Source organism: Inquilinus sp. NPDC058860, from assembly GCF_042743185.1.
Lineage (GTDB): Bacteria > Pseudomonadota > Alphaproteobacteria > DSM-16000 > Inquilinaceae > Inquilinus.
Genome location: NZ_JBHYMS010000004.1, coordinates 55,090 through 109,623, shown reverse-complemented (window position 1 = coordinate 109,623; position 54,534 = coordinate 55,090). Strand labels below are relative to the sequence as shown.

At 68.2% G+C, this 54,534-nt stretch carries 57 protein-coding genes, 1 tRNA gene, 2 pseudogenes and 1 riboswitch (2 of these 61 cut by a window edge); of the genes and pseudogenes, 19 read left to right on the top strand and 41 right to left on the bottom strand.

What is annotated here, in order from left to right:
• From ACFW16_RS04365 to ACFW16_RS04315, 11 genes are all read right to left on the bottom strand, one after another.
• Positions 1–501 carry the 5' end (the start) of a mandelate racemase/muconate lactonizing enzyme family protein gene (locus ACFW16_RS04365; protein ID WP_380302228.1) on the bottom strand. Its footprint begins 627 nt before the window's first position, so the window shows 501 of its 1,128 coding nt (coding positions 1–501); it begins with the start codon at positions 499–501; its stop codon lies off the left edge, out of view.
• 24 nt (positions 502–525) lie between these two features.
• On the bottom strand, positions 526–1,683 hold the full coding sequence (locus tag ACFW16_RS04360) for a mandelate racemase/muconate lactonizing enzyme family protein (protein WP_380302226.1): 1,158 nt from the start codon (positions 1,681–1,683) through the stop codon (positions 526–528).
• 15 nt (positions 1,684–1,698) lie between these two features.
• A complete protein-coding gene (locus tag ACFW16_RS04355; protein WP_380302224.1) occupies positions 1,699–2,772 on the bottom strand; it encodes an ABC transporter ATP-binding protein in 1,074 nt (357 codons plus the stop codon).
• A gap of 16 nt (positions 2,773–2,788) precedes the next feature.
• Complete coding sequence (locus tag ACFW16_RS04350) at positions 2,789–4,543, bottom strand: ABC transporter permease (RefSeq protein ID WP_380302222.1); 1,755 nt, start codon at positions 4,541–4,543, stop codon at positions 2,789–2,791.
• Positions 4,544–4,561: 18 nt separating this feature from the next.
• Entirely contained in the window at positions 4,562–5,692 is a 1,131-nt protein-coding gene (locus ACFW16_RS04345; RefSeq protein ID WP_380302220.1) for an ABC transporter substrate-binding protein, read from the bottom strand.
• A gap of 155 nt (positions 5,693–5,847) precedes the next feature.
• On the bottom strand, positions 5,848–6,957 hold the full coding sequence (locus ACFW16_RS04340; RefSeq protein WP_380302218.1) for a mandelate racemase/muconate lactonizing enzyme family protein: 1,110 nt from the start codon (positions 6,955–6,957) through the stop codon (positions 5,848–5,850).
• A 32-nt stretch (positions 6,958–6,989) separates the two neighbouring features.
• On the bottom strand, positions 6,990–7,886 hold the full coding sequence (locus tag ACFW16_RS04335) for a carbohydrate ABC transporter permease (protein ID WP_380302216.1): 897 nt from the start codon (positions 7,884–7,886) through the stop codon (positions 6,990–6,992).
• Positions 7,883–8,779 (bottom strand): carbohydrate ABC transporter permease, encoded by an 897-nt coding sequence (locus tag ACFW16_RS04330; RefSeq protein WP_380302214.1) that lies wholly within the window; start codon positions 8,777–8,779, stop codon positions 7,883–7,885. The genes ACFW16_RS04335 and ACFW16_RS04330 overlap by 4 nt, the downstream gene beginning before the upstream one ends.
• Entirely contained in the window at positions 8,772–9,824 is a 1,053-nt protein-coding gene (locus ACFW16_RS04325; protein WP_380302212.1) for an ABC transporter ATP-binding protein, read from the bottom strand. The genes ACFW16_RS04330 and ACFW16_RS04325 overlap by 8 nt, the downstream gene beginning before the upstream one ends.
• Positions 9,811–11,391, bottom strand: coding sequence for an argininosuccinate lyase (gene argH / locus ACFW16_RS04320; protein WP_380302210.1), 1,581 nt, complete (start codon positions 11,389–11,391; stop codon positions 9,811–9,813). The genes ACFW16_RS04325 and argH overlap by 14 nt, the downstream gene beginning before the upstream one ends.
• 72 nt (positions 11,392–11,463) lie before the next feature.
• A complete protein-coding gene (locus ACFW16_RS04315) occupies positions 11,464–12,801 on the bottom strand; it encodes an ABC transporter substrate-binding protein (protein WP_380302208.1) in 1,338 nt (445 codons plus the stop codon).
• A 136-nt stretch (positions 12,802–12,937) separates the two neighbouring features.
• Between ACFW16_RS04315 and ACFW16_RS04310 the strand changes: the two genes are divergently transcribed.
• On the top strand, positions 12,938–13,873 hold the full coding sequence (locus ACFW16_RS04310; protein ID WP_380302206.1) for a LysR family transcriptional regulator: 936 nt from the start codon (positions 12,938–12,940) through the stop codon (positions 13,871–13,873).
• A gap of 20 nt (positions 13,874–13,893) precedes the next feature.
• Here the strand turns inward: ACFW16_RS04310 and ACFW16_RS04305 are convergent, their stop codons facing one another.
• The 8 genes from ACFW16_RS04305 to nanR all read right to left on the bottom strand — a co-directional run bounded on the left by ACFW16_RS04305 (position 13,894) and on the right by nanR (position 21,536).
• Complete coding sequence (locus ACFW16_RS04305) at positions 13,894–14,994, bottom strand: ABC transporter ATP-binding protein (RefSeq protein ID WP_380302204.1); 1,101 nt, start codon at positions 14,992–14,994, stop codon at positions 13,894–13,896.
• Between the two features lie 14 nt (positions 14,995–15,008).
• Complete coding sequence (locus ACFW16_RS04300; protein ID WP_380302203.1) at positions 15,009–15,869, bottom strand: carbohydrate ABC transporter permease; 861 nt, start codon at positions 15,867–15,869, stop codon at positions 15,009–15,011.
• Positions 15,869–16,810, bottom strand: coding sequence for a carbohydrate ABC transporter permease (locus ACFW16_RS04295; RefSeq protein ID WP_380302201.1), 942 nt, complete (start codon positions 16,808–16,810; stop codon positions 15,869–15,871). Before ACFW16_RS04295 ends, ACFW16_RS04300 begins: the two co-directional genes overlap by 1 nt.
• A gap of 64 nt (positions 16,811–16,874) precedes the next feature.
• Positions 16,875–18,530 (bottom strand): extracellular solute-binding protein, encoded by a 1,656-nt coding sequence (locus ACFW16_RS04290; protein ID WP_380302199.1) that lies wholly within the window; start codon positions 18,528–18,530, stop codon positions 16,875–16,877.
• Between the two features lie 85 nt (positions 18,531–18,615).
• A complete protein-coding gene (locus tag ACFW16_RS04285; protein WP_380302197.1) occupies positions 18,616–19,671 on the bottom strand; it encodes an NAD(P)-dependent oxidoreductase in 1,056 nt (351 codons plus the stop codon).
• A 4-nt stretch (positions 19,672–19,675) separates the two neighbouring features.
• The gene (locus ACFW16_RS04280; RefSeq protein ID WP_380302195.1) at positions 19,676–20,440 is read right to left on the bottom strand and encodes an HpcH/HpaI aldolase/citrate lyase family protein; all 765 of its coding nucleotides are present in this window, start codon (positions 20,438–20,440) and stop codon (positions 19,676–19,678) included.
• A gap of 83 nt (positions 20,441–20,523) precedes the next feature.
• The gene (locus tag ACFW16_RS04275; RefSeq protein ID WP_380302193.1) at positions 20,524–20,829 is read right to left on the bottom strand and encodes a putative quinol monooxygenase; all 306 of its coding nucleotides are present in this window, start codon (positions 20,827–20,829) and stop codon (positions 20,524–20,526) included.
• Positions 20,829–21,536, bottom strand: coding sequence for a transcriptional regulator NanR (gene nanR, locus ACFW16_RS04270; protein ID WP_380302191.1), 708 nt, complete (start codon positions 21,534–21,536; stop codon positions 20,829–20,831). The genes ACFW16_RS04275 and nanR overlap by 1 nt, the downstream gene beginning before the upstream one ends.
• A 144-nt stretch (positions 21,537–21,680) precedes the next feature.
• Here nanR and ACFW16_RS04265 point away from each other — a divergent pair, with 144 nt between their 5' ends.
• Positions 21,681–23,420 (top strand): hypothetical protein, encoded by a 1,740-nt coding sequence (locus tag ACFW16_RS04265; RefSeq protein WP_380302189.1) that lies wholly within the window; start codon positions 21,681–21,683, stop codon positions 23,418–23,420.
• A 530-nt stretch (positions 23,421–23,950) separates the two neighbouring features.
• Here ACFW16_RS04265 and ACFW16_RS04260 read toward each other — a convergent pair.
• The 13 genes and pseudogenes from ACFW16_RS04260 to ACFW16_RS04200 form a co-directional block, all read right to left on the bottom strand.
• On the bottom strand, positions 23,951–24,853 hold the full coding sequence (locus tag ACFW16_RS04260) for a TolB family protein (RefSeq protein WP_380302188.1): 903 nt from the start codon (positions 24,851–24,853) through the stop codon (positions 23,951–23,953).
• Between the two features lie 50 nt (positions 24,854–24,903).
• Entirely contained in the window at positions 24,904–25,374 is a 471-nt protein-coding gene (locus ACFW16_RS04255; protein WP_380302186.1) for a VOC family protein, read from the bottom strand.
• 77 nt (positions 25,375–25,451) lie between these two features.
• A complete protein-coding gene (locus ACFW16_RS04250; RefSeq protein ID WP_380302409.1) occupies positions 25,452–26,357 on the bottom strand; it encodes a sugar phosphate isomerase/epimerase family protein in 906 nt (301 codons plus the stop codon).
• Positions 26,252–26,575 carry a heme-binding protein gene (locus tag ACFW16_RS04245; protein WP_380302407.1) on the bottom strand — a complete coding sequence of 108 codons (324 nt, stop codon included), beginning with the start codon at positions 26,573–26,575 and terminating at the stop codon, positions 26,252–26,254. The genes ACFW16_RS04250 and ACFW16_RS04245 overlap by 106 nt, the downstream gene beginning before the upstream one ends.
• Positions 26,496–26,720, bottom strand: a pseudogene (locus ACFW16_RS04240) (heme-binding protein); the annotation flags it as partial. The pseudogene ACFW16_RS04240 and the gene ACFW16_RS04245, both read right to left, overlap by 80 nt.
• 11 nt (positions 26,721–26,731) lie before the next feature.
• Positions 26,732–27,553: a DUF1080 domain-containing protein gene (locus ACFW16_RS04235; protein WP_380302184.1), complete on the bottom strand. Its 822-nt coding sequence runs from the start codon at positions 27,551–27,553 to the stop codon at positions 26,732–26,734.
• Between the two features lie 28 nt (positions 27,554–27,581).
• Positions 27,582–28,571, bottom strand: coding sequence for a Gfo/Idh/MocA family protein (locus tag ACFW16_RS04230; protein ID WP_380302182.1), 990 nt, complete (start codon positions 28,569–28,571; stop codon positions 27,582–27,584).
• A gap of 26 nt (positions 28,572–28,597) precedes the next feature.
• Complete coding sequence (locus ACFW16_RS04225; RefSeq protein WP_380302181.1) at positions 28,598–29,068, bottom strand: VOC family protein; 471 nt, start codon at positions 29,066–29,068, stop codon at positions 28,598–28,600.
• Positions 29,068–29,568: a VOC family protein gene (locus tag ACFW16_RS04220; protein ID WP_380302180.1), complete on the bottom strand. Its 501-nt coding sequence runs from the start codon at positions 29,566–29,568 to the stop codon at positions 29,068–29,070. Before ACFW16_RS04220 ends, ACFW16_RS04225 begins: the two co-directional genes overlap by 1 nt.
• Positions 29,569–29,598: 30 nt before the next feature.
• Positions 29,599–30,585, bottom strand: coding sequence for an aldo/keto reductase (locus ACFW16_RS04215; protein WP_380302178.1), 987 nt, complete (start codon positions 30,583–30,585; stop codon positions 29,599–29,601).
• A gap of 35 nt (positions 30,586–30,620) precedes the next feature.
• On the bottom strand, positions 30,621–31,499 hold the full coding sequence (locus ACFW16_RS04210; protein WP_380302176.1) for a carbohydrate ABC transporter permease: 879 nt from the start codon (positions 31,497–31,499) through the stop codon (positions 30,621–30,623).
• Between the two features lie 18 nt (positions 31,500–31,517).
• A complete protein-coding gene (locus tag ACFW16_RS04205) occupies positions 31,518–32,444 on the bottom strand; it encodes a carbohydrate ABC transporter permease (RefSeq protein WP_380302174.1) in 927 nt (308 codons plus the stop codon).
• 74 nt (positions 32,445–32,518) lie between these two features.
• Complete coding sequence (locus ACFW16_RS04200; RefSeq protein ID WP_380302172.1) at positions 32,519–33,892, bottom strand: ABC transporter substrate-binding protein; 1,374 nt, start codon at positions 33,890–33,892, stop codon at positions 32,519–32,521.
• A gap of 578 nt (positions 33,893–34,470) precedes the next feature.
• Between ACFW16_RS04200 and ACFW16_RS04195 the strand changes: the two genes are divergently transcribed.
• On the top strand, positions 34,471–35,562 hold the full coding sequence (locus ACFW16_RS04195; RefSeq protein ID WP_380302170.1) for a LacI family DNA-binding transcriptional regulator: 1,092 nt from the start codon (positions 34,471–34,473) through the stop codon (positions 35,560–35,562).
• Between the two features lie 239 nt (positions 35,563–35,801).
• Here ACFW16_RS04195 and ACFW16_RS04190 read toward each other — a convergent pair.
• Both ACFW16_RS04190 and ACFW16_RS04185 read right to left on the bottom strand, forming a co-directional pair.
• A pseudogene (locus ACFW16_RS04190) lies at positions 35,802–36,020 on the bottom strand (DUF2958 domain-containing protein); the annotation flags it as partial.
• Between the two features lie 361 nt (positions 36,021–36,381).
• A tRNA-Gly gene (locus tag ACFW16_RS04185) sits at positions 36,382–36,456 on the bottom strand.
• Between the two features lie 168 nt (positions 36,457–36,624).
• On the opposite strand from ACFW16_RS04185, the gene ACFW16_RS04180 reads away from it, so the two are divergent.
• From ACFW16_RS04180 to ACFW16_RS04155, 6 genes are read left to right on the top strand one after another with little or no spacing between them, the layout of a single operon-like run.
• Positions 36,625–37,212, top strand: coding sequence for a prolyl-tRNA synthetase associated domain-containing protein (locus ACFW16_RS04180; protein WP_380302168.1), 588 nt, complete (start codon positions 36,625–36,627; stop codon positions 37,210–37,212).
• Positions 37,213–37,272: 60 nt separating this feature from the next.
• Positions 37,273–38,190, top strand: coding sequence for a thioredoxin (trxA, locus tag ACFW16_RS04175; RefSeq protein WP_380302166.1), 918 nt, complete (start codon positions 37,273–37,275; stop codon positions 38,188–38,190).
• A 13-nt stretch (positions 38,191–38,203) separates the two neighbouring features.
• Positions 38,204–38,863, top strand: coding sequence for an LON peptidase substrate-binding domain-containing protein (locus ACFW16_RS04170; RefSeq protein WP_380302164.1), 660 nt, complete (start codon positions 38,204–38,206; stop codon positions 38,861–38,863).
• A 26-nt stretch (positions 38,864–38,889) separates the two neighbouring features.
• On the top strand, positions 38,890–39,135 hold the full coding sequence (locus tag ACFW16_RS04165) for a Trm112 family protein (protein ID WP_380302162.1): 246 nt from the start codon (positions 38,890–38,892) through the stop codon (positions 39,133–39,135).
• Positions 39,136–39,138: 3 nt separating this feature from the next.
• Entirely contained in the window at positions 39,139–39,525 is a 387-nt protein-coding gene (locus ACFW16_RS04160; RefSeq protein WP_380302160.1) for a gamma-butyrobetaine hydroxylase-like domain-containing protein, read from the top strand.
• Positions 39,515–40,783: an adenylate/guanylate cyclase domain-containing protein gene (locus ACFW16_RS04155; RefSeq protein ID WP_380302158.1), complete on the top strand. Its 1,269-nt coding sequence runs from the start codon at positions 39,515–39,517 to the stop codon at positions 40,781–40,783. The genes ACFW16_RS04160 and ACFW16_RS04155 overlap by 11 nt, the downstream gene beginning before the upstream one ends.
• On the opposite strand, the gene ACFW16_RS04150 is transcribed toward ACFW16_RS04155, so the two are convergent.
• Positions 40,780–41,583, bottom strand: coding sequence for a creatininase family protein (locus ACFW16_RS04150; RefSeq protein ID WP_380302156.1), 804 nt, complete (start codon positions 41,581–41,583; stop codon positions 40,780–40,782). The genes ACFW16_RS04155 and ACFW16_RS04150 overlap by 4 nt on opposite strands.
• Positions 41,584–41,745: 162 nt before the next feature.
• Positions 41,746–42,147, bottom strand: a complete 402-nt coding sequence (locus ACFW16_RS04145) for a RidA family protein (protein ID WP_380302154.1) — start codon at positions 42,145–42,147, stop codon at positions 41,746–41,748.
• A gap of 279 nt (positions 42,148–42,426) precedes the next feature.
• On the opposite strand from ACFW16_RS04145, the gene ACFW16_RS04140 reads away from it, so the two are divergent.
• The 8 genes from ACFW16_RS04140 to ACFW16_RS04105 are packed head-to-tail and all read left to right on the top strand — an operon-like array spanning position 42,427 to position 49,094.
• A complete protein-coding gene (locus tag ACFW16_RS04140; RefSeq protein WP_380302152.1) occupies positions 42,427–43,449 on the top strand; it encodes an ABC transporter substrate-binding protein in 1,023 nt (340 codons plus the stop codon).
• A 16-nt stretch (positions 43,450–43,465) separates the two neighbouring features.
• Entirely contained in the window at positions 43,466–44,263 is a 798-nt protein-coding gene (locus ACFW16_RS04135; protein ID WP_380302150.1) for an ABC transporter ATP-binding protein, read from the top strand.
• Positions 44,260–45,120 carry an ABC transporter permease gene (locus ACFW16_RS04130; RefSeq protein WP_380302148.1) on the top strand — a complete coding sequence of 287 codons (861 nt, stop codon included), beginning with the start codon at positions 44,260–44,262 and terminating at the stop codon, positions 45,118–45,120. Before ACFW16_RS04135 ends, ACFW16_RS04130 begins: the two co-directional genes overlap by 4 nt.
• Position 45,121: 1 nt before the next feature.
• Complete coding sequence (locus tag ACFW16_RS04125; RefSeq protein ID WP_380302146.1) at positions 45,122–46,456, top strand: cytosine deaminase; 1,335 nt, start codon at positions 45,122–45,124, stop codon at positions 46,454–46,456.
• Positions 46,453–47,859: an FAD-binding oxidoreductase gene (locus tag ACFW16_RS04120; protein ID WP_380302144.1), complete on the top strand. Its 1,407-nt coding sequence runs from the start codon at positions 46,453–46,455 to the stop codon at positions 47,857–47,859. The genes ACFW16_RS04125 and ACFW16_RS04120 overlap by 4 nt, the downstream gene beginning before the upstream one ends.
• 1 nt (position 47,860) lies before the next feature.
• Positions 47,861–48,442, top strand: coding sequence for an NAD(P)H-dependent oxidoreductase (locus ACFW16_RS04115; RefSeq protein ID WP_380302142.1), 582 nt, complete (start codon positions 47,861–47,863; stop codon positions 48,440–48,442).
• 2 nt (positions 48,443–48,444) lie between these two features.
• Positions 48,445–48,948, top strand: a complete 504-nt coding sequence (locus ACFW16_RS04110) for a GNAT family N-acetyltransferase (RefSeq protein WP_380302140.1) — start codon at positions 48,445–48,447, stop codon at positions 48,946–48,948.
• Positions 48,949–48,956: 8 nt separating this feature from the next.
• Positions 48,957–49,094, top strand: coding sequence for a hypothetical protein (locus ACFW16_RS04105; RefSeq protein WP_380302138.1), 138 nt, complete (start codon positions 48,957–48,959; stop codon positions 49,092–49,094).
• 42 nt (positions 49,095–49,136) lie between these two features.
• Here the strand turns inward: ACFW16_RS04105 and ACFW16_RS04100 are convergent, their stop codons facing one another.
• The 4 genes from ACFW16_RS04100 to ACFW16_RS04085 all read right to left on the bottom strand — a co-directional run bounded on the left by ACFW16_RS04100 (position 49,137) and on the right by ACFW16_RS04085 (position 52,213).
• The gene (locus ACFW16_RS04100) at positions 49,137–49,562 is read right to left on the bottom strand and encodes a hypothetical protein (RefSeq protein WP_380302136.1); all 426 of its coding nucleotides are present in this window, start codon (positions 49,560–49,562) and stop codon (positions 49,137–49,139) included.
• A gap of 10 nt (positions 49,563–49,572) precedes the next feature.
• On the bottom strand, positions 49,573–49,827 hold the full coding sequence (locus tag ACFW16_RS04095) for a type II toxin-antitoxin system prevent-host-death family antitoxin (protein ID WP_380302134.1): 255 nt from the start codon (positions 49,825–49,827) through the stop codon (positions 49,573–49,575).
• A 73-nt stretch (positions 49,828–49,900) separates the two neighbouring features.
• Complete coding sequence (locus ACFW16_RS04090) at positions 49,901–50,974, bottom strand: 2Fe-2S iron-sulfur cluster-binding protein (RefSeq protein WP_380302132.1); 1,074 nt, start codon at positions 50,972–50,974, stop codon at positions 49,901–49,903.
• Positions 50,975–50,986: 12 nt separating this feature from the next.
• On the bottom strand, positions 50,987–52,213 hold the full coding sequence (locus tag ACFW16_RS04085) for an aromatic ring-hydroxylating dioxygenase subunit alpha (protein WP_380302130.1): 1,227 nt from the start codon (positions 52,211–52,213) through the stop codon (positions 50,987–50,989).
• Between the two features lie 134 nt (positions 52,214–52,347).
• Positions 52,348–52,560: riboswitch (cobalamin riboswitch) on the bottom strand.
• Between the two features lie 178 nt (positions 52,561–52,738).
• Here ACFW16_RS04085 and ACFW16_RS04080 point away from each other — a divergent pair.
• Both ACFW16_RS04080 and ACFW16_RS04075 read left to right on the top strand, forming a co-directional pair.
• Positions 52,739–53,461, top strand: a complete 723-nt coding sequence (locus ACFW16_RS04080) for a haloacid dehalogenase type II (RefSeq protein WP_380302129.1) — start codon at positions 52,739–52,741, stop codon at positions 53,459–53,461.
• Between the two features lie 27 nt (positions 53,462–53,488).
• Entirely contained in the window at positions 53,489–53,983 is a 495-nt protein-coding gene (locus ACFW16_RS04075) for an Lrp/AsnC family transcriptional regulator (RefSeq protein ID WP_380302127.1), read from the top strand.
• A gap of 43 nt (positions 53,984–54,026) precedes the next feature.
• Here ACFW16_RS04075 and ACFW16_RS04070 read toward each other — a convergent pair whose 3' ends face one another.
• Positions 54,027–54,534, bottom strand: the 3' portion of a protein-coding gene (locus tag ACFW16_RS04070; protein WP_380302125.1) for an NAD-glutamate dehydrogenase. The gene runs 4,373 nt beyond the window's last position; the window shows 508 of its 4,881 coding nt (coding positions 4,374–4,881); its start codon lies off the right edge, out of view; its stop codon occupies positions 54,027–54,029.

Genomic DNA, 54,534 nt, shown 5'->3' with positions numbered 1-54,534 from the left:
GAGCGCCACGTAGGATTCGACCTCCTGCTGCAGCTCCTTGTGGCCCTTGCCGTCGCTGTAGTAGCCGCCGGCGATGTAGATCGGGATCCGGGTGCGATAGCCGCCCAGCAGCTTGTACAGCGGCATGTCCGCCAGCTTGGCCTTGATGTCCCACAGCGCCAGGTCGATCGACGACAGCGCCCGGGTCTCATAGCCGCGCCGGCCGGACAGCTTCGGGCTCCACAGCCCGGACCAGATCGCCTCGGTCATCGTCGGGTCGCGGCCGACCAGCGTCTCGAGGAAGCTGGCGCGCAGCTCGCGCTCACCCGGGCGCGGACGGCCGACGCCATAGCCGGTCACGCCGGCATCGGTCTCGATCTTGACCACGGTCATGTCGGAGGTGGTGTAGGTGTGCAGGCCGTTGGTGATCGGCCGCGCCCGCTTCCACTCGTAATCCGCCGTCGACACGCGGGTGATCTTCACCGCCCCACGGCCGGGTACGGTTTCATCGGTGGCTGACATCGGTTGGTCCTCGGATGGTTGACGCTACTGGTCGACGACGCCGCCGTCGACATGGGGACGCATTTGAATGGGCCGGGGCCGCACGGGCTCGCGATGCTCTATCCCCGGCACCAGCTCGATGCCCAGGCCGGGCCCGTCGGGGATGCGGATGAATCCGTCCTGCGGCCGGTCCAGACCGGTCACCAATTCATGCGCCGGCAGCACGGCCGAGCCGTCCGCGCCGGGCGAGGCCGACGGGTATTCCTGGATCGCCAGGTTCGGGATCGCCGCGCCGAGCTGCAGGCACGCGGCCAGGCTGACGGGCGAGAGCGGGTTGTGCGGCACGATCTGGGCGTCATACGCCTCGCCCAGCGCCGCGATCTTCCGGCCGCCGGTGATGCCGCCGCACAGGCAGATGCAGGGCCGCAGGAACTGGGCGCCGCGGCGGGCCAGCAGGGTCTGGAACTGGTGCAGGCCGGTGTAGCGCTCGCCTGTGGCGATCGGGATCGGGATGTGGTCGGCGACCCAGGCCATTGCGTCCGGATTGGCCGGCGGCAGCGGGTCCTCGAAGAACATCGGGTGGTAGGGCTCGATACCCCGCGCCAGGGTCACCGCCTCCGGCACCGTCAGCCGGCGGTGGATCTCGATGCAGAGATCCATGTCCTCCCCCGCCGCCTCGCGCAGCCGGGCGACGTTGCGGATCGCGTCCCGCATCTTGCGGGCATGGGCCCGGAAGTACGGCTCCTCGATATTCTCGTCGAGCAGCGGGTTGAGATGCCCGACCGCGGTGAAGCCCGCCTTGCGCAGGGCCGAGACATGCGCCGCCTGCTCGTCGATGGTCCGGCCCTTCACATGGGCGTACAGCCGGGCCTTCTGGCGCATGGCGCCGCCCAGCAACTCATGCACCGGCACGCCGAGCTGCTTGCCCTTGAGGTCCCACAGCGCGATGTCGATCGCCGAGATCGCCCCGGTGATCGCGGCGCCGGTGAAGTGGTGCGAGCGGTGCATCACGTTCCAGTGATGCTCGATCGGGCGCGCATCCCGGCCCACCAGATAGGCGCCGAACTTGGCAATGGCCGTGGCACTGGCCTCCAGATGTCCCCAGGCGCCGGATTCGCCGATTCCGGTCAGTCCGGATTCGGTGGTGATCCGGACATAGAGGTAGCGGCCGATCGGCAGGGGTTCGACTTTGGCGATCTTCATCATCATGCTCGCCCCTCAGGGGTTGACGCAGAGGCAGTCTTCCGCCGGCAGCAGGACCCGGGCGTCCTGGGCCGGCGGCGCCCGGTCGGCCAGCACCCGCAGGTCGCCCAGCGGCGTGGTCCCGGTGATCTCGAAGCTGGAGCCCTGGTAGAGCACCGTCCTGGGCACGAAGGGCAGCACCGTCCCCGCCCCTTCGGTCGCGCCGCCGGGAGCCAGCAGCCGGATCCTCTGCGGCCGGATGGCGACGCAGATCGGCGTGCCCTCGGCCAGGGCCGAGGTCGTACGCGCGGCGACGACGATGCCGGCCTCGGTCATCACCTCGGTATTCGAGGCGCCGATGCAGCCGCGGATCAGGTTGGCGCCGCCGACGAACTCCGCCACATGCGCGGTGCGCGGCCGCTCATAGACCTCGGCGGCGGTGCCGACCTGCTCGACCGAGCCGCGGCTGAGCAGGACCACCTGGTCGCTCATCGACAGCGCCTCGCTCTGGTCGTGGGTCACCAGGATCGTGGTCAGGCCGAAGCCCTCATGCACCGAGCGCAGCCAGGCCCGCGCGCGCTCCCGCAGCTGGGCGTCGAGGTTGGACAGCGGCTCGTCCAGCAGCAGCAGGCGCGGGCGGTAGACCAGGGAGCGGGCAATGGCGACGCGCTGCTGCTGCCCGCCGGACAGCTGGAAGGGATAGCGGTCGGCGAGCGCGCCGAGCTCCAGCTTCTCCAGCATCTCGCGCGACCGCTGCTGGCGCTCGGCGGCCGGAGCACGGCGGATCTTCAGCGCGTAGCCGACATTCTGCAGCACGGTCATGTGCGGCCACAGCGCGTAGCTCTGGAACACGTAGCCGATGTTGCGGCGTTCGGTCGGGACGTTGATCCCCTGCCGGTCGGAATAGATCGGGTCGGCGCCGAACCGGATCTCGCCGGCGGTCGGCCGGTCGAGGCCGCCGATGATGTTGAGCAGCGTGGTCTTGCCACAGCCGCTGGGGCCGAGCAGCGAGGTGAACGAACCCTCGGCGACCGTCAGGTTGACGTCGTCCAGCACCGTCAGGCTGCCGAACGACTTGCTGATGCCGGAGAGGCCGACGGCGATGTCCATCCGGGATGGCTCCCCTTCAATCCTTGGCATAGACGAGGATCGCGATCGGCAGCGTCAGCGCCAGGACGATGACCGACAGCGCGGCGACGGGACCGAGATTGCCCATCAGGTCGAGCTGCAGCATCGTGGTGCCGACGACCGCCGTGTCGGGCCCGAACAGGAAGGACGCAGCCGCGTATTCCTTGAAGAACTGCACGAAGTACAGCAGGAAGCAGCCGACCAGCGCCGGGCGCAGCAGCGGCAGCGTGACCGCCCAGATCGAGCGCAGCTCGCCCCCGCCCGCCACCCGGACCGCGCGCTCGAGGTCCTGGCCGATCTGGTGGAAGGACGGCGCCAGCACGGCAAAGCCGCCCGAGAAGTAGCGGATGGTGAAGGCGATCATCAGGATCGCCAGGCTGCCTCGCAGATAGCCGCCGCCGGGCAGGATCACCGCCGCGTAGAAGATGCCGATGCCGACCACCATTCCGGGGATGGCGCGTGGGATGAAGGCCGTCTGCTCGACCACCCGTCGCAGCAGCGGCGGCGAGCGGTAGGCGACGACGCTGGAGGCGAAGGTCAGGACCAGCGCGCCGAAGCCGCCGACTGTCGCGATCACGATGGTGTTGATGATGCTGCGGACATAGGCGTCGTAGCCCAGCACCAGCCGGAAGTTGTCCAGCGTCAGCACCTGGCTGATCGGGATCAGCGGCGACATGAAGGAGCAGAAGGAGCGCAGGATCAGGAAGGCGCTGGGGATGCCGGTGGTCAGCAGCGTATAGGCGAGAAGCGCGCCGGACACGGCCCAGCCCGCGGCGCCGAGCCGGATCATGCCGCGCTTCATGCTGCGGCCGCCGACCGTGGTGTAGCGCCGGACGTCGCCCAGCGCGTATTTCTGCAGCCCGATCACGATCTGGACCACGGCCAGCATCACCACCGCCGTGGCGCTGACGATGCCGTAGTCGGACTGGGTCTGCAGCCCCTTCTCGTAGAGATAGGTCGCCAGCACCTTGATCCGCGCCGGCTCGCCCACCACCAGGGGCACGGCGAGCTGGTCGAACTTCATGACGAAGTTGAGCAGGATGCAGTAGATCAGCGACGGCCGCATCAGCGGCAGGACGACGCCGAGCACCGCGCGCAGCGACGAGGCGCCGGCCGCCCGCGCCGCATCCTCGAGCGTCGGCGGGATGTTCCGCATCGCCGCGGCGAAGAACAGGTAGCTGACCGGCGCCGCGGACACCCCGGCCAGGATGCTCATGCCGACCAGCGAGTTGAGGTTCGGCAGGCTGATCCCGAGCGACACCTTGAGCAGGATCGCGGCGTAGCCGCTGGGCCCGTACAGCATCGACCAGGAGAAGGCCAGGATCAGCGCCGAGATGAAGATCGGCGACAGGAACAGGATCTTCAGGGTGCGGCGGAACGGCAGGTCGAACCGCTCCAGCGCCAGGGCCACGACGAAGCCGGTCGTGGTCGAGATCGCGGTGCCCAGGATCGCGAACCACAGCGTGTTGACGCAGGCCGACCGGAAGTTGGGGTCGGAGACGAGCCCCTGGAAGTTCTGCAGCGTCCAGACCGGATCGTCCTCGTAGAGCGGACGGTCGATGAAGGCCTGGTACAAGAGCGGCAGCATCGGGGAGATCAGCAGCGCCAGCAGGAACAGGGCGATGGCCCAGCGCACCACCAGCGGCAGCCGGTTGCGCCAGAGCCGCCAGAGCCGCGCCGCCGGCGTGTCGCGATGCGTGCCGAGGCTCGGCGCCCCGCTGTAGCCGGCGCCCGCCGGTCGAGCCTGTGCCATGACGACCGGGCCCGCCGCTCAGCCCTGGACCTTGTAGGCGGCGTTCACCTTGTCGACCAGGTCCTGCGGCGGGCGCAGCAGCCGGGGCTCGAAGGTGGTGCGGATGATGTTCTTCTCGCCGATCTGCTGGGCGATCTTCTGGTAGGTGTAGCCGTTCGGCCCGTCCGGCAGGCTGACATCGGTGCGGTACGGCATCAGGCCGCCGGAGGCCAGGGCCACCTGCCCGTCGCGCGACAGGATGAAGTCGATCAGCAGCCGGGTCGAATTGCGGTTCTTGACCGTCCTCGCCATGGCGATGTGGCGCATCAGCATGAGCGTGCCGTCGGCCGGGAAGGCCCAGCCGAGGACGCTGGCACGGGTCGGGTCGGCGATCAGCGGGAACAGCTGGATGCCCGACAGGCGGTAGCCGATCAGGTACTCGCCGGTGGTGATCTTCTCCATGATCGGGCCGGCCGAGCGGTACAGGTCCGAGATCGGCCCGAGGGCCGAGAACTCCGCCAGCGCGCGCTCCTCGCCGACCGCGTTGACGTAATGGGCCATCATGTTCTGGCTGGCGGCGCTGGCCATCGGCTGGCCGGTGGCGATCTTCCGGTCGAACTGGCCCGGGTTGTCCTTCACCAGCTTGACGATGTCGCCGACCGTCTTCGGCCACTGCGCTTCCGGCAGCAGCAGCTTGTTGTAGGCAATGACATAGGGATCGGCCGAGACGGTATAGATGTTCGGCGCCGGCCGCGACCAGTCGGGCAGGCGGCTGTCCTCGGCCGACTGGAACGGCTCGGCATTGCCCTTGTCGACGAAATCGAGCCAGGTCGCGGCGCTGTGCGACACCACCGCATCGACCGTGCTCTTGCCGGTCGCCTGCTCGGCATAGTAGCGCTCGAACACCTCGTTGCTGCTGAGGTCGAGCGTCTGCACCTTGATCCAGGGATACTGCGCGCTGAACTGCTGCAGCACCGGGCGCCAGTTCATCTCGCCGACATTGGAATAGACCAGGACACCGTTCTCGGCCTTGGAGGCTTCGATCACACCCGCATAGTCGGCTGGATAGTAATCCGGCAGCGCCGCGGCCGCGGCGGGCCGCAATTTCGCAGTCAACAGCGGGGCGGCCAGGGCAAGCGAAATAGCCGAACGCCGACTCAGCGTCTTCATCAAGCGTCTCCCCATTGAATTGTATCGGCCGACAGGAAATCATCCTGTCGATTTTCTCTTTCCGGACGTTTTGCCGAGATTGCCTGTCACGATAGGCAGCGATACCAGGCGAGGCCAATGCCGATACGGCGTCAATTGATGCCGAAGTGGCATCGTCAGTTGATGCGGTACCGCTTGACCATGTCCCAGTCGAGGCTCAGGCCGAAACCCGGCCCCTGCGGGATCTGGATGATGCCGTCGACCGGGTTCGGGCGATTGGCGATCAGGCCGGCCCAGATCGGATCGCGCGCGGGCTCGAAGCATTCGACGCAGACGCCGTTCGGCACCGCCGCGATCATCTGCATCGCGATCTGCGCTTCCTCATGATGGCCGACGCGGACGCCGTGCAGGGCGCACAGGGCCGCGGCGCGCCGCCAGTCGGTGATGCCGCCGGCCTCGGAGGCGTCGAAGTTGACGATGTCGACGGCCCCCTCGGCGACCAGGCGACGGACCCCGGCGCTGGTGACCTCGCTCTGCCCGGCATCGATCGGGATCGCGGTCCGGCGCCGCACCTCGGCCATGCCGCGCGCATCGTCGTACCAGTGGCACGGCTCCTCGAACCAGGCGATGTCGTATGTCTCGATCAGCCGGGCGAAGCGGATAGCGTCGTCGACCGACCAGCCGCGGTTGGCGTCGACGGCGATCCAGAAATCATCGCCGGCGCCCTTGCGGGCCGCCTCCACCCGCTCGGCGTCGCGCTCCGGGGTCAGCCCGCCGACCTTGACCTTGCAACCGGCGAGCCCCGCCAGCCGCAGCCGCTCCATCTCCCGGCCGAGATCCGCCAGGGTCTTGCCCTCCTCGTAATAGCCGCCGATGCAGATGATCGGGACCTCCTGCCGGTAGCCGCCGAGCAGCCGGCAGACATTGACGCCGGTGGCCTTGCCCATCAGGTCCCAGATCGCGCTGTCGATGCAGGCGATCGCCTCCATCACCAGCTTCCGGTCGCGGTTCCATTCGGCGGCGGCGAACAGCTTCTGCCAGATCCGTTCGACGGCGAAGATGTCCTCCCCCACCACCAGGGGCTTCAGCTCCGTCTCGATGATGTCGACGACCGCGCGCATATGGTCGCGGTTGTCGCCGTTGTAGACTTCGCTGACCAGGCCGTCGTCCGTCGCCATCCGGGTGATGATCGTGCATCGCCTGGTGACATTGTAGCGGCTGCCGCCGAAGTTGCGGGCGAGCGGAATCTCGACGGCCACGACCGTCACATCGGTGATTTTCGTCATGGTGACCTCGAACGGGTTCTCGGGGTTTCGGTCTAGTCGCCCTTGTTGGCGCCGTCGGTCAGGCCGACGACCAGCTTGCGCTGGACCAGCAGGTAGAACAGGACGACCGGGATGGTGACGAGCACGGCGCCGGCGAGCAGCATTCCCCAGGAATAGAGGTTGTCCTGCCCGATCCAGGTGGCGAGGCCGAGCGGCAGGGTCTTGTTCTGCTCGGACGAGATGAAGACCAGGGCGAACAGGAACTCGTTCCAGGCATGGTTGAAGCTGAAGACGCCGACCGACACGATGCCCGGCAGGGCGAGCGGCAGGGTGACGCGGCGCATCGCCTGGAGCCGGGTGCAGCCGTCGATCATCGCGCTCTCCTCGAGGCTGACCGGGATCGCGTTGAAGTAGGAGCGCATGAACCAGAGCGCGAGCGGCAGCGTGAAGGCCGTGTTGGCGATGATCAGCGAGATCAGCGTGTCGGCCAGTCCGAGCTCCACCACATAGATGTAGAGCGGCAGCACGATCAGCACTTCCGGCAGCATGTAGAAGACCAGCGTGGCGCTGGAGAAGGCGGCGATGCCGAAGAAGCGGAAGCGGCTGAGGCTGTAGGCCCCGAGGCCGCCGATCACCAGCGAGAGGCCGGTGGCGCCGAAAGCGACGACGAGGCTGTTCACGAAGTAGGAGGGAAAGTCGGTCTGGATGAACAGGTCGCGATAGTTCTGCAGGGTCCAGACCTGCGGCAGCACCGTCGGCGGCGTGGCGTAGAGGTCGCTGCCCGGCTTGAACGAGCAGATCACCATCCAGAACAGCGGGAAGCCGACGACGGCGACTGCGGTGAAGGCCAGCAGATACAGCATGATCCGCGAGGCGAGGTGATGCACATCCGCCATCTCGCGGTGGCGGCGCGGCTCCTCGCGCCCCTGGGAGAACGACGCGGCGGTCATTGGCGGGCCTCCGCGCGTTTGATCAGCAGGAAGTAGACCGCCGTCAGCAGCCCGAGGATCGCGCAGGTGAGGATCGCGACCGCGGCGGCGCGGCCGAGCTCGAAGTCGGAAAAGGCCTTGAGATAGACGAGGACCGGCAGCGTCGTGGTGGAGTCGAGCGGGCCGCCGCCCGTCATCAGGTAGATGATGTCGAACTTCTGAAACGACCAGATCGTCCGCAGCAGCGCCGTCAGCAGGAAAACCGGCAGCAGATGCGGCAGCGTGATGCGCCAGAACTGCTGGAACTCCCCTGCCCCGTCGATCCGGGCCGCCTCGTACTGCTCCTGCGGGATCGCCTGCAGGATGCCGAGCAGCGCCAGCACCACGAAGGGGAAGAACTTCCACACGCCGACGATGATGACTGACAGCATCGCCAGCCCGGTGCTGTTCAGCCAGAGCAGCGGGCCGCTGGTCAGCCCGATCCCGACCAGCCCCGCATTGATGATGCCGACGATGTCGTGGAGCATGTAGCGCCAGGTCAGGACCGCGACGACGCTCGGGACCAGATAGGGCGCCAGGATGACGGCGCGCGCGAGCCCCCGCAGCCGGAAGCGGCGGTTCAGCAGCAGGGCCAGGCCGAGGCCGAGAAGCATCTCGAGCACGACGCTGCCGAAGACCCAGACGAAAGTGTTGGCCAACGCCGCATGGAAGGACGGGTCGCTGAGCGCCCAGACGAAGTTCTCGAGCCCGATGAACGGGCCGGAGGTCGCCCCCATGTCGATGTCCTGCATCGCCATGAAGAACACCGTCACCATCGGCACGCCGGCCAGGAGCACCAGGAGGAAGGCGCTCGGCGCCAGCGTGAGATAAGCGAGGGCGCGATCCCCCGCCAGGGCGGCGCGGCTCTCAGCCATGGGCCACCCTCCTCGGCGCAGCGTTGTCCGCGATCGCCTTCCCGCTCGCGGCATCGAAGCGCCGGAGACTGGCGCTGGGGACGGCGAAGGTCAGCGCGGCGTCGAGATCCTGGGGGCAGGCGACGCTGGCCGGGATGCGCGCAATGACCGCGGTCTCCGGCACGGTGCCGGAGACCCGGCCGTAGAGCAGCCTGTCGCCGCCGAGATATTCGGCGCGCTCCGCCACGAAGGTGAAGCGCGCCAGATCGGCGCTGCGGGGGAACTGCACTTCCGGCAGGAAATCCTCCGGCCGGAAGCCGAGGATCGCGTCGCCATCCGCGACCAGGTTCATCGGCGGCGACCCCATGAAGGTCGCGACGAACGTGTCGGCGGGGTTGAGGTAGATGTCCTCCGGCGTCCCGATCTGGCGGATGCTGCCGCCCTGCATCACGACGATGCGGTCGCCCAGCCCCATCGCCTCGACCTGATCATGGGTGACGTAGATCGAGGTCACGCCGACCCGCTCCTGGAACCGGCGCAGCTCGTCGCGCGAGGAATGGCGCAGCTTGGCGTCCAGGTTGGACAGGGGTTCGTCGAGCAGGAAGACGTCGGTGTCGCGGACCAGCGACCGCGCCAGCGCGGTGCGCTGCCGCTCGCCGCCCGACATCTGCCGGGGTTTCCGCTTCAGCAGGCGCTCCAGCCCGACCAGCCCGGCCGCCCAGCGCACCTTCTGGTCGACCACATTCGCCGGCAGGCGGCGAATGCGCAGCGGAAAGGCGATGTTCTCATAGGCGGTCAGATGCGGGTACAGCGCGTAGTTCTGGAACACCATGGCGACGTTCCGGTCCTTCGGCTGCAACCGCGTGGCCACGCGGCTGCCGATGACGATGTCGCCCCGGGTCGGCAGCTCCAGCCCGGCGATCATCCGCAGCAGCGTGCTCTTGCCGCAGCCGGACGGGCCGAGCAGGACCAGGAACTCGCCGTCCTCGACGGTCAGGCTGACATCGGAGACCGCGGTGTGGTCCGCGAAGATCTTGCTGACGTTGCGGATCTCAACTGTCGCCATGCTGCTGCCCTCTCCTGCGGTCCGCCCCGCCCCCCGGCCCCGCGGCCGCCAGCGCACGGTGCACGGCGGCGTCGAGCTCGGCATCGGCCGCCGCGACCCGGCGGCGCACCCCGGCGATCGCGTCGAGATCCTGCGCCAGCGTCGCGCGGCGGCGGATCAGCATCTCGGCCATGCGCTCCGGCGCCGGGCCGCCGGTGACGGACCGGGTCTTCAGGTTCTCCGCCGGGTCGAGTGCCTTGCGGACGACCTCCGCGGGGATGGCGAGCGACCGGTCGAACAGCGCCATCGCCGCGGCATCCAGATCCGCCGACACGATCTCGGCCGCGGTCTTGCCGGCCTCGATCGTCTCGCGGACGACCCGCCCAACGATGTTGTGCGCCATGCGGAACGAGAGTCCGGTCTCGCGCACGATGATGTCGGCCAGCTCGGTCGCCGTGCCGAAGCCGACCTCGGCCGCACGCCGCATCACCTCGGGCCGGACCGACAGCGTCCTCAGGGTTCCGTCGAGGACGAGCAGCGCCTTGGTCACCCGCTCGATCGTCTCCAGCGCCGGCGCGTTCGGAGCCGTGACGCCGTCGTTGACGTCCGCCAGCGCCGTGTTCTTGGCGCAGGCGAGGACGGTGTTGAGCGTTCCGATCGCCATGCCGGCGACCGCTTTCACATGTTCGAGCCCCTGCGGATTCTTCTTCTGCGGCATGATGCTGGAGACGCTGGAGAAGGCATCGTCGAGCTCGATGAAGCCGAACTCCATCGTGTTCCAGGTCTGCAGGTCGGTCGCGACCCGGGACACGCCGGTCATCAGCACGGCAAGGGCGGCGACGGCCTCCTGCAGGTCGTCACGGATGGCGACGCCGTCATAGGCGACCTCCACCAACCCCTGGAAGCCGAGCAGCCGGGCCGTCAGCTCGCGGTCGATCGGAAAGCCGGTGGTCGACAGCGCGCCGGACCCGAGCGGGCTGCGGTCGGTGCTGTCGAGCGCAGCGGCCAGGCGGCGGAAATCGCGCTCGACCAGGTCGGAGGCGGCGAGCAGATAGTAGCCGAGAGAGATCGGCTGGGCATGCTGGGTGTGGGTATAGCCCGGCATCACGGTGTCGACATGGCGCTCGACCAGGTCGACCAGGGTCCGCCGCACCCGCCCCACGACGTCGAGCAGATCGAGCAGCCGCGTGCGCAGGGCCAGGCGCCAGGAGGTGGTGTGCAGGTCGTTGCGGCTGCGCCCGGTGTGCAGCCGCCCCCCCGTCTCCGGCCCGAGGCGCTCGACGATGAAGCGCTCGATATAGGAGTAGAGATCCTCCTGGCGATAATCGATGGTCAGTGCCGACGGGCCGGCCTCGCGCAGCTCCGCCAGCACCTCCAGGATGCGGGCCACATCCGGCCGCCCAACGATGGAACGCTCGCCGAGCATCACCGCATGGGCCAGGTGGATCCGCATCTCCGCCTCGAACTGGAAGCGGATCCCGGCCGCGACCGCCGGGGCATAGTAGGAGTCGATCAGCGCCTGGGCCGGCGGCGACTTCACCCGCTCGCGCAGGGAAACCACCGGCGTGCCCGTCAATTCCTGAGACATGGAGGCTCCTTGGGGATGGCTCCGCGGGCCGTGCCCGCGGGATCGGTCGCCGGCGCCGCAGCGCCCCGGCGGCTAGCTCTTGATATCGTCGACGATGCGCTTCATCTGCGCCTGCCCCCAGGCCGCGGCCTCGGCCGGGTCCTCGCCCTGCAGCACCACGCGCTGCACGACCTGGGCGGGGATGTCCCGGGCGATGATCGCGCCGATATAGGGGTTGAAGACACCGGAGCGGACGACCTTGCCGTCCTGGAACACGGCACCCGCCTCGGTCTGGAAGTCGAGCGTGTTCGAGGTGTCGAAGGCCAGGCGCCCGATGTCCTCGCGGCCGCCCAGCGTCGCCGCCGTGCCCTTGGCGATCACGCCCTCCTGCACGCTCTTCAGCGGCGGGATGAGGTGGGGATAGGCGGTCAGCGAGAAGCGCGCCAGGCGGTCGCCCGTGGTGATGAACTTCAGGAACTTGCGCGCGGCGTCGACGTTCTTGGCCCCGACCTTCGGCGAGGCCAGCGCGAAGCCGTTGGCGTTGGCGAATTTGACGGCGACGCCGCTGGGCCCCGTCGGCATCGGCATGGCGCTGGTGTTCTTGAACAGGTCCGGAGTGTTCGCCGCGGCATTGGCGGCCAGCCGCGGCGCGTAGATATCCAGCCCGATCTTCCCGGTCAGATACACGTTGATCATGTCGTTGTAGGAGTAGCTGCCGATCCCCGCCGGCGAATAGCCCGCCATGGTCTTGAGGAAGGCCAGCGCCTTGATCGTGCCGGGATTGTCGAAGGTGAGGTTGAGATCCTTGTCGAAATAGGTGCCCCCGGCGTTCCACATCATCATCGAGAAGAAGATGCTGGTCATCCGGTTCTTGCCGGCGGGGAAGATGAAGCCGTAATTGCCGTCCACGGCCAGCGCCTTCGCATCGGCCTCCAGCTCATCCCAGCTCGCCGGCGTCTTCAGGCCCTTCGCCTTGAGCAGATCGTCCCGTTGCCACAGCACCCCGTAATTGCCGATGGTGTAGGGCACGTCGTAGATCTTGCCCTCGACCGGGACGAGCGTGCCGTCCACGTAGTCGCTGCGGCCGATCTCGTCGATCAAGTCGTCCAGCGGCAGGATGAACCCCTTGCGGGCGAAGTCGAAGCGCTCCTCCGGCAGGATCTTGAAGATCTCGGGCATGGTCTTGGCGTTGATCGACGCCAAGACCTTCTGCAGGCGGCCATCGGTGCTGACCGCTTCCATCTGGATCTTGATGTCCGGGTTCTGCGCTTCGAACTCGGCGATCACCTGGTTGAAGAACTCGATGCTCGGCGGATCGGTCTCGTTGTGCAGGAAACGGACGACCGTGGTGTCGGCCCAGGCGGCCGTCGTCAGGCAACCGGCCACAAGCGTTCCGGCCAAGCCGGCACGCAGGCGTGCAAGGACGCGCATGAGTTCCTCCCTCGTCGGGTGATCTGCAGGTTCTGGGAATTGCCGCAGTGACAGCCAGGATGCTAAGAGGGTCGTCTGGTATCCGTCCAATAGATGTTAATAATATCGGATATCCACATTGCAGATGGGTCAGGTGATGGACCTGCGGGACCTGCGCATCTTCGCCAGCGTCTGCGAGCTGTCGAGCTTCACCAAGGCCGCCGTCCATCTCGGCCTGGCGCAGCCCACGATCAGCCGGGTAATCGGCGCGCTCGAGGCGGAATGGGGTGGCCCGCTGTTCTACCGGACCGGGCGGGGCGTGGCCCTGTCGGAACTGGGCGAGCAGGCGCTGGTCCGGGTCCTTGGCCTGCTGAAGGACGCCGATCGGGTCTCGGAGGATCTGCGCGGCCTCAGCCGGCTGCCGAGCGGCTTCGTTTCCATCGCCCTGCCGCCCTCGGTGGTGACGCTGGTGATCCCGGACCTGCTGAACCAGCTGCGCCGCGAGCTGCCCGGCATCCATCTCCGCATCCGCGAGGGCTTCAGCGACGAGAACGAGCGGTGGCTGGCCGAAGGCAAGATCGATATCGGCATCTACAGCAAGTACTGGGAGGGCGAGCCTTCGCCCGACCGGCTGCTGCTGCCGTCGCGGCTGGTGCTGGCGGGGTTCGTGCCCGAGGACACCCTGCCCCGGGAGATCGACTTCGCCGACCTCTCCCGCTTCCCGCTGGTGCTGCCGCCGCCGACCAACGGGCTGCGGATGATCGTCGACACCGCGGCGCGGCGGCTGAAGGTGCCGCTGAACATCGTCGTCGACGCCGATTCGACGATCGCGCAGAAGGCGGTGGCGGCGCAGTGCGGCTGCTTCATGATCAAGGCCGTCCACACCATCGCCGAGGAACAGGCGAAGGGCCTGGTCGCCAGCAGCGTGATCCGAACCCCCCACATCAACCGGCATGTCGTGCTGGTGACCAGCCATCAGAAGCCGCTGAGCCGGGCCGGGCGCGAGGTCGCCGAGCGGATCACCCGGATCCTGCACATCGTCTCGCAATCCAACGGCCCGCGGGCCAAATCCGATAGGGGGACGGAAACCTGACGTGCCTCCGGGTGCGGGGTCTACAAGGCCCGCTCGGTCTGGGCGTCGAAAACAGATGCCCGGTTCAGGTTGATCTCGAGTCCGATCGTCTCACCGGCGGAGCCGATGTCGTGGGCTTGAAGCTCCGCCATGGCCTGCGCGTCGCCCAGGCGGAACGTGGCGAAGGTCCGGGAACCGGTCGGCTGGAGCAGTTCGATGGTCGCATCGATCCGGACCGAGCCCGGCCCGGCCCCCTCGTCCCGCGCCCGCACCACATGCTCCGGCCGCAGACCGAGCAGCACCCGGGTTCCGACCTCCGCCGCATCCGAAAGGCGACCCGCGGGCAACGGCAGCGGCACCTCGCGGCCGTCGACCAGGATGCCGGCCTTTCCGTCCGTGCGCGTCACGCTGCCGGGCAGGAAGCTCATCCTCGGCGAACCGAGGAACCCCGCGACGAAGCGCGACGCCGGCCGTTCGAACAGCTCGGCCGGCGACCCCATCTGCTCGATGCGGCCGTCGCGCATGAGGACGATCCTGTCGGCCAGCGTCATCGCCTCGATCTGGTCGTGGGTGACATAGATCATCGTCGTGGCGATGTCCCGGTGCAGGCGCTTGATCTCGCCGCGCATCTCGTCGCGCAGCTGCGCGTCGAGATTGGACAGGGGCTCGTCGAACAGGAAGATCTGCGGCTCGCGCACGATGGCGCGGCCGATGGCGACGCGCTGCCGCTGGCCGCCCGACAATTGGCGCGGGTAGCGGCTGAGCAGCGGCGTGATGCCGAGCATCCCGGCAACCCGGCCGACACGTCGGCCGATCTCGTCCGCCGGCATCTTCCGGGCCCGCAGCCCGAACCCGATGTTCCGCTCGACCGTCAGATGCGGATAGAGGGCGTAGTCCTGGAACACCATGGCCACGTCGCGGTCGCGCGGCCGCATGTCGTTGACCACTTCGCCGCCGATCTCGATCGTGCCCTCGCTGATGCCCTCCAGCCCTGCGATGGTCCGCAGCAGGGTGCTCTTGCCGCAGCCGGAGGGGCCGACCAGCACCGTGAACTCGCCGTCGGCGATCTCGAGGTCGATGCCTTGCACGGCATGGAACGGGCCGAAGCGCTTGTGCAGCCCGCTGATCTTGACGTCGGCCATCGGCGAGCCCCTTTTCATCCACGCACGGCGCCGAGCGTCAGCCCGCGCACCAGATGCCGCTGCGCCAGCACGCCGAGCGCGATCGATGGCGCGAGAGAGACGATGGCGAGGGCGCTCGCCTCGCCATACTGGGCGCCCTGGAACCCGAGAAAGGCCCGGAAGACCGTCGGTAGCGTGAAGGCCGAGCGGCTGGTCAGGACCAGGGCGAAGAAGAACTCGGTCCAGCAGGCGATGAAGGCGAAGACCGCGGCGGCGACGATGCCGGGCGCCGCCAGCGGCACCGCGACCTGCCAGAAGGCCTGCCACTGCGTGCAGCCGTCGACCAGCGCGGCATCCTCCATCGAACGCGGCATGCTGCGGAAATAGGCCAGCATCATCCAGACCGACACCGGCAGCGTGAAGACGGTGTAGGCGATGATCAGCCCGAGCCGCGTGTCGTGCAGGCCGACGCTGCGGTAGATCAGGAAGATCGGCAGCACCACGGCGATCGGCGGCAGGAAGCGCTGCGACAGGACCCAGAAGGACAGGTGCTTCCCGCCGGTGTTGAAGCGCGCGAGGCTGTAGGCCATGGCCGTGCCGACCAGCACCGACAGGACCGTCGCGGCCAGCGACACGACCAGGCTGTTGACGATGCCCTGGAGCCCGCGATAGGCGAACAGCGCGGCCGTGTAGTGGACCGTGGTCGGCTCCGCAGGGAACCAAACGGGCGGAATGGCCAGGTAGTCGTCGCTCGGCTTGATCGAGGTGACGAACATCCAGTAGATCGGCGCCAGCACGAAGAGCATGAACAGGCCGAGGAACACGAAGCGGCCGATTGCTGGCCGGCGGCGTCGCCTGTGGCGGATGGCAGGTCGCGTCGTCAGGATCTGCGTCATCAGGCCGGCTCCGATTTCACCAGGCGCCTCACCAGAAGCCCGACCAGCAGCGCGGTCAGGATCAGGAAGATCCAGCTTCCCGCCGTCGCCTGCGACAGGTGGAACTGGGTGAAGCCGACGGTGTAGAGGTAGAAGGAGCTGGTGTAGGTCTTCGTGCCCGGACCGCCCGCGGTCATGATGAAGATCGTGTCGAACAGGCGTACCGCGTCGAGCAGGCGGAAGGTGATCGCCAGCATGATGATGGGGGCGATCTGCGGCAGCGTGATCAGCCGGAACGCCTGCCAGCCATCGACGCCGTCGAGTTCGGCCGCCTCGTAGAGGTTGGGTGGGATCGCCGTCAGCCCCGCGAGCAGGATCACGAACATGAACGGCGTCCATTGCCACACATCGGCGATGATCAGGGCGACGTAGAGCCACGGGCTTTCGGTCAGCCAGCCGATCGTCACCTCCTGCCCGAGGATCTGGCCGAGCAGGTAGTTCATCGGCCCGAAGGGGCGCTGCAGCAGCAAAGCCCAGGCCTGGCCGACGATCACCGGGCTGATGAAGAGCGGGATGATCAGGACGGACATGACCAGGCCGCGGCCCGGAAAGCCGCGGACCATCGCCAGCGCCAGCGCCAGACCGAGCCCCAGCTCGATGGCGACATTCGCCGACGACAGCAGGATCGTCAGGACCAGCGACCACCGCGCCACCGGATCGAGCACCACCATCGAGAAGTTCTTCAGGCCGACGAAGGCGTGGCCCGGGATCTGGAAGTCGTAATTGACGAAGGACACCCAGAGCGAGAAGACGAGCGGATAGACCGACAGCGACAGGATCAGCAGCACCGCCGGGACCACCAGCAGCCACTTGAAGTGGCGGTCGCTCCATTCGGACAAGCCGGCCCGTCGGCGCGGCAGGCGCCGGGACGGAGAGATCGCGGAGGTGGCATCGGTCGTCATGCGGCTGCCCGTCGACGATATGGGCCGGCGGCGGCGACCCCGAAGCTCGCCGCCGCCGGCGCCGTCACAGCTTCACGGCCATCCCGAGCGCCTCGACCGTGTGGTCGGCCGAGGAGCCGGGCAGCTTCTTGTATTCGGCGTAGAACGCCTTCTGGCTGTCGGTGCCGAGACGCTCGGTCGTCTGGTCCCATTCCGCCGCCGCGGTCTCGAGCGCGGCCTTGGGATCGGTGCCGGCCCAGACCGAGGAGCACATGCGGTCCAGGCTGAGCGCATAGTCCTGCCAGCCGGGCATGATCATGTCGAGCAGCCCGACATTGGCCGAGTTGCAGAGGTTGGCGAGGTAGTCCTTCGCATCCGGCCAGAGGGCGCCGTACAGCTCCGACTTGTAGTGCGACAGCCGGTAGGGATCCCGCAGCGCATAGGGCAGCATGGTGCGGGCCAGCGACACCGGCGGCGAGGTCGCCCATTGCATGAACAGGTAGGCGGCCTCCGGATTCTCGGAATCGGCCGCGAGCGCCTTGCTGTAGCCGGTCGCATGCTCCGGATTGCCGGGCACGACGGCGTAGCCGACCTTGCCGGCGATGGTGGAGCGCGGGATGAAGTTGATGGCCGCATCGCTTTGCGAATAGTTCGCTGCCATCCGGCCGCTGGGCGGCCAGGAATAGATCATCGCCACCTTGCCCTGCAGGAAGGCGGCCCAGAGCGACACGGCATCCAGCTCGTTGTTGCCGGGGATCGACGCCTTGTTGGCGGCGATCATGTTCTCCAGGGTCTTGATGCCGGCGGCCGAGGCCAGCCCGGCCTTCATGTCGCCGTCGAACAGCTCGCCTCTGTTCGCCCGGAACTGCTGCAGGAAGTCGAACTGGTTGCCCGGGCTGCCGGCCTTGCGGAAGTGCCCCGCCCCGTAGAGGTTGGGCGCCATCTGGTCGGTGATGAACTGGGCGACCTGGGCATAGTCCTCCCAGGTCTTCGGGACGGCCAGCGGCTTGCCGAGCTTCTGGCTGTAGGCGTCCTTGAGCTTCGGGTCGTCGAAGACATCCTTGCGGTAATAGAGGGCAAACATATCGCCGTCGTCGAACACGCCCCAGATCTTGCCCTTGTAGGTGGGCAACGCCTTGAACAGCGGGTGATAGTCGTCGAAATCCGCCTTGTTCATATGCTTGGCGATGTAGTCGTCGAGCGGCGCGATGACGCCGCCATCGGCGAGCGACGGGGTCCAGGCCGGCTCGATGTCGAGGATGTCGTAGGCGCCAGATCCGGCGATGTGCTCGGCAACAGGCTTCGAGTACTGGTCGGGATGCGACAGCTCGACGACATTCGACTTCATCCCGGTCAGCTGTTCCCACAGCGGTCCGGAGAAATGCCGCGGGTCGAGCGCCTGAAGCCCTGATTCATACGTCATGTTCAGGGTCACGTCCGGGAACTGCTTGGCGGCCTGCACGGCGCGATAGGCCGAACCATCCGCCGGCCCCTCGGTGGAGGCCTTGAGGGCGGCCGCCTGCGCCTGGCCGAGCGGCGTCGACGGATCCGCCAGCTGGGCGGCCGCCTGGGCCAGGGCCGAGCGGCTGATCGAGGCCAGCAGCGGCCCGGACACGGCCAGCATCCCGGTCATCTGCCCGAATCTCTTGATGAAGCTGCGACGGGTGGGCTCGCCCCGCAGCCAGGCATCGACGTCGGCCGCAAGGCCGGCTTCGAATTCGCGTCTCGTCCGATCGTTCATGCTCGCCTGTCCTCCCTGGATCCACCGGTCGTCAGCGCCGGCTGCTTTCCGTCGATCTCTCCCCTTTTGGAGGAGAGTGTCGCCCTCAAGGTTCCGCGCCGAAGCGCCGGCCGAACTCCGCCAGCCGCTCACGCCAGACGGGCGCGTCGAGCACGGCACGGTTGACCACGCCCCGCGGCACCCGCCCCTGCTGCACCTCCAGCACGGCGCGGACATCCGCGGCGCCGTTGCCGGCGAAGCACTGGTCCGTCCAGCACAGGGCGTGCGGCGTCAGGATGGCGTTCTCGAGCTTGAGGATCGGGTCCTCCGGATCCGGCGGCTCCTGCTCCAGGACGTCGAGCCCGGCCCCGGCGATCCGCCGCGCCTGCAGGGCCTGCGTCAACGCCGCCTGGTCCACGATCGGCCCGCGCGCAGTGTTGATCAGATAGGCCGTCGGCTTCATCAGCCCGATCCGGTCGGCATTGACGAGGTGATGGGTCTGCGGGGTCAAGGGACAGCTGACCGAGAGGATGTCGGCGCGGCGGAACACGTCGTCGAGCCCGACGAGCTCGATGCCCAGCTCCGCCGCCACGGCCGGGTCGGCCGCCGGGTCATGGGCGATGAATGTCATGTCGAACGGCCTGGCCATCCGGAACATCTCGGCGCCGATATTGCCGATCCCGAGCGAGCCCAGTGTGCGCCCGACGAGACCCATGCCCATGTGTTCGGACCGCTTGGCGAAGCCCGCCGCGGCCTCGCGCGTCAGCCGGTCCTTGACCAACAGCTTGCCGGTCAGCGCCAGCATGAGGGTGATGATCGACACCGCGACCGGCCTGCGCACCCCGTCCGGCGTGATCACGAGCGCGATGCCGACCCGGGTGCAGGCGTCCACATCCACCGTGTCGTAGCCGACGCCGAAGCGGGCGACCACGGCGAGGCGGCCGCTCCTGGGCACGCTGTCCGCAGTGAAACGGTGGGTCAGCAGGATCAGCGCGTCGACATCCTCCAGCTGCTCGGCGCGCAGCGGGTCGGCCACGTCCAGGAACAGCATCTCGACACCGGGCGCCGAGCGAAGCGGCGTGAGATCGAAGTCCGGATAGGTCGGCGTTCCGTCGGGCTTCCGGAAATCGCCCGACAGCGCGACGCGGAACGGTCCGGCCATCGCCTTAGCTCCGCCCGGCCTTCGCGCCTTCGCGCAGGCGCGTCATCGCCTCCGCCAGCGCGTCGTGCAGCACCCAGACATCGCCCGAATAGCAGATGAAATCGAAGCCCGCGGCGTTGAGCTCGATGCCCTGGGCGACCGTCGGCACCAGGCGGCCCAGCGCCTTCTTGTGCTTCTCGCAGGCCGCGATCGTCCGGTCGATCGCGCCCCTGAAGTCGGGATGGTCGAACTGGCCCGGGATGCCGAGCGAGACGGAGAGGTCGAAATGCCCCACCCAGAGCGCGTCGACGCCTTCGGTGGCCGCGATCTCATCCGCATTCTTCACGCCGTCCGCCGTCTCGATCTGGCAGAACAGGGTGGAGCGCCGGTTCGCGGCGGCGAGCTTCTCGGTCACGGCGCCGGGCCGGTAGCGGTCATGCGCGACCTGGAGGGCCACGCCCCGGCCGCCGGCCGGATGGTACTTCATCGACCGCACGATCTCGCGGGCCTCGGCGGCCGACCCGACCATCGGCAGCATCAGCCCTTCGGCGCCCATGTCCATCGCCCGGGCGATGTGATGGTACTCGCGCGACGGCACCCGCACGATCGCCGGAAGCTGCGCCGCCTCGAAATAGCGCATCGCGCTCTTCACGGTCTCGAAGTGGAAGCCGGAGTGCTCGAGGTCGAACAGCACGAAGTCGCAGCCCGCCGACTTCATGATGTGCCCGATGCCCGGCGTGGCGAATTCGACGATGAAGTGCCCGAACTTCGGCGCCCTGGTAGCGGCCATGGTCCTGAGATCTTCGTGTGCCACTCCGGTTCCTCCCGTTGCTTCGCCCGGCCTGCCGGTCCTGGGCGGCGTTTTCGAAACCTCTACAGCGCCCCCTCGCAGACCAGTTCGCCGACCGTCACCGATTTGCCGACCACGTAGCCGGCGCTTGCGCTGTCAAATTTGGCGTAGTGCTGCGATGCCACATGCGCGTCGAAGGCGGCACGGTCGTCGTAGATCTCGTAGAGCAGGACGGCATCGGGATCGCCCGCGGGCTCGATCACGTCGAAACGACGGCACCCGGCCTCTTCGCGTGTCGATGTCTTGGCGTTCTCGTCCACCAACGGCCGGAAGTCTCCACGCGATCCGCTTTTCAAGCGGAACTCCACGAGCACGACATAGCCCCCCATCATTCCCCCCCGACGATTTCGTTGTAGCGGCGGGCGACATAATTGAGATGCTCGTGCATCGCCCGCTCGGCGCGGTCGGGATCGCGGGCCGCCACGGCCTCGAAGATCGCCCGGTGCGCCTCGTAGGCGATCTCGTAGCCGCCGGCCCTCAGCGTGGTCTTGCGCTGCTCCAGCAGCCACTCGACCAGCGCCTCGTGGATGGCGATGAAGATCGGATTGCGCGGGATCACCGCCAGGACGTAGTGGAAGCCGACATCGGTCTCCTGGAAGCGCTTGAGGTCGCCGATCGCTTCCTGGTTGGCGGTAAGCGCGGCTTCGAGATCGGCCAGGTCCTCCTTGGTGGCGTGCGACGCGGCGTAGCGGGCAAGGCCGGTTTCGAAGAAGCTGCGCGCGCTCTGGAAATTCTGCACTCCGCCCGGCGCGGCGAGCATGTGCCGCGTTGTGCCCGACAGGGCGCTGATCACGAATTGCGGCGTCGGCTGCGTCACCCGCGCCCGCTCCCCCGACCGGAGCTCCACCAACCCCATCTTCCGGAGATGGAACAACGCCTCGCGGATGGCCGGGCGGCCGACCCCGAACTGCCGCATCAGATCGCGTTCGGACGGCAGGAGATCCGAGGGCGCATAGGAGCCGTCCTGGATCATGCGCTCCAGATGCTCCGCCACATCCTCGTACAGCTTGCGGCGCCGGATCGCGACCGTGGCCATTTGGTATACCTTTGATACCAGTATCGCGCTACGCTAGTCGCGTCGACGCGCTCTCGTCAAAAGGATTCCATGCTGCATCGCGGCGGCGGGCGAGACCTCGCCCGTTCCGCCATCCGCTTCACCCGAATTGTCAGGAGGCTGAGCATGACTGCAGACGCATCCTCTTCCGGGCACCTCTCCCAGGGCGGGCTCGATCTCCGGCTCGACCGCAACGGCGCCTTCGCCCGCGAGATCAGCCTCGACGGGGAGGAGCTGTTCCGCGGCATCGGCTTCGTCGTGCGCGACGTCAACTGGGGGACGGCGGACCTGCCGGCCGAAGCCCGCCTGCGGCGGCAGGACGGGCGGGTGACGGCCACCGCGGGGGGCGCCCTCGACCGGTCCGCCGGCGACCTGACCTGGTCGGTGGCCTGGACCGTCACCGACCGCATGGTCGAGGCCAGAGCCCGGGCCTCGTCGGCATCCGGCTTCGACACCAACCGGACCGGCTTCGTCGTGCTCCACAGCCTGGGGGCCGCTCGCGGCCGCCCGGTGGCCGTGACCCATCCGGACGGCCGGGTCGAGGAAACGCGGTTCCCCGAACTGGTCTCGCCGCACCAGCCGTTCTTCGACATCGCCGCGATGGAGTACAAGACCGCGGCCGGCCATTGGCTGCGCCTGGTGTTCGAGGGCGAGGTGTTCGAGACCGAGGACCAGCGCAACTGGACCGATGCCTCGTACAAGACCTACTGCCGCCCCCTGGCCCGGCCGTACCCCTACCGGATCGGGCCCTCATCGGCTGTCGAGCAGGTCGTCAGGCTCGAGATCCTGTCCCGCGCAGCCGCGGCCGTAGACGCGCAGGGCAGCGGGCCGGCCATCCAGAAGACAGCACCCTTCCCCGTTCTCGGCACCAGCCTGCCGCCCGGTCCGATCGCAGCTTCGCAGACCGACGCCGTCCGCACGCTTGGCCTCGGCTTCACCGCGATCGAGATCGACCCGTCCGAACACGCCTGGCTGGAGGATGCCCGCGCGAAGGTGTCGGCCGTGGCGGGACCGCTGCGCATCGATATCAGAGGCGGCGCCGCGGTCGATACCCGCGCGATCCTGGAAGCCCTTGCGCCGATCCTGATCGACCGGCCCGCGATCGGCGTTTCGCTGTGGGACGCCGACGATGCGGCCGTCGCGGCGGCCCGGGAGATCCTGCCTGGCACCGCCATCGGCGCGGGAACGGGGGCCTTCTTCACCGAGCTCAACCGCATGACCCATTGGCCGGCGGCGGACTATCTGGCGTGGACGTCCAACCCTACGGTGCACGGGTCGGACGACGACACCATCGGCGAGACAACCGAGCCGCTGGAGGAGATCCTGGCCTCCGCCAAAGCCAAGCTCCCGGTCCGACGTTTTCAGGTCGGTCCGATGACGCTGGGCCTGCGCTACAACCCGAATGCCACCTCGCCCGAAGGCCGCCGTCGCTCCGCCGCGCCGGATCCGCGGCAAGGACAGACCATCGCGGCCGCCTGGCTGGCCGGCACCGTCGCGGGCTTTCTGGATCCCGATGTCGAGACGTTGGCATTCTTCGAGCCGTCAGGGCCGAAGGGGCTGATTGCGGATGACGGCGCCTGGACGCCGGCGGCGCACCTCCTGACCCGCCTGTCGCGTTGTGCCGGCCGGCCGGCATCGGCCCTGCGCTGGACCGGCCGTCCGCGCTTGCGCGGCCTTCTGCTCGAGATGATCGACCACGACGCGCTCTGCATCGCCCACCTTCGCAACGAGCGCATCGCCTTGGCGCTGCCCGAAGGGACCTGGCGGAGCGCCGAGGTGCTGATGCCGAATGGCTTTGTCGAGCGTCCGGTCGAGGGATTCGATATCGGTCCCTTCGCAGTCTGCTGGCTGCTCCGCCCCAAGTGACGCATCGGATCGCAATGTTGCTGAAGCACCGCCGAGAGGTTGACCCGGCTGTGTTGTAAGCCCGAGAGCTCAATCGTACCGGACATGACGGCCAGAATGCAGCAAGCCCCGCCGGGAGCCGGCAGGGCTTGGCTTAGACCTCGATATCGAGGGAGTTATAACAAAGGTGGTTGCGGGGACCCGCAACCAACGATTCTTGCGATTGGCCGAGAGCGCCGTCCCGTGATTGGCAACTCGGTGCCCCCCGTGATCCCTATCGTGACCGACGATCGGCCTCCAGCGCGCAGATCTTCGCGCAGCGACCAGCTTTGGGAGTCCAGCGATGTCGGCAGATCCCTGACCAAGATATGAGAAAGAAGGCCACGACACGGCGGGCCGTTTCTGCATGCCCTCCGGACTCGTCGGCCTGCTATGCCTGTCGAGGAGACCGGACGCACCGACCACCACATACCGTTTCAGCGGCTTTCGGCGTGAAAATAAGTCGCGCCGATTGACATCAGTCTTGCCGTTTTCGGCGCGCCGGCAACCGCCTACACGACCGGGTAGGCGACATAGGCGAAGCGCCTGCTGTCGGGAGCCCAGCTGTTGACATTGATCGTGCCCTGGCCACCGAAAAATGCGATGAGGTCGCGCTGCTCACTGCCGTCCGGCCGCATGAGACGAAGGATCACGTCCTTGTTCGGCGGATGCCCGGTGGTGCCGGCCGGATAGCTGATGAAAACGACGGACCGGCCATCCGGCGAGACATGCGGGAACCAGTTGACGCGGTCGTCGAAGGTGAGCTGTTCGATGCCGCTGCCGTCCGGCCGCATGCGGAAGCATTGGGCGTGGCCCGGAATCGTCGCCGCGCGCTCGGCGTTGAAGTAGATCCACTGCCCGTCCGGCGAGTATTCCGGGCCGTCATTCGGATAGCTCACATCCGTGAGCCGGGTGTCGGGACCGCCTGACGCGGGAATCGTGAAGATATTGATCCGCCTGGCGCCGGCCGGACCTTCGACCGCGACATAGGACAGCGTGAGCCCGTCCGGCGAGATGCCGTGCAGATAATAGTGATGCGGCGTCTCGTGCTCGTTCGAGACCCGCCGCGGCTGACCGCCCGAGAGCGCGACGGCATAGATGTGGCCGTCATTGTTGCTCATGTAGATGGTTTTCCCGTCAGGCGAGAGGACGTGATCGTTGTTGAGATCACGGATCGCGCCGGTATCGATCTTCTCGGGCGCGGTCGCGCCGTCCGCATCGATCCGCCACATCTCGCCGCCGGCATTGAAGACGAGCCATTTCCCGTCGGGCGTCCAATTGGGCGCCTCGATGATCTCGTCCGCCTCGAGCACGATTTGGGGCTGCCCCTTCTCGACGTCGATCGTGATCAGCTGCGAGATCTGGCCGGGGAGCAGGCTGCGGCCGCGTCGCGTGAATACGGGTCCGGCTTTCATGGCTGTCTGTCTCTATGCTGGAAGAGGGGTCGGAGCCCTGGTTCGGCCGGCTATCGTGGCCTCACCAGGGCATGCGGCGCCTTCCCGGCGCTGACGTCCCGTATCGCCTCGTACTGGATGCAGTCCGGTGCCATTTCCATGATCTCGATCCGGTTGCCGTCCGGGTCGGTGATCCACATGCCGCGATTGCGGTCGGCGCCGCGCCTGGTTGGATCGAGCGGCGCGACGAGTGGGATGCCTGCCGAGGCGAGATGCGCGGCGGTCGCCTCGATGTCCTCCGTCGTCAGGCAGAGGTGATGGACGCCGGTGTGCTCCGGACCGGGGACCTTGCTGCCGTCGCCGCCGGGAAAGAGCTCGAGATAGAGCCCGTCCGAGATCTTCAGATAGGCGATCCACGGCTCGCCGTTCGTCTCCGTGAGGCGCAGGAACTCTGGGAATCCGAGCCTCCTGTAGAAGTCGAGCGATATCTGAAGGTCGTTCACCTTGAAGGCCAGATGGCCGAAGCCGTTGAAGGCAGGCACGTGCAGTTCTCCGATGTGGGTCGCTTCCGACCGCGTTTCGCTGTCGATCGCCGCGCCGGTTGGCGGGCCAAAAGCGGTCAGCCTCTTGCGCCGAGCTTGACGAGATAGTCGTAGGACCGCTGTGCGAGCACCCGCCAGTCGGCCGGCTCATCATGCTCGACGACGAGGTGATCGGCCGGCGTCTCGGAAAAGAGCGGCCACAGCGCCTTCCAGTCGACGACGCCGTCGCCCATCGCCGTCCAGCCGCCCTCGGCCGTGGTGCCGGCCGGCGCGGTGTCCTTGACCTGGATGGCGTAGAGGCGGTCCTTCCAGTGCCTCAGTTCCGTCACCGGATCGCCGCCGCCGCGCACCACCCAGGCGAAGTCGATCTCGTAGCCGACCTCGCTGCCGGCGCCCTCGAAGAGGAGATCGATCGGCCGCGATCCGTCGGGCAGCAGCCGGTACTCGAAATCGTGATTGTGCCAAGCAAGCTTCAGGCCTTCGGCGGCGACGATCTCGCGCACGCGGCCGAGCTCGCGCCCGACGGCGCGCCAGCCATCGGCCGTGGTCGGCCGGTCCTGCGGCTCCAGATAGGGCGGGATCAGCAGCCAGGCGCCGATGGTTTTCGCGATGTCGATGAAGCGCCGGGGATCGGCGACGAGCCCCTTGAACGGCAGGTGAAAGCCGTAGCAGGCGAGTCCGGCAGCGTCGATCTTGCGGCGGAACTCCACGGCACTCGCCTCATAGGCGGGCAGCCAGGGCTCGACAGCGTCATAGCCGATCGCGGCGAGGCCTTCGAGCTGGCGCTCGAGCGGCGGGAAGTTGCGTGCGGAATAGAGCTGGAACGAGATCTTGTAAGGCATGTCCGATCCCATCGGAATGGTGAAGGATGAACCGTTCAGGCGGGGCGTCCGAGCAGCTCGCGAAGGGCGGTCGTGATCAGCCGGTGATCCTCGACGTCGGGCAGGCCGCTGACGCCGGCCGTTCCGATCAGCGTTCCCGATGCCAGCATCAGGGGAACGCCGCCGCCGCTCGCCGCGAAGAGAGGCTCGGGAAGGCGGAAGCGGCGGTTGAAGTCGTAGCCCCCCCTCCTCCGCCTCGATCCGCATGGCCAGCGACGCGCGGTGGAAGCGCTGCGCGACCGCGCGCTTGCGCGCCGCCCAGTCGGAATTGTCCGGCGTCGCCCCGGGCAGCAAGGTCGAGAAGACGAGATCGCCGCCATGGGCGACCTCGATCGCGACCGGGGCGCGGCCGGCGGAGGCCTTGGCGCGGATCAGCGAGCCGAGGGCCCAGGCGAAGTCGTAGTCGAAGCTGTCGAGCCGCAGGGCTTCCTGTTCCGCCGCCAGCTCGTCGAGCGAAGAACTCATCGTCGTCTCCCTTACAGCGGCTGGACGCGGATGTTTCGCCAGCGGCAGGCGGCGCTCGGCGCCCAACGCTCCTCGCCCATGCGCGGATCGTTGTCATGCACCTCGAAGGCGATATGACCGGCATTGCCGAGCTTCTTCAGCACGGCCGCACCGTCGAAATCGGGATGGGTCATGGTGGCGGTGTCGATCTCGGAAACGAGCAGGTCGTTGATCCACACGGTGATCCTGGGCAGCGCGCCGACCATGCGGATACGAAAGACGTTCCAGCCGTCCCATCTCCAGGCCTTCAGGAAATCCTCGCCGCTCGCCTTCCGCGACAAGAGCGCCGGCTTCCAATCGGCGATCGGCTCGATCGTCGTGGCAGGGTCCTCGAGTTTCAGCCCCACTGGCTTCCCCGCCGCATCGCGCTCGACGTCGACATTGAAATTGATGGCATGGAACCGGCCGATGCCGTTGCCGTAGAAGCCGCCGATATTGCCGGACTTGCGATGGTCGACGAGCACCTGATAGCCGGTCGAGCCGTCCGCCGTGGCGCGCAGCATGATGCCGGTATCGGCCGGCCAGTCCGGCCGCGCCTCGAGCATGAGCTCGAAATCGCCGAACGAGGCTTCGCTGACGAGATAGGCGCCGAGCCCGCTGCCCGGCGGATCCTGCCGACCGCAGATCGCGCCGTCCTCGACGGTCCAGCGTCCGAGATGGGAGAGCGCCTTTCGATAGGCAGGCGTGTCGCTCGGAACGGGCGGATCGTCGGCCCTGACCGGCGTCGGCAGGCGCGGAGCGGCGCGCCAGCCGGCGAGCGTCCGTCCGTCGAAGAGCGTGATGGGGTCCGGCATGGCGATAGTCCCGTCCCTGTTCGAGGTCTCAGGGAGCCCGGCGCGGCCGCGCCGCGGCCCGGTCGACGCCGGCGCGCTCATAGATGCGGTCGAGCGCGGCCATGTTGCCGATCGCATCGTCGCCGCCGGTCGGAAGGGCGTCGCCGCCGTCGACGGCCTTCACGAAAGCGTCGAGCTGGTGGTCGTAGGTCGCGGTTCCGGCGACGGTGTAGACGCGGTGCACGCCATCCAGCCACTCGCGGAAGGAGTGGCCGTTGTGCGGCAGGCAGGGGTTGTCCAGCTCGACGATGCCGTTCTCGGCCTCGATCCTGAGCAGGCCGCGGAACGGCCCGGCCTGGATGTCGGCAAGGAGCCGTGCGGGCACGTCGTCCGGAAATCGAAGGTCGGCTTCGATCCGCGTATCCGAGCCGAGATCACAAAGCCGGGCCGACGCGGAGACGATCTCCGGCTCGGTTCCCATGAAGCTGCGCAGCCAGTGCAGCGGGTAGCAGCCGAGGTCCATCATCGCACCGCCGCCCTGCGATGGATCGTAGCGGATGTTCGCCGGGTCATAGGGGATGTCGACACGGAACTCGGCCACGAGCGAGCGGATCGTGCCGAGCTTCGGCTTCAGAGCGAGCAGATGGGCGAAGGCAGGATGGTAGCGGTCGTGGAACGCCTCGGCGAGCACGCGGCCGCCCGCCCTCGCCGCGGCCACCATGTCGCGCGCCTCCGCCGCGGTGACGGCGATCGGCTTCTCGCACAAGACATGCTTGCCGGCCTGCAGCGCCCTGATCGACCATTCGGCATGGCCCGTCGGCGGCAGGGCGTTGTAGACGATGTCGATCGAGGGATCGGCCAGCAGGGCGTCGTAGCCGGCGAATGCGCGCGGGATGCCGTTGGCGGCGGCGTAGGCGGATGCCTTGTCGGCGTCGCGGGATGCCACGGCACCAATCGCGACGTCGCGCCGGCGTCGCGCCGGATCGATGATGGCGCGGGGCGCGATCCCGGCCGCCCCGAGGATACCGATGGAGTGCATGGAAGCTCCGATCTCCTTGCGGCGGGTCAGCTTTTCCTGCCGAAAGTCTCGAGCAGCTCGATCATCACGCCGAGCTGCGGCGCCGTATCGAGATAGGTGTACATGCCGCTGCCATCGACGAAGAGGCCCTGCTGAAGGGTGGCGATCCCTTCCTGCGCAAGGCGAGCTTCGGTCGCCTTCGTATCGGCGACGCGGAAGGCGATGTGGTGCACACCCTCGCCGTTCCTGTCGAGGAAGTCGCGCCAGACGCTGGGCTTCTGGTCCGGCTCGATCAATTCCACCACGAGCTGGCCGGTCTGGAAGAAGGCGAGCTTGGCGGTCGCCTCCGAGGGCTCGCCGGCCACCGTGGTCCGCGCCGTCTCGAAGCCGGGCGTCTGGATGATCTCGGGCATGGGAAAGCCGAAGGCGTCGGCGTATTTCCGCGCCGTCGCGACGACGTCATGCACGACGAAGCCGACCTGGCAGAGCATTTCCGGTTGAAGCACGGGCGCGCTCATCAGCGGACCTCCCCATCGGGGTCGAAGGATTCGAGCAGCTCGAAGGTCGTTCCGAGCGCCTTGGCGGTGTCGAGATAGGTGTACATGCCGGTATGACCGCCATTCGGCAGGCGGCCGGTGTAGAAACCCTGCTGCGAGACGGGGTAGCCGTGGCGGGCGAACTCGCGCGCGACGCCCTGGCTGTCGGTCACGCGGAAGGCGACGTGATGGACGCTCGGACCGTGCTCGTCGAGCCAGTCCTGCCAGACGCTCTTCGGACCCAGCGGCTGCAGCAGCTCGAAGCCGACATTGCCGAAATGCCAGTGATAGATGCGCGCGCGGGCCTCGGTCGGCTCGCCGTGATAGGTCGCCTCGGTCTCCGAATAGCCGTCGCTGACGTGGACCTCCGGGATCGGAATGCCGAGCAGCTCCGAATAACGCTTCGCATATTTGTCGGCATCGTCGACAACGAGGCAGACCTGCACGAGCACGCGCTCGCCCAGTCCTTGGATCGGCTCCATCGAACTCTTTCCTTGTCCAGCGTGTCGGGGTCAGGGGTGATGGTTGAAGAGGTTGCCCTCGTTGGGCACATGGCGGACGATCTCGTCGCTGATCGCCGTCATCCGCTCGAAGACGGATGACGGGATCGCACCGGAAAGCGCCGCCGCATTCGCCTCGGACTGGGCGCGGGTGCGCGCGCCGACCACGACCGAGGTGATGCCGGGCCGAGCCAGGTTCCAGCGGATCGCCAGGTGCATCAGCGGCCTATCGAGCTCGGCCGCGATCGCCTTCAGCCTCTCGACGCCGGCATGGACATGCGGCCAGATATCGGCGCGGAAGGGCAGGATCCGGTGGCGCTGGTCGCCGGGCGCGAGATCGGGCTTGCGGCCGAACTTGCCGGTCAGGATGCCGTGCGCGAGCGAGCTGTAGGTGACGACGGCGATGCCGTGCGCGACGCAGAAGGGGATCAGGTCGTCCTCGGCATAGCGCCAGAGGAGGTTGTAGCCGAGCTGGTGGGCGTCGATGCGCCCCACCTCCTGCACCTGCCGCATCTGCTCGACCGAGAAATTGCTGACGCCGGCGGCGCGGATCTTGCCGGCCCGGCGCGCCGCCTCCAGCGCCTCCATGCGCGGCCGCATGTCGGCGCCGCTTTTCGGCCAGTGGATGTAGTAGAGGTCGATATAGTCGGTCTTCAGCCGGCGGAGGCTGGCGTCGATCTCCGCCGCCATGGCCGCTGCCGTCGCCTCGGCCGGATTGGCCTTGGACGCAAGGAAGATCTCGCTGCGCCGCCCCGCGATGAAGGCGCCGTAGATCTCTTCCGAATGGCCGTTGCCGTAGCCGCCGGCCGTGTCGAAGTGACGGACCCCGCTCTCATAGGCCGCGTCGATGGCTCCCCTGAGGCGCACATCCTCCTCGCCGGGGGCGGAGTAGGCGATGAACCAGGAGCCGCCGAAGGCGAGCGGGAGCTGCGGCGGGAAGGTCCCGATCGTGACCGGGCGGATCGACGGGTCGATGCCGGCGGATGCTGTGTCTGTCATGGGAGATCTTGCCTTTGCTCGGATCGGCGAGCCGCTCATCCCTTCAGGGCCCCGGCGGTCAGCCCCTGGACGAACTGCTTCTGCAGGATCAGGTAGACGGTCACGATCGGAACGAGCGCCAGCATCAGTCCGGAGGAGAGCGCGGTGTAATCGGTCGAGTAGCGGCCGACCGCCTGGAAGAGCGCCGCCTGGATGGTCTTGGAATCGGGGCTGGAGATGAAGGTGTTCGAGAACATGAACTCGTTCCACGTGCCCATCGACTGGATGATGACCACGGTGGCGATGCCGGACTTGGCGAGCGGCAGATAGACGTAGCGGAACACGCCGAACTCCGTGCAGCCGTCGATCCGGCCGGCATCGCCGAGCTCCTGCGGTAGGCTCAGGAAGAAGGAGCGCATCAGGAAGATCGCGAAGGCGACCGAGCCGCCGAGATAGGAGAGCGACAGGCCGGTCAGCGTGTTGAGCAGGCCGATGCCCTTCAGGAACTGGAACATCGGAATGAGGATCGCCTGGCCAGGGATCATCATGGCGCCGATGAACATGTAGAAGAGCAAGTCGCGGCCGCGGAAGTGGAACCGGGCGAAGACATAGCCGGCCAGCGTCGCGACGAAGACCACGATCACCACCGTGAGCGTCGTCACGTAGAGCGAGTTGACCAGATGCCGCGGCAGGTCGATGGCGTTCCAGACGCGCACGAAATTGCCGAAGTCGAGCCGCGCGGGCAGGAACGAGCCGAACACCTCGCGCTGGTTCTTGACCGATGTCAGGATCATCCAGACGAGCGGGAAGGCCTGAACCACGGCGATGGCGACCAGCGTCACGTAGATCAGCGTCCGGCCGAACACCATCCGCAGCCGCGCCCTGGGGAAGGCGATGGACCTGGCGGGCGCGTGATAGTGAGAGATCGCGTTCACGGGGGCTGCCTCCGGCGGTCAGTATTCGATTTCCCGGCGCTTCCCGAGACGGATCTGCAGGATGCTCAGGAGGAAGCTCAGCACGAGGATGACGATGGCGATGGCGGTGGCGTAGCCCAGCTGCGGGTTGGAGCTGCCCATGGCGCCGAAAGAGGTGCTGTAGAGGTAGGTGCCGAGCGTGTCGCTGGCGTGATTGGGACCGCCGGCCGTCATGACCCAGATCTGGTCGAACACCTTGATGCCGTGGATGGTGTTCAGCACGATCACCAGCACGATGACCGGGCGCAGCATCGGCACGGTGACATGCCACAGCCGCTGCAGCGCGTTGGCATTGTCGATCTTGGCCGCTTCGTAGAGCTCCCTCGGGATGTTCTGCATGGCCGCGTAGTAGATGACCAGGTAGAAGCCGAGCGACTGCCAGACCGATACTGCGATGATGCTCGGCATGACGGTGCGGCGATCGGCCAGCCACAGCTGGGTGAAGCTGCCGAGGCCGATGGAGCGCAGGAATTCGTTCAGGATGCCGAAATTCGGCTCGTAGATCATCGCCCAGAGCAGGCCGCTGATCGCGAGCGAGATGATGACGGGCATGAAATAGAGCGTGCGGAAGATCGTGCCGCCGAGAATTCTGGAGTTGAGCATGTTCGCCACGAGAAGCGGGATCACGCTCTGCAGGATGACGGTCGCGATCGTGAAATAGGCGGTGTTGCCGAGCGCGAGCAGGAACAGGCGATCGCCGAACAGCGCGCGGTAGTTCCTGAGGCCGACCCAGGACGGGGCGGACATGCCGTTCCAGGACTGAAAGCTGAGAATGATGGAATTCACCATCGGCACCGCCATGAACACCAGCAGGACGATGGCAGCGGGCGACAGGAAGGCGATGATCGGCCAGTTCCGCCGGAAGGCACCCGCCGTTCCGATGGCAGGCGTGAATGTCTGCGTCATGGTGTGGCTCCCTATGCGCCGACAGGGTTCGACCGCCCCTCACGCGCCAGTGCGAGGACCTGGCGCGGCAGGCCCTATTGCGCCTTGGCCCGTGTGGCGAGCACGTCGGACTGGATCTGCTTGGCTCCGGCCGCCGGCTCGACCGAGCCGTCGAGAATGCCCTGGCAGACATTCGAGACCGCATCCCAGCTTCCGGCACCGAACAGGATGTGGTCGGCGCCATCCGTATCCATCCAGGGCACCATTTCCTGGACCTTCGGATTCTTGACCTGGTCGAGGGCGCTCGGCATCGACGGGAAGCCGCCGAGGCCGGCGATGTGGTCGTCGTAGATCTCGGGCGAGAACATGTATTTGACGAATTCGAGGGTCAGATCCCTGTTCGGGCTCTTGGCGTTGATGACCAAGCCCTCGCCGCTGCCGTCACCGGTGTAGTGCACGCCGTCCGCCGTGACGGCCGGAACCTTGTGGACCGAATAGTTGTCGAGCCAGTCCTGAGTCGCCTCGGCGTCGAAGACGGCAGGCGCCCACGAGCCCGTATAGAGCATCGCCGCCCTGCCCTGATAGGCGATCTGCCAGGCCGGTCGCTCGTCGATGCCGTTCACGCCCTCGAGGAAGACGCCGGCCTTGGCGAGATTCTGCAGCAAAGTGAGGGCGTCGACGACCGGCTTCGAATCCCAGGACAGGCCGGGCTTGGTGAGATCGTCCAGCGCATAGACGTCGCCGCCATATTGGGCGACCAGCGGCAGCAGGAAGTCCGGGCAGACATTGCGGGCCAGATTGCCGAAGGCGACCGGGGTCAGGCCGGCTTCGCGGATCTTCGGCGTCATCGCGATCAGCTCGTCCCAGGTGCTCGGCGGCGTGAGCCCGAGTTCCTTCATGATCCGGTCATTGACGAACAGGCCGAAGATCTGCGCCGTCCATGGCAGCGCATAGATTGCACCGTCATCGAATGTGAACTGGCGCAAAGGACCCGGATAGAACTGCTTCAGGAACGCCTGATCAACGGCTTCCTTGTAGTTGACGGCGAGGCCGGCCCGCCCAAGTTCCGCGGCCTTGACGTGCCCGTAGAAAAGGTCCGGCAGCGAATTGCCGGCCGTCATGGCGGCGAGCGTCGTCAGATACTGGTTGAACGGGACGAAATTCGTCTCGATCTTCACGCCGGGATGCTTCGCCTCGAAGCCCTGGGTGATCTTGTCCCACCAGGGCGTGCCGGCCACCTGCGTCGCCTCCCACGACATCACATGGATGACGGTATCCTCGGCATGGGCCAAGCCCACCGCCGCGACCGTCATGACGGCTGCAATCGTATGGATCAGCCTCATTTTTTGCGTTCCTCCCTCGTCTTCCTCGTTGGCCTGATCGCCCTGGGTCGGTGATCTTGCAGTTGCGCCATCGATCCGATGGACAAGGCAAATCAACACCGTTCCCAATCCATGCGGATCGGTCATCTTGACTTCAGAAGATCGTCACATCTGCCCTCGAGGGACAGTTCCTATGATCTAGCGCGCGAGCGGATCGATGCTCGTCCGGGACCAGGCTTTCGGATACTTCATTTGTGGCCTCCTCCCCAGGTTCGAAGCGGTGGCAGGCAAGTCCGACGGTTCGACCGCCGCAACGAGGTGCCAAGTCGAAAACTGCCCGATCCGCGTATTCGCGTCCGGGAACACGAAACAATCTCACAAGGAGCCGCCTGCTATCGGCGAAGCCCCTCGATTGTCTTCTCTATCGACTTGAAAAGCACCGGACCGCCATCCTCCACCCAGGGCCAAGGCGGCCATCATGGATGCCGGGCCTGGTCGGCTCGCATCTACGTCTCCTCCATGGAAATCGGATTCCCGAGAGGCTTTCTCATGACCGCGACATCCGTCGCAGTGGTGTAGTACCGTTAATACGTTGTAACGTTACTACGCAGGCTTGGCAAGGGTTTTGACGGGGATCTTCGGGGATCGTGCGGGACTGGCTTTGAGATCCGTTCCGTGCTCTTCCTAAGAGCCCGCCTTCGCGCGAGGGGTGCCGGGAGTTCCGAATGGCCAGAGAAAAAGCGAGACTGAAAGACATCGCCGCGAAGACCGGCTACGGGGTCAATACTGTGTCGCTCGCGCTGCGGGGCAGCACCCGGATTTCCGCTGCGGCTCGCGAGATCATCAGCCGGGTTGCGGAGGAGCTTGACTATGTCCCCAATCACTTCGCCAAGTCCCTGGTTTCCCTGAAGAGCAACACGGTCGGACTCATCCTCCATGATGTCACGAATCCGATCCTGACCAGCGCCGCGCAGAAGATCCAGCTCGCGCTCGCCGAGCGGGGCTACAGCGTCCTCTTCGCGACCTCGAACGGCAGTTTCGAGGAAGAGGTCCGTGCCATCGAGATGTTCCAGACGCGAATGGTGGACGGCATCCTGATCTATCCGCTTCTGCATTCGCGCCTCGATCATCTCCAGAAGCTGCGGCAGCGCAATTTCCCTATCGTGCTTCTGGTTGGTCTGCGTGAAGCCGGCGTCGACGCGGTCGGGATCGACGAATTTACCGGCGCATATGACGCGACGCGGCACCTGATCGATCGCGGACATCGCAGGATCGGGACGCTCATTCCTGAAGTCGGCACGCCACAGAAAAAGAGGGATGGCTATCTCGAGGCGCTCCGCGCGGCCGGAATCGAGATCGATCCGGCCCTGATCGGCTATGCCCCGCGTCACACGATCGAAAGCGGCATCGAGGCCATGGATGCCGTCATGAGCCTTGCCGACCGACCCACGGCTGTATTCGCAAGCAGCGATGTCCTTTCGCTCGGCGCTCTGCGCTGGGCGCGGATCAACAATCTCGCCGTACCGAAACAGATCGCGATCATCGGCTTCGACAATATCGATGCCGCGAGATTCGCCGCGACGCCGATCTCGACCATCGACAACGATGTCGGCGAGCTCGCCCGGCTGGCAGTGGCTCGGCTGCTGGAGCTTGTTGGTTCGGAAGGCCCGCTGCCGCCGCCCCGCAGCACGCTGCTGCACGGCCAACTCATCGTTCGCGAAAGCACGACGGGCGCGAAGGATCCCCCGTCTCTGCGCCGAGCTGATGTTCAACGAGCGCCCGGCACTACGGCCGTGCCGGACCGGATCTGCTCGTGATGCCGGGGGCCACGGGACACGCTCATCGCAACGCCGTCAATTTCCAGCAGGCGGCCGGTATGATCTCCCCGCGCAGGCTGTGGTCCTCTGGGTTCCTCGGCCTGCCCTGGGCTGATCCTCGACGGCGGCATTGATGCCCAGGCGCACACTGATCTGAGTGCATTCGCACTCAGCGGAGACTACGCCAGCCCCTCCGTGGACGATTCGACCCTGATCGAGGGCGGCGGGCCGAAGGTCAATAGCCGGACCGAACCGAGCTCGGGAAAGCCGAGGTCGCAGAGGCCGAAGGCGAGGTCGGGGTCGGCCGGGTCGAGCTCGGTGAGGAGCCAGGTGGCGCCGGCGTCCGGGGTGAAGAGCTTGACGACGGGATACGGGTCGATCGCCTCGCCGGCCGCAGTGCGGGCGCCGTTGGCGAGGAGTTCGGCACGCTGCGCGTCGGTGATGAGGGGATGGGACATGGTTGCCTCCGTTGCGATCGCCCTCCGATCGAGGGCGAGGAGGCGAAGGGCCGGCGCCAACAGGCCGCGGCGTCAGGCCCAACACGGTCCGGTGCGGGCCGGGCTTGACGCCGCGGCGGCACCGGCCAGCGTCGGAGGCCCGAGATGGGGCGATCACAGCGGTGGCAAGCGGACAGGTCAACTCTAGCGACGGCTCGCAGTGCGGCCGCCGCCCGAGTCGCTCTCGATCGCGGATTGCTCAGGCGTGGGATCAGCGACCCACCTCAGCAGGTCACCATGAGAACCGTGTTGACCAGGACCGAAAGGTGCTGGGCAGCCTCAGATCCGCGATCTCTAAATCTCTGATTGTCCTGGAAGAAACTGGAGCGGGCGAAGGGATTCGAACCCTCGACCCCAACCTTGGCAAGGTTGTGCTCTACCCCTGAGCTACGCCCGCTCTGGCGTCGTCGGCGCCGCAGCGCCCGTCGAGGTGGCGGGTTATATCCGATGCCGCGGGATTTGCAAGCATCTAAATGCGGAAATTTTTCGCGCCCCGCCGGGTGCGGCCGGACGCCGGCCGGGGCGGGCTTGGAAGCAGGGCCGCAGGCTCGTATAACACCGGGCCATGACCGCGCCCGACAGCACCGCCCCCGAATCGTCCCCGCCCGCCGCCGCAGCCCGCCCCTGCGCGACCCCCGCCGACCTGTTCGCGCGGCTGCGCTCGCTCGCCGTCCCGGTCACGACGCATGAGCACGAGGCCGTGTTCACGGTCGAGGAATCGCGCCACCTGCGCGGCCTCCTGCCCGGCTGGCACTCCAAGAACCTGTTCCTGCGCAACAAGAAGGGCCAGGCCTGGCTCGTCGTGTGCGAGGAGGAGCGCCGCGTCGACCTGAAGGCGCTGGGCGAGTTGCTCGGCTCCGGCCGGCTGTCCTTCGGCTCGCCCGACCGGCTGATGGAGGCGCTGGGCGTCACCCCCGGCTCGGTCACGCCCTTCGCCATCATCAACGACGACGCCCGGCGGGTGACGGTGGTGCTGGACGCCGACATGATGCGGCACGGCACCCTGCACTTCCACCCGCTGGTCAACACCATGACCACGGCGATCGAGCCGGCCGGCCTCCTGGCCTTCATTGCCAGCTGCGGCCACGAACCCCATATCGTCGATCTCGACTCTGTCACCCTCCCGGCCGAGGCCGCGCCTGCGGGCGGCTGACGCCGCCGCTTGCCGCCGCCGGCCTTCGGCACAGATCAATACCAGACCTGGGACAACGCCATGGATGCCCTTCTCAATGCCGCTTCCGGCGGCGCCGTACCGGTGATCAAGGACAGCAACACCGCCGGCTTCCGAGCCGACGTGATCGAGGCCTCGATGGAGGTGCCGGTCATCGTCGACTTCTGGGCCACCTGGTGCGGCCCGTGCAAGACGCTGGGGCCGCTGCTGGAGAAGCAGGTCCAGGCCGCCCAGGGCAAGGTCCGGCTGGTCAAGGTCGACATCGACCAGAACCAGGCCCTGGCGGCGCAGCTGCGCATCCAGTCGGTGCCGACCGTCTACGCCTTCTACCAGGGCCGCCCGGTCGACGGCTTCATGGGCGCGGTGCCGGAGAGCCAGGTCAAGAGCTTCATCGACAAGCTGGTGCAGCTGGCCGGACATGATTCCCACGACCATGTCGACGAGCTGCTGGCCGAGGCCAAGAGCGTGCTCGACAGCGGCAACATCGAGGAGGCGGCCGGCATCTACCAGCATGTCCTGGCGCACGCCCCGGACAGCGCGGCGGCCGCGGCCGGCTTGGCCCGCTGCCTGATTGCGCTGGGCGAGATCGAGCAGGCCAAGCAGTTCCTGGAGAGCCTGACGCCGGAGATGGCGCGCCACGCCGACATCGCCGCGGCGAAGAGCGCGCTGGAGCTGGCCGAGCAGAGCGCCGTCGCCATCGCCGGCCTGGCCGGGCTGCGCCAGCGGCTGGAGGCCAACCCGAACGACCACGAGGCGCGCTACGAGCTGTCGACCGCCCTCTACGGCGCCGGCCAGCAGGACGCGGCGATGGACGAGCTCCTGGAGCTGTTCCGCCGCGACCGCGAATGGAACGACCAGGCGGCGCGCAAGCAGCTGGTCAAGCTGTTCGAGGCCCTGGGCCCGACCGACCCCCTGACCCTGTCCGGCCGGCGTCGGTTGTCCTCGCTCCTGTTTTCATGATCCGGTTGCGGACATGAAGAGGGGGCCGCGCGCGCCCGCCTTCCAGGACCTCGGCACCGACCTGCCGGTCTTCCCCCTGCCCGGGGTCCTGCTGCTGCCGCGCGGCCTCCTGCCCCTCAACATTTTCGAGCCGCGCTATCTCGCCATGGTCGAGGACGCGCTGGCCGGCGGCCGGATGATCGGCATGATCCAGCCCCGCCCCGGCCAGTGGGGCGCCGCCCCGCCGCCGCTCTACGCCGTCGGCTGCGCCGGCCGGATCACCAGCTTCGACGAGACCGATGACGGCCGCTACCTGATCACCCTGACCGGGCTGTGCCGGTTCCGGGTCGAGGAGGAGCTGGAGGAGCGGCGCGGCTACCGCCGGGTGCGGCCGGGCTGGACCGGCTTTTCCGCCGACATGGCCGAGCCCACCCCGGCCGAGATCGACCGCGCCGGCCTGAACCAGGCCCTGACCGACTATTTCCGCATCGCCGGCCTGTCCGCCGACTGGGAGGCGATCGGCCAGACCCCGGATGAGCGGCTGGTCACCTCGCTGGCCATGATCTGCCCGTTCGAGCCGCAGGAGAAGCAGGCGCTGCTGGAGGCGAAGGATCTCTGCGAGCGCACCCGAGTCATGCTATCGATCATCCGGATGGCGATCCATGGCGGCCATGCCGGCCGCGTGCGCCACTGACGGCCCCTGTTCCCGGACCCTTGCCCATGAGCGATACCTCCGAGCCCGGCAGCGCCGCCGGTTCCAGCAGCCCGGCCCCCAGCCCCACCGGGGTCGACCCGCGCCTGCTCGAGATGCTGGTCTGCCCGCTGACCAAGTCGCCGTTGCGCTATGACGCGAAGGCGCAGGAGCTGATCTCGGACCAGGCGCGGCTGGCCTATCCGATCCGCGACGGCATCCCGATCATGCTGATCGACGAGGCCCGGCCGCTCGACCCCGACGCGCGGCGCTGACCCATGAGCATGGGCAGCCCGCCCCTCACCGGCAGCGCCGCCCGGCCGGTCGAGATCCGGCTGAAGCGGGCCGAGCGCGTGCTGGAGCTGCGCTTCGACGACGGGCTGCACGTCACCCTGTCGGCCGAGCTGCTGCGGGTCGAGAGCCCCTCGGCCGAGGTGCAGGGCCACGGCCCGTCGCAGAAGACGATCGTGCCCGGCAAGCGCAACGTCGCGATCACGGCGGTCGAGCCGGTCGGCCATTACGCCGTACGGCTGGTGTTCGACGACGGCCACGACACCGGGATCTATTCCTGGACCTGGCTGCACGAGTTGGCGACCCGGCAGGACGAGCTGTGGCGCGCCTATCTCGCCGCGCTGGAGGAGCGCGGCCTGTCGCGTGACCGATAGGGCGGACGCCCTGCCCGCCGCGACCGCCGCCGCCCTGGCCGGGCTGCGGCGCTGGCTGGGCAATCAGGCGCTGATGGCCGGGCCGGTGCAGGACGTCGCCTGCGGCTTCGCCGACGGCCTGCTGGCAGCCGGCATCCCGCTGTGGCGGGCCTATCTCTCGGCCACCACCCTGCATCCGGAGATGGAGGCGTTCGGCCTGATCTGGACCCGCGACGGCGGCCGGGAGAGGGAGGAGTACGGCCACGGCTCCTGGGGCAGGATGGCGAGCCCCAGCCCGATCTACGAGGCGGTGCTGGCCGCGCGGGAGGCCGCCGCCGATCCCGCCGCCGCCCGGGCCGAGGACATCGTGCCGCTGACCCGCTACCGGCTGGAGCGGGGCGAGGGGGTGGACCGCTTCCCGATCCTGGCGGAGTTCCGCGACGCCGGCGCCACCGACTATCTCTGCTTCATCATTCCCTTCGGCTTCGACGGCACGCTGCACCCGCTGCGCACCGGCGCCTCGGTCACGCTGGCGACCGACCGGCCCGGCGGCTTCGCCGAGGCGGAGGTGCGGGCGCTCGACGACCTGATGCCGGTGTTCGGCGCCGCCATCCGCGCCGGCATCGATCTCGCCGCCTTCCGCACCGTGCTCGGCACCTATCTCGGGCGCGACGTCGGCCGGCGGGTGCTGGACGGCGAGATCCGCCGCGGCTCGGTCGAGACCATCTCGGCCGCGATCCTGGTCGGCGACCTGCGCGGCTTCACCGCCCTGGCCGACGCCCTGCCGCAGGGCCAGTTGGTCAGCATGCTGGACGATTATCTCGACGCGCTGGCGACGCCGGTCGAGGCCCGCGGCGGGCAGGTGCTGAAGTTCATGGGCGACGGCCTGTTGGCCACCTTCGCCTTCGCCGAGGACGACCCGGCCGAGACCTGCGGCCGGACGCTGGCGGCCGCCACCGAGGCGCTGGAGCGGATCGCCGCGATCAACCTCCGCCGCGCCGAAGCGGGCGCGCCGGTGATGTCGCTGGACGTGGCGCTGCATGCCGGCGACGTGCTGTACGGCAATGTCGGCTCGGGCCAGCGGCTGGACTTCACCATCATCGGCCCGGCGGTGAACGAGGCCGCCCGGCTGGAGCATCTGTGCGGCGCGCTGGGCGTGCCGATGGTGGTCAGCCGCCGCTTCGTCGAGACGCTGGCGGCGCCGCAGCTGTTCCGCTGCCTCGGCCTTCAGACCCTGCGCGGCGTGCGGGCCCCGGTCGAGGTGTTCACGCCGGCTTAGGCGCCAGGCTCCCACAACCGCGCCAGGTCGAAGCCGTGCACGTCGCGGCACAGGGCGACGAAGGCGGCGGCCTGGTGGTCGACCACCTGCCGCCCCTTCTCGGCCGTGGCGTTGCCGGCGTTGCCGACCGCGCCGCCGGGGTTCAGGTCCTGCGCCATCCAGCCGAACTGCGACACGCCATGCGCCCGCAGATGCGCGAACTCCTCGATGAACTGCAGCTGGGTCGACCGGAAATCCTCGGCCAGGTCCATCTTCACCAGGTCCGGGCGCAGATGCAGCATCACCGAGGTCTCCATGTCGCCGCCATGGATGCCGTACGCCGCCTCCTCCGCCGGGAACAGCCCGTCCGGGTTGCCGAAGCGCGACCAGGCCGAATGCACCGCCAGCATGCCGTGCCGGACCCTGAGCTCGCGCGCCACCACGTCGAGGATCGGCACGTTGCCGCCATGCGAGTTGATCAGGATCAGCTTGCGCACCCCCGCCCGCCGCACGCTCTCGCCGATCTCGATCAGGAGCTGCGTCAGCGTCTCCCAGGACAGGGTCAGGGTGCCGGGCGAGGCGATGTGCTCGTTCGACTTGCCGACCGCCTGGGTCGGCAGGAAGGTCACCGGCAGGTCGCCCGGCAGCAGCTCCAGCACCCGCCGCACCATGCCCTCGGCGATGCAGGTGTCGGTGTAGACCGGCAGATGCGGCCCGTGCTGCTCGATGGCGCAGACCGGCTGCACCGCGATCCAGCCCTCGGCTTCACCATCTCGGAAGTCGAGCGTCGTCATCTCGTGCCAATGGCGCTTCGGCAGCATGGGTATCCTCTCAGGCGGCGGGGCACGGGTAAAAAGGCGGATCCATCCCTTTGCTGTCATTGCCGGGCTTGACCCGGCAATCCAGGAGCCGTCGAGAGCTGCTTTGAAAGCCCCTGGATCCTCGGGTCAAGCCCGAGGATGACAAGTATAGGGGCATTCTCTCTATCCCACTGGCTCTGCCGGGCCGGCGGCGATCACCTCCACCTCGACCAGGAACTCCGGCCGGGAGAAGCCGGAGACGATCATCAGGGTCGAGGCCGGGGGCGGGTCGGCGACGACGCGGTCGCGCACCGCCATGTAGCCCGGGAGATGCTCCCGCCCGGTGACGAAGGCGTTGATCCGGATGATGTGCGACAGGTCCAGCCCCGCCGCCGCCAGGATCGCGCGGATGTTCTCGAAGCACAGCTCGGCCTGGCCTTCGACCGTGGCCGGCACCGCCTCGTCCGGGCCGATGCCGAGCTGGCCGGAACAGACCACCAGGCGGCTGCCCGCCGGCACCTCGACGGCATGGCTGTAGCGGGCGAAGGGCGGCCGGATTCCGGCGGGGGTGATGGGGCGCGACAAGGGGATTCGTCTCCCGCAAAAGGCAGGGAACCGTAGGACTGCGCACGCTCGGTGACAAGGTTGCCGGGTGCAAGAAAACTGGACTAGGCTGCCCATTCGTTGGGCACCGGAAGGATGGGCGTCGGCCGCGGCGCGCCGCCGTCCGGACGCCCGATGAGACGATCTCCCGCGGATCGCCGGCCGGCCGCGGCGCCTCTTTCAACCGGAGGCGGATGGCACGGCCGTTGCTTCCTGTCGTCTTTGGCGCTGCGGCATAAAAACGACAATGGGATCGGCTTCATGCAACTCTTCGGACGGGTCCTCGCTCTCGCCCTCGGCTTGACGGCGGGAATGGCAGCCGGCGCGGCCGCCGCGGCCGACAAGGTCAGCTTCGGCACCAACTGGCTGGCCCAGGCCGAGCACGGCGGCTACTACCAGGCGGTGGCGGACGGCACCTACGCCAAGTTCGGCCTGGATGTCACCATCGTCATGGGCGGGCCGCAGGCTGCCAACCGGGCGCGCCTCGTCGCCGGCCAGATCGACTTCTTCATGGGCGGCACGCTGGACGCCTTCGATTCGGTCAAGGAAGGGGTGCCGGTGATCAACGTCGCCGCCATCTTCCAGAAGGACCCGCAGGTGCTGATGGCCCATCCCGACCAGGGGATCGAGACCATCGCCGACCTGGCGAAGCTGGACACGCTGTTCCTGTCCGGCGAGGGCTACGACACCTATTTCCGCTGGCTGAAATCGGCCTATCCCGGCTTCCGGGACGAGCAGTACAAGCCCTACAGCTTCAACCCCGCCCCCTTCATCGCCGACCCGAAATCCGGCCAGCAGGGCTATCTGACGTCGGAGCCGCGGGACATCGAGAAGCAGGCCGGCTGGAAGCCCAAGGTCTTCCTGCTCGCCGACAACGGCTACGAGGCCTATGCCACCACCATCGCGGTGCAGCAGTCGCTGATCGACCAGAACCCGGATCTGGTGCAGCGCTTCGTCGATGCCTCGATCATCGGCTGGTACAGCTATCTCTACGGCGACAACAGCGCGGCCAACACCCTGATCAAGAAAGACAATCCGGAGATGACGGACGAGCAGCTGGCCTATGGGCGCGAGCAGCTGAAGGCCCAGCACATCGTCATCGCCGGCGAAGCCGAGACCCAGGGCATCGGCTGCATGAGCGCGGAGCGGTACCAGCGCTTCTACGACAGCATGGTCAAGGCCGGGGTGCTGGACGCCGGGCTGGAGGTGGGCAAGGCCTTCACCAACCGCTTCGTCTGCAAGGGGGTCGGCCTCGACCTCTACAAGAAACTGGCCGGCGGCTGAGGTGGATTCGGTCGCCTTGACCACGCCCGGGGACGGCGCTGCCGGGGTGCTGGTGTCGCTGGACGGGGTGTCGAAGCGCTTCGCCAGCGGCACCCTCGCCCTCTCCGCCCTGTCGCTCGACATCCGGGAGGGGGAGTTCGTCAGCCTGCTCGGTCCCTCCGGCTGCGGCAAGTCGACGGCGCTGCGGCTGATCGCGGGCCTCGGCGCGCCCTCGGCCGGCGCGATCCGCTGGCCGAATGGCGGCCGGGCCACCACCGACGGCGAGGTCGGCTTCGTGTTCCAGGAGCCGACGCTGATGCCCTGGGCCACGGTGTTCAAGAACGTTTGGCTGCCGCTGCGGCTGAAGGGCCTGTCGCGGGCGGCGGCGCGCGACCGGGTGATGGAGGCGCTGGCGATGGTCGGGCTGGACCGCTTCGCCGACGCCTATCCGCGCGAGCTGTCGGGCGGCATGAAGATGCGGGTGTCGATCGCCCGCGCCCTGGTCACCCGGCCGAAGCTGCTGCTGATGGACGAACCCTTCGCGGCGCTGGACGAGATCACCCGGATCAAGCTGAACGACGACCTGCTGCGGCTGTGGCAGGGGCAGAACTGGACCATCGTCTTCGTCACCCATTCGGTGTTCGAATCCGTCTACCTGTCGTCCCGGATCGTGGTGATGGCGGCGCGGCCGGGCCGGGTGATCGAGGAGGTGGCGGTCGACGCCCCCTATCCGCGCGGCAACGAATACCGGATGTCCACGCCCTACAACGAGCGCTGCCGCACCGTGTCGGACGCGCTGATGCGGGCGATCATGGTGGCGGCGGAGCAGCGATGAGCGAGATCGGGATCCAGACCGGCGAGGACGACGCCGCGATCGCCGAGGCCCGGCGGGCCGACCCCGGCCGCATCCGGGCCCTGGCGGCGCGGATCGCGGTGCCGGTGATCGCCTTCGGCGCCTTCGTCGCGCTGTGGCAATGGTACGTCACGGCCTATCAGGTGCCGCGCTACATCCTGCCGGCGCCGACCGAGGTGGCGGCGACGATGGTCGGCGACTGGCCGATCCTGTCCTCGGCCCTGGCGGTGACGCTGACCATCACCTTCGCCGCCCTGGCCGCGGCGCTGGTGGGGGGCGTGGCGCTGGCCATCCTGTTCATCCAGTCGCGCTGGCTGGAGCTGGCCTTCTACCCCTATGCCGTGGTGCTGCAGGTGACGCCGATCGTGGCGATCGCGCCCTTGATCATCATCTACGCGCCTTCGACCGAATCGGTGCTGCTGATCTGCGCCTTCATCGTCGCCTTCTTCCCGATCCTGTCGAACATGACCCAGGGGCTGAAGAGCACCGACCACAACCTCTTGAACCTGTTCGAGCTGTACGGCGCCTCGCGCTGGCAATCGCTGCTGCACCTCCGCATCCCGGCCGCCCTGCCCTACTTCGCCACCGGCCTCAGGATCGGCGGCGGGCTGGCGCTGATCGGATCGGTGGTGGCGGAGTTCGCGGCCGGATCGGCCGGGGCGCAGTCCGGCCTGGCCTTCCGCATCCTCGAGGCCGGACGGCGGCTGAACGTGCCGCGGCTGTTCGCGGCCCTGATCCTGATCACCCTGACCGGCCTGGCGATCTTCGCCCTGACCAGCCTGGTGTCGCACCTGCTGCTGCGGCGCTGGCACGAAAGCGCGATCCGGCGGGAGAACTGAGATGGGTTTCGCCCGCCTGCCGGACGCCCGGCGCTATCGCCTGGCCAACGCCACCGTGCCGGCCTGCCTGGCCGAGGGCGCGGATCTGGCGCCGGACCGCGAAGGCCTGGCCCTCGCCGACCTGATCATCGACGGCGGCACGCTCGCCGCGATCCGCCCGGCCGGCAGCCCCGACGCCGAGGGCGCGGCGCTGCCGGCGCTGGACCTGGATCGCGGCATGATCTGGCCGGCCTTCGTCGAGGCGCACACCCATCTCGACAAGGGTCATATCTGGCCGCGCGCGCCGAACCCTGACGGCAGCTTCGACGGCGCGCTGTCCACCGTCCGGGCGGACACCGCGGCGCATTGGACGGCGGAAGACGTGCGGGCGCGGATGGCGTTCAGCCTGCGCTGCGCCTTCGTCCACGGCACCCGGCTGATCCGCACCCATATCGACAGCGGCCCGCCGCAGCACCGCATCTCCTGGCCGGTCTTCGCCGAGCTGCGCCAGGAATGGGCCGGGCGGATCGAGCTGCAGGGCTCGGCCCTCGTCGGCATCGACCGGGTGCTGGAGGACCCGACTTTCGACGACCTCAGCCGGACCGTGCGCGCCCATGGCGGCATCCTCGGTGCCGTCACCTATCCGGTGCCGGGCCTGGAGGCCGGGATCGACCGGATGTTTTCCCACGCCGCCAAACACGACCTCGACCTCGACTTCCACGCCGACGAGACCGGCGACCCGGCGGTGCGGTCGCTGGCGCTGATCGCCGAGGCCGCGATCCGGCACCGCTTCCGCGGCCGGGTGCTGGTCGGCCATTGCTGCTCCCTGGCCCGGCAGCCGGAGGACGTCATCGACCGCACGCTGGACTTGGTGGCCGAGGCCGGCCTGGCCGTCGTATCGCTGCCGATGTGCAACATGTACCTGCAGGACCGCCGCGCCGGGGTCACGCCGCGCTGGCGCGGGGTGACGCTGCTGCACGAGATGAAGGCCCGCGGCATCCCGGTGATGGTGTCGTCCGACAACACCCGCGACCCGTTCTACGCCTATGGCGATCTCGACGCGCTCGAGGTCTATGCCCAGGCGACGCGCATCCTGCATCTCGACCACCCGGTCGGCGACTGGCCGCGGGCGGTGACCGCGACCCCGGCCGAGGTGCTAGGCCGGCCCGATCTCGGCCGTCTGGCCGAAGGCGGCGGCGCCGACCTGGTGCTGCTGCGCGCCCGCAGCTGGACCGAGCTCTTGTCCCGCCCCCAGGCCGACCGGATCGTGGTCCGTGCCGGCCGCGCGATCGACACCACCCCGCCGGACTACCGCGAGCTGGACGCGCTGCTGGCGCCCGAAGGAGAGCAGGCATGACCGATCTCGCCGCGCTGAAGCGCGACCTGGAGGGCTTGAGGGTCACCGACGACCCGGTGCTGGTGAAGCAGAAGAGCCAGGATTTCTTCTGGTACTCGCCGGTGCTGAAGCGGCAGCTGGAGCACGTCACGGGCGACATCGTCGTCTCGCCGACCTCGGAGGCCGAGGTGGTGCAGGCGCTGCAGGCGGCCTATGCCCATGGCGTGCCGGTGACGCCGCGCGGCGCCGGCACCGGCAATTACGGCCAGGCCATGCCGCTGTCCGGCGGCATGGTGCTGAACCTGGCGCGGATGAACCGGGTCGCCGCGATCCGTCCCGGCGCGGTGGTGGCCGAGGCCGGCGCCGTGCTGGCCCAGATGGACGTGCAGACCCGGGCCAGGGTCGGGCAGGAGATGCGGCTGTTCCCGTCGACCTACCGGATGGCGACGATCGGCGGCTTCCTGGCCGGCGGCTCCGGCGGCGTCGGCTCGATCCGCTGGGGCGGCCTGCGCAACCTCGGCAACGTCATGCGCGTGCGGCTGGTGACGATGGAGGCGGAGCCGCGCATCCTCGACCTGACCGGCGAGGACCTGCTGAAGGCGCTGCACGCCTACGGCACCAACGGCATCATCACCGAGGTCGAGATCCCGCTGGCCGCGGCGCCGGACTGGGTCGACGTCATGGTCGGCTTCGACGACTGGATGGACGCGGTCCGCTTCAGCGAGGAGATCGGCCGGGCCGACGGGCTGCTGCTGAAGGAGATCGCACCAGTCGCGGCCCCGGTGCCCCATGACTACTTCCTCAAGCACCGCAAGTTCGTCCGCCCCGACCAGTCGGTCGTGCTGCTGATGGTGGCGGACTTCGCCATGGGCGGCTTCGAGGCCTTCATGAAACGGTCGAAGGGCGAGGTGCTGTTCCGCGCCGACACCGCGACCGACGAGGAGAAGAAGGGCCTGCCGCCGCTGTACGAGCTGACCTGGAACCACACCACCCTCAGGGCGATCAAGATCGACCCGACCATCACCTATCTGCAGGTGCTGTACCCCTTCCCCGACCATCTGCGGCTGGTCGAGGAGATGACGAAGATCTTTGGCGACGAGGTGCCGGGCCATCTCGAGATCATCCGCTTCGACGGCAACGTCACCTGCTCCGGCCTGCCGATCGTGCGCTTCACCAGCGAGAAACGGCTGGACGAGATCATCCGCATCCACGAGGACCATGGCTGCCTGATCTTCAACCCGCACCGCTACACGCTGGAGGAGGGCGGCATGAAGCGCACCGACGCGGTGCAGCTGGCCTTCAAGCGCGAGACCGATCCGCGCGGCCTCTTGAACCCCGGCAAGATGATCGGCTGGGACGATCCCGGCTACGACCTGAACTCCGGCCGCATCTACCTGTTCCCGGGGCTGCAGGCGACGGGGTGAGATGCGCGTCCTGGTGCTGTTCGCGCATCCGGTCGAGACCAGCTTCCACGCCGCGCTGCACCGGGCGATGGTCGAGGCGCTGCGCCGGGCCGGGCACGAGGTCGACGACTGCGACCTCTACGCCGAGGGCTTCGACCCGATCCTGACGCGGGAGGAGCGGCTGCAGTACCACGACCTGTCGGCCAACCGCCGGCCGGTGGAGTCCCATGTCGAGCGCCTGCTGCGGGCCGAGGCGCTGGTGATCATGGCGCCGGTGTGGAACTTCGGCTTCCCGGCGATCCTGAAGGGCTGGTTCGACCGGGTGATGCTGCCCGGCGTGTCCTTCGTGATGCGCGACGGCCGGGCCCATCCGAACCTGCAGCACATCCGGTCCCTGACCGCGGTCGTCTCCTATGGCGGCACGCGCTGGGCCTCGCTGCTGATGGGCGACCCGCCGCGCAAGCTGGTGCGGCGCTGGCTGCGCGGCCTGATCCGCCCCTGGGCGCCGGTGCGCTATCTCGCCCTCTACGGCATGAACCGCGCCACCGACGCCGACCGCGACGCCTTCCTGGCGAAGGTGGTCGGCACCGCCAAGAGGCTTTGATCATGGACGAGATCCGGACCGAACGGCTGCTGCTGCGCCCGACGCGCCTGTCCGACGCGGCCGGCCTCTTCGGCTTCCTCGGCGACGCCGAGGCGATGCGGCACACGCACCATCTCGCGACGCTCCGCGACTGCCGCCGCCACGTCGCCCGGCACGAGCGGCAGCGCCGCCGGATCGGCTGCGCGCCCTGGGCCGTGCTCGACAAGGCCCAGGGCCGCCTCGTCGGATACGGCGGAGTCTTCGAGGATCCGTTCGATCCCGACTGGGGGCTGGAGATCGGCTACTGGTTTGCCCCTTCCACCTGGGGCCGGGGCTACGCGACCGAACTGACCGAGGCCAGCCTGCACTTCGCCCGCGACCGCTTGGGCCTGCCGGAGATCCAGGCTTTCGCCAGGCCGGAGAACGCCGCATCGCGCCGGGTTCTGGAGAAGGCCGGTTTCGAGCATGCGGGCTTCGTCCCCGAGCTCGAGCGCTACCGCTATCTGCGCCATCTTGGCGCAGCATGAGGGCGGAGATGACCGAGGATCCCAGGATCCGGATCAGGCCGGCGCGGCCAGAGGATCTGCCGGCGATCGTGCGGATGCTGGCCGACGACGCGTTGAGGCGGGACCGCGACGCTTTCCTGGCGGGTGGTGGGACGGCGCGGTTCTGATAACGGCCGGCGCAACGCGAACTCCCCGGTCCAAGCTCCGTTTCAGCGACGCACGGCGCTGCTTCTCTTGGCTTTGGCCAAATCCAGGAAGCTGGCCTTGATCTTGGCGAACAGGCCGGGCGGAAGGAAACCGTAGCTGAAGACGTCCGGTCTGCCGGGCAGGGGCGACAGGCCGCCATTCGGCCATTCATCGATATTGTGTTCCGAGACGATCACCCAACTCGGCTCATCGCCGAGTCCCATCGCGTGCTTGACCTTTGCAGGGATCTCGATCCCGACGACTTCTCCAGCCGGCGGGCTATGGGTGATCGGCAGCAGCACGACGTAGCGCGGGCGGACAACATCATCGGTCGCTGCCAAGAGACAGGCCGGACGATCCTTGCCCTGGTCCCGGCCGGCCACCGCCTCATGCGCCCAGAGATAGTCGTAGCGCACGACGAGGCCCGGCTTTGGATCGGGAAGCAGCAAACCGCCGGCCCTACTTCAGCAGCTCGTCGAGCGCGCCATGCTCCGGATCCATCTCCGCCCGCTCCACGGCGTCGATCACTACGTCTGCGGCATCGGCTGTGCGGTGCGTGCGCTGCGCGGCGGCCTTGAGCCAGTCGTAATGGTCGGCCGACATCAGGACGAACTCGCGCCGCCCGTGACGGGTGATCTCCACCGGTTCGCGCTGCGCCTGGTGCTGGAACTCGCCGAATTTGCGCTGGAATTCGAGGGCGCCGACTGTGGGCATGGTGGACATCCGCCGACTGTGGATATCCATATTATACGTATAATGCGTCTTTGCACAAGAGAGGTCAGGGCCCTCACACCTCGACCTCGACCAGCGCCGTCTCGGGCTGGGAGCAGCAGGCGAGGATCCAGCCTTCGGCGATCTCCTCGTCGGCGATGCCGCCATTGTGCTCCATCCGCACCTCGCCCTTCAGCTTGCGCACCAGGCAGGTGCCGCAGAGGCCCTGGCGGCAGGCGGTCGGGATGCGCAGGCCGCAGCCTTCCGCCGCCTCCAGCACGGTCTGGCCCGGCAGCACCGCCGCCTTGCGGCCGGAGCGGGTGAAGGCCACCTGCATCCCCTCCCCCGCCGCCTCGGCCGGCGGCGCGATCGGGGCCGCGACCGGCACCGGCGCCGGGGTGGCGCCGAAGCTCTCCTCATGCCAGCGCGCCGCCGGCACGCCGAGGTCGCCGGCCAGCCGCCGCGCCGCGTCCATGAACCGGTCCGGGCCGCAGCAGAACACCGTCCGCCCAGCCGCGTCCGGGCACAGCGCGGACAGCAGCGCCCGATCCAGCCGGCCGCTGGCCCAGCCCTCACCCGCCGGCGCGCCGGTGACGACGAAGCGCAGCCGCAGGCCGGACGCCGCCTCGGCCATGTAGCCCAGCTCCGACCGGAACAGCAGGTCCTGCGGCCGCCGGGCGAAATGGACGTAGACCACATCGGTCTGCGGCGCGGTGTCGAACAGCCAGCGCGCCATCGACATCATCGGCGTGGCGCCGCTGCCGGCCGACAGGAACAGGTAGCGCTCGGCCGGGTGGTCGAGCAGCGAGAAGCGGCCGGTAGGCCCGTGCGCCGTCAGCGCGTCGCCGACCTTGAGCCTGTCGAACAGCCAGCGGGTGGCGACGCTGCCTTCCTGCACCTTGGCGGTGATCTTGGCGTGGTGCGGCCGCGACGGGGTGGAGGCCAGGGTGTAGGTGCGCAGCACCGGCTCCGGCCCTGCCGGCAGCTCCAGCGTCACGAACTGGCCGGGGCGGTAGGAGAACCAGCTGCCGTCCTCCGCCTCGAAGCGGAAGGTGCGGACGTCCGGCGCCTCCTCGCGGATGCCGATGCAGCGCAGCCGGGCCGTCTTCGCGTTCCACAGCTTCGGCGTCGCGGTCAGGGGGCCGGGCATGTTCCGCCGGCCCTACGCCACGTCGCGGATCGAGGTGGCGCCGGTGCCGCCGCCGAGCCGGTGGGTGAGGGTGTCGGCGTACCAGTCGACGAACTGGATCACCGCGCCCTCATGCATCCGCGAATAGGGCCCGGGCTCATAGGCCGGGGACAGGATGCCGCGCTGGTTCTCCTCGACGATGCGGCGGTCCTCGTCATTGGTCGCGGTCCACACCTCGGTCAGCGCCTGCAGGTCGTAGTCCACCCCCTCGACCGCATCCTTGTGCACCAGCCATTTGGTGGTGACCTCGGTCTCGGTCGGGCTGATCGGCAGGATGCGGAAGCTCAGCGCGTGGTCGGCCAGCAGGTGGTTCCAGCTGTTCGGATAGTGGTACAGCAGCATCGAGCCGAGCTTGGTGGTCGGGAACTCGGCCAGCAGGCGGCTCACCGCGGGCTGGCCGCTCATGGTCATCGAATGGGCGTCGTTGATGAACGGCACCCGCATCACCCGGTACTGCATGTCGTCCGAGATCTGGTAGCGGCTGGGCAGGCCGATCGCCTCGCAGCTCTGCCAGTGCGCGAGGATCTCCGGAGCCTCCTCCATCCCCTTCTGGCCGCTGGTCAGGGTCGGCTGGTCGGAGAAGACGCGGCACAGCTCCGGATGGTTGCCGGAGCAGTGGTAGCATTCGCGGTTGTTCTCCATCACCAGCTTCCAGTTGCCGCGCTCGATGATGGTCGAGCTGTGGGCGACCTTGGCCTCGGACAGGAGGTGGGGCGCCATATAGGGCTCGATCATGCGGCGCAGCGGCTCGAAGTCGCGCGGCTCCTCCGCCAGCGAGATGAAGATCCAGCCGGCGACCTCGTGGCAGGCCATCGGCTTCAGCCCGAACTGGGCCGGGTCGATCGCGTCCATCATGTCGCGGGCGAAGATCAGCTTGCCTTCGAGGTCGTAGGTCCACTGGTGGTAGGGGCAGACCAGGCGCGGGCGCGAGCCGCGCTCGTCGGTGCACAGGCGCGAGCCGCGGTGGCGGCAGACGTTGTGGAAGGCGCGGATGGCGCGGTCGCGGCCGCGCACCACGATCACCGGATACTCGCCGATCTGCACGGTCAGGAAATCGCCCGGCCGCGTCACCTCGCAGGCATGGCCGATGAACAGCCACTCCTTATAGAAGATGTGCTCCAGGTCCAGCGCGTGATAGGCGGGGCTGGTGTAGAAATCCCGCTTCAGGCTGAAGCCCGGCGCGCGGGAGAGCAGATCCATCAACATGGCCGAACGCGCTTCCATACCCGATCCTCTCCTCTGGGCACGGTCGCAGATGTGGCATCCGGGTACGCGCGCTCGGCGACCGGACCGGCCCCTCGCGAACATGCCCGCCGACCGCCCACCGCGATCACCGAACAAAACTCCGTCGAGGCTGGTTTCCGGACTCCGGCGGGCTTCCTGGCCCGGTGCGGCGCCTTCCCGGATCGCTCCAGTGGCCCCTGCCGCACCTTCACCGCCGTCACCGTTGCGGGGGCAGCGCCGGAGTCTCACCGGCTTCCCAATTCTCCGGCCTGCCGCTTCTTGGATCGGCGGCATCGGCCGGCACCTCTTGGCAGGGATCATGGCGCGACTCCGCGGCCCCGCACGCTCCAGAGCCGACACGCCATGACGCGGCTGCGACACGGCATTTTCTGCTGCGGGACGGCCGCGCTGCGCCAGCGCCTGCCGCCGCCGGGCACGAATGCGCAGCCCCTGCCGGCACCGCCGGCGGACAATCGGAAAACCGGAACCGGAGGACGCACCATGACGCTGACCGACTTCAAGATCCTGACCTTCGACTGCTACGGCACGCTGATCGACTGGGAGACCGGCATAGTCAACGCGCTGGCGCCGCTGACCGCCCGCGTGAAGGCGCCGCTGAGCCGCGACCGGATCCTGGAGGCCCATGCCCGCCATGAATCGGCGCAGCAGCGCTGGACCCCGGCGCGGCGCTACAGCGAGCTGCTGGCGATCGTCTACAAGCGCCTGGCCGAAGAATGGGGCGTGGCGGCGAGCTGGGAGGAGGCACTGGCCTATGGCCGGTCGATCAAGGACTGGCCGGCCTTCGCCGACACCGCCGGCGCGCTGCAGTACCTGAAGAAGTACTACAAGCTGGCCATCCTCTCGAATGTCGACAATGCCAGCTTCGCCCTCAGCAACGTCCGGCTGCAGGTCGAGTTCGACGCCGTCTTCACCGCCGAGGACATCGGCAGCTACAAGCCGGCGTCGCGCAACTTCGACTACATGCTGGAGAAGCTGGCCGGCATGGGCATCGCCCCGGGCGAGGTGCTGCACACGGCGGAAAGCCTGTTCCACGACCACGAGCCGGCGACGGCGGCGGGTCTGGCCACCTGCTGGATCCACCGCCGCCACGCCGAGGGCGGCTTCGGCGCCACCATGAAGCCGGCGACCGAGCCCAAGGTCGATTTCCGCTTCACCAGCATGGCGGAACTGGCAAAAGCTCACCAGAAAGCACTGCGCGGGTAATCCCGCGGTAGACAGGACGAGGAAGGGATGGCGGGCGCGCCGAAGCTGGACCGGATCGACATCGCCATCCTGGCCCGGCTGCAGGCCGACGGGCGGATCACCAACGCCGCTTTGGCGGAGGCGGTCGGCCTGTCGCCCAGCCCCTGCCTGCAGCGGGTGAAACGGCTGGAGGCGGCCGGCTACATCACCGGCTACGGCGCCCGCATCGCCCTGTCGAAGCTGACCGAGAGCGTGACGGTGTTCACCGAGGTGACGCTGAGCGACCACCGGCGCGAGGACTTCATCCGCTTCGAGGCCGGCCTCGCCACGGTGGAGGAGCTGCTGGAGTGCCACATGGTCAGCGGCGGCTACGACTACCTGCTGCGTTTCCTGGCCCGCAGCATCGCCCATTACCAGCAGGTGATGGAGGCGCTGCTGGACCGCCGCCTCGGCATCGAGAAGTACTTCAGCTACATCGTCATCAAGTCGCCGATCCTGCGCCAGGCCGCCCCGCTGCAGAAGCTGCTGCGGGAAACCGAGTAGGTTGGGTTCGCGTTGGCGAACCCAACCTACCTCCGACCGTCCCTCACCCCGTCGCCAAACCGCGCAAATTGCGGTTGGCGACAGCCAGCATCGACAGGTCGACCTGGTCCAGCGCCTTCAGCTCCGACACCAGCTGATCGATCCGGTCCACCGGGGCGCGGCGGTGGCCGACCCAGGCCTCCACCACATCGGCCCCGGCCGCGCCCGCCGGCGCGTCCTGCAGGGCACGGACCGCCAGGTCGGCCTGCAGCGTGTACAGGTCGTCGACGATCGCCCCCACCGCCTGCTTCTGCCAGTGGTTGCTGGCCGGCATCCGGCTGGCGCCGTCGCGCAGCCAGGCCAGGCCCAGCCGGCGGCCGGCCTCGAAATAGACCGACGCCACCTCGCTGACGCCGCGCCCGGCCTGGTCGGCGATGCGGATGATGTCCAGCCCCGCCGCCCACAGGTTCAGCCGGGCGACGCGGCGGGCCAGATCCTCCGGGAAGCCCGCCTCGACGAAGCCCCGGGCGCGGGTGTCGATCACGGTGCGGGCGTCGTCGAAGATCGCGGCG

What these genes read in the sequence shown, in the direction of transcription:
- ACFW16_RS04235 (WP_380302184.1), bottom strand. Translation starts at nt 27,553, where the DNA reads ATGCCGGACCCCATCACGCTCTTCGACGGACGGACGCTCGCCGGCTGG.
- ACFW16_RS04195 (WP_380302170.1), top strand. Translation starts at nt 34,471, where the DNA reads ATGGCCAGAGAAAAAGCGAGACTGAAAGACATCGCCGCGAAGACCGGC.
- ACFW16_RS04325 (WP_380302212.1), bottom strand. Translation starts at nt 9,824, where the DNA reads ATGGCGACAGTTGAGATCCGCAACGTCAGCAAGATCTTCGCGGACCAC.
- ACFW16_RS04345 (WP_380302220.1), bottom strand. Translation starts at nt 5,692, where the DNA reads ATGAAGACGCTGAGTCGGCGTTCGGCTATTTCGCTTGCCCTGGCCGCC.
- ACFW16_RS04290 (WP_380302199.1), bottom strand. Translation starts at nt 18,530, where the DNA reads ATGAACGATCGGACGAGACGCGAATTCGAAGCCGGCCTTGCGGCCGAC.
- ACFW16_RS04140 (WP_380302152.1), top strand. Translation starts at nt 42,427, where the DNA reads ATGCAACTCTTCGGACGGGTCCTCGCTCTCGCCCTCGGCTTGACGGCG.
- ACFW16_RS04120 (WP_380302144.1), top strand. Translation starts at nt 46,453, where the DNA reads ATGACCGATCTCGCCGCGCTGAAGCGCGACCTGGAGGGCTTGAGGGTC.
- ACFW16_RS04230 (WP_380302182.1), bottom strand. Translation starts at nt 28,571, where the DNA reads ATGCACTCCATCGGTATCCTCGGGGCGGCCGGGATCGCGCCCCGCGCC.
- ACFW16_RS04130 (WP_380302148.1), top strand. Translation starts at nt 44,260, where the DNA reads ATGAGCGAGATCGGGATCCAGACCGGCGAGGACGACGCCGCGATCGCC.
- ACFW16_RS04180 (WP_380302168.1), top strand. Translation starts at nt 36,625, where the DNA reads ATGACCGCGCCCGACAGCACCGCCCCCGAATCGTCCCCGCCCGCCGCC.
- argH (WP_380302210.1), bottom strand. Translation starts at nt 11,391, where the DNA reads ATGTCTCAGGAATTGACGGGCACGCCGGTGGTTTCCCTGCGCGAGCGG.
- ACFW16_RS04335 (WP_380302216.1), bottom strand. Translation starts at nt 7,886, where the DNA reads ATGACCGCCGCGTCGTTCTCCCAGGGGCGCGAGGAGCCGCGCCGCCAC.
- ACFW16_RS04280 (WP_380302195.1), bottom strand. Translation starts at nt 20,440, where the DNA reads ATGGCCGCTACCAGGGCGCCGAAGTTCGGGCACTTCATCGTCGAATTC.
- ACFW16_RS04225 (WP_380302181.1), bottom strand. Translation starts at nt 29,068, where the DNA reads ATGAGCGCGCCCGTGCTTCAACCGGAAATGCTCTGCCAGGTCGGCTTC.
- ACFW16_RS04310 (WP_380302206.1), top strand. Translation starts at nt 12,938, where the DNA reads ATGGACCTGCGGGACCTGCGCATCTTCGCCAGCGTCTGCGAGCTGTCG.
- ACFW16_RS04330 (WP_380302214.1), bottom strand. Translation starts at nt 8,779, where the DNA reads ATGGCTGAGAGCCGCGCCGCCCTGGCGGGGGATCGCGCCCTCGCTTAT.
- ACFW16_RS04165 (WP_380302162.1), top strand. Translation starts at nt 38,890, where the DNA reads ATGAGCGATACCTCCGAGCCCGGCAGCGCCGCCGGTTCCAGCAGCCCG.
- ACFW16_RS04285 (WP_380302197.1), bottom strand. Translation starts at nt 19,671, where the DNA reads ATGGCCGGACCGTTCCGCGTCGCGCTGTCGGGCGATTTCCGGAAGCCC.
- ACFW16_RS04150 (WP_380302156.1), bottom strand. Translation starts at nt 41,583, where the DNA reads ATGCTGCCGAAGCGCCATTGGCACGAGATGACGACGCTCGACTTCCGA.
- ACFW16_RS04200 (WP_380302172.1), bottom strand. Translation starts at nt 33,892, where the DNA reads ATGACCGATCCGCATGGATTGGGAACGGTGTTGATTTGCCTTGTCCAT.
- ACFW16_RS04115 (WP_380302142.1), top strand. Translation starts at nt 47,861, where the DNA reads ATGCGCGTCCTGGTGCTGTTCGCGCATCCGGTCGAGACCAGCTTCCAC.
- ACFW16_RS04080 (WP_380302129.1), top strand. Translation starts at nt 52,739, where the DNA reads ATGACGCTGACCGACTTCAAGATCCTGACCTTCGACTGCTACGGCACG.
- ACFW16_RS04125 (WP_380302146.1), top strand. Translation starts at nt 45,122, where the DNA reads ATGGGTTTCGCCCGCCTGCCGGACGCCCGGCGCTATCGCCTGGCCAAC.
- ACFW16_RS04295 (WP_380302201.1), bottom strand. Translation starts at nt 16,810, where the DNA reads ATGACGACCGATGCCACCTCCGCGATCTCTCCGTCCCGGCGCCTGCCG.
- ACFW16_RS04315 (WP_380302208.1), bottom strand. Translation starts at nt 12,801, where the DNA reads ATGCGCGTCCTTGCACGCCTGCGTGCCGGCTTGGCCGGAACGCTTGTG.
- ACFW16_RS04110 (WP_380302140.1), top strand. Translation starts at nt 48,445, where the DNA reads ATGGACGAGATCCGGACCGAACGGCTGCTGCTGCGCCCGACGCGCCTG.
- ACFW16_RS04160 (WP_380302160.1), top strand. Translation starts at nt 39,139, where the DNA reads ATGAGCATGGGCAGCCCGCCCCTCACCGGCAGCGCCGCCCGGCCGGTC.
- ACFW16_RS04300 (WP_380302203.1), bottom strand. Translation starts at nt 15,869, where the DNA reads ATGACGCAGATCCTGACGACGCGACCTGCCATCCGCCACAGGCGACGC.
- ACFW16_RS04220 (WP_380302180.1), bottom strand. Translation starts at nt 29,568, where the DNA reads ATGGAGCCGATCCAAGGACTGGGCGAGCGCGTGCTCGTGCAGGTCTGC.
- ACFW16_RS04105 (WP_380302138.1), top strand. Translation starts at nt 48,957, where the DNA reads ATGACCGAGGATCCCAGGATCCGGATCAGGCCGGCGCGGCCAGAGGAT.
- ACFW16_RS04305 (WP_380302204.1), bottom strand. Translation starts at nt 14,994, where the DNA reads ATGGCCGACGTCAAGATCAGCGGGCTGCACAAGCGCTTCGGCCCGTTC.
- ACFW16_RS04260 (WP_380302188.1), bottom strand. Translation starts at nt 24,853, where the DNA reads ATGAAAGCCGGACCCGTATTCACGCGACGCGGCCGCAGCCTGCTCCCC.
- ACFW16_RS04350 (WP_380302222.1), bottom strand. Translation starts at nt 4,543, where the DNA reads ATGGCACAGGCTCGACCGGCGGGCGCCGGCTACAGCGGGGCGCCGAGC.
- ACFW16_RS04085 (WP_380302130.1), bottom strand. Translation starts at nt 52,213, where the DNA reads ATGGATCTGCTCTCCCGCGCGCCGGGCTTCAGCCTGAAGCGGGATTTC.
- ACFW16_RS04340 (WP_380302218.1), bottom strand. Translation starts at nt 6,957, where the DNA reads ATGACGAAAATCACCGATGTGACGGTCGTGGCCGTCGAGATTCCGCTC.
- ACFW16_RS04205 (WP_380302174.1), bottom strand. Translation starts at nt 32,444, where the DNA reads ATGACGCAGACATTCACGCCTGCCATCGGAACGGCGGGTGCCTTCCGG.
- ACFW16_RS04170 (WP_380302164.1), top strand. Translation starts at nt 38,204, where the DNA reads ATGAAGAGGGGGCCGCGCGCGCCCGCCTTCCAGGACCTCGGCACCGAC.
- ACFW16_RS04215 (WP_380302178.1), bottom strand. Translation starts at nt 30,585, where the DNA reads ATGACAGACACAGCATCCGCCGGCATCGACCCGTCGATCCGCCCGGTC.
- trxA (WP_380302166.1), top strand. Translation starts at nt 37,273, where the DNA reads ATGGATGCCCTTCTCAATGCCGCTTCCGGCGGCGCCGTACCGGTGATC.
- ACFW16_RS04360 (WP_380302226.1), bottom strand. Translation starts at nt 1,683, where the DNA reads ATGAAGATCGCCAAAGTCGAACCCCTGCCGATCGGCCGCTACCTCTAT.
- ACFW16_RS04275 (WP_380302193.1), bottom strand. Translation starts at nt 20,829, where the DNA reads ATGGGGGGCTATGTCGTGCTCGTGGAGTTCCGCTTGAAAAGCGGATCG.
- ACFW16_RS04075 (WP_380302127.1), top strand. Translation starts at nt 53,489, where the DNA reads ATGGCGGGCGCGCCGAAGCTGGACCGGATCGACATCGCCATCCTGGCC.
- ACFW16_RS04355 (WP_380302224.1), bottom strand. Translation starts at nt 2,772, where the DNA reads ATGGACATCGCCGTCGGCCTCTCCGGCATCAGCAAGTCGTTCGGCAGC.
- ACFW16_RS04265 (WP_380302189.1), top strand. Translation starts at nt 21,681, where the DNA reads ATGACTGCAGACGCATCCTCTTCCGGGCACCTCTCCCAGGGCGGGCTC.
- ACFW16_RS04095 (WP_380302134.1), bottom strand. Translation starts at nt 49,827, where the DNA reads ATGCCCACAGTCGGCGCCCTCGAATTCCAGCGCAAATTCGGCGAGTTC.
- nanR (WP_380302191.1), bottom strand. Translation starts at nt 21,536, where the DNA reads ATGGCCACGGTCGCGATCCGGCGCCGCAAGCTGTACGAGGATGTGGCG.
- ACFW16_RS04090 (WP_380302132.1), bottom strand. Translation starts at nt 50,974, where the DNA reads ATGCCCGGCCCCCTGACCGCGACGCCGAAGCTGTGGAACGCGAAGACG.
- ACFW16_RS04245 (WP_380302407.1), bottom strand. Translation starts at nt 26,575, where the DNA reads ATGGCGGCGATCTCGTCTTCTCGACCTTGCTGCCCGGGGCGACGCCGG.